At 56.0% G+C, this 57671-nt stretch carries 49 protein-coding genes (2 of these 49 only partly in view); 22 read left to right on the top strand and 27 right to left on the bottom strand.

The genetic code is table 11. The features are described 5' to 3' along the window. From H151_RS15340 to H151_RS0103205, 8 genes are all read right to left on the bottom strand, one after another. Window positions 1-2270: the 5' portion of a TonB-dependent receptor gene (locus H151_RS15340; protein WP_233354491.1), read on the bottom strand. The gene continues 1003 nt to the left of window position 1, outside the view; 2270 of the gene's 3273 nt are visible here — the first part of the coding sequence; the start codon lies at window positions 2268-2270; the stop codon falls past the left edge of the window. Window positions 2271-2341: 71 nt separating this feature from the next. Next, window positions 2342-3367 carry a FecR family protein gene (locus tag H151_RS0103175; RefSeq protein ID WP_019960183.1) on the bottom strand — a complete coding sequence of 342 codons (1026 nt, stop codon included), beginning with the start codon at window positions 3365-3367 and terminating at the stop codon, window positions 2342-2344. Window positions 3368-3370: 3 nt separating this feature from the next. After that, window positions 3371-3895: an RNA polymerase sigma factor gene (locus tag H151_RS0103180; RefSeq protein WP_169336698.1), complete on the bottom strand. Its 525-nt coding sequence runs from the start codon at window positions 3893-3895 to the stop codon at window positions 3371-3373. A gap of 210 nt (window positions 3896-4105) precedes the next feature. Further along, window positions 4106-5581: an alkaline phosphatase PhoX gene (locus H151_RS0103185; protein WP_026353791.1), complete on the bottom strand. Its 1476-nt coding sequence runs from the start codon at window positions 5579-5581 to the stop codon at window positions 4106-4108. A gap of 5 nt (window positions 5582-5586) precedes the next feature. After that, a complete protein-coding gene (locus tag H151_RS15345; RefSeq protein WP_019960186.1) occupies window positions 5587-6480 on the bottom strand; it encodes a glycerophosphodiester phosphodiesterase family protein in 894 nt (297 codons plus the stop codon). Continuing rightward, a complete protein-coding gene (locus H151_RS0103195) occupies window positions 6480-7871 on the bottom strand; it encodes a purple acid phosphatase family protein (protein ID WP_019960187.1) in 1392 nt (463 codons plus the stop codon). The genes H151_RS15345 and H151_RS0103195 overlap by 1 nt, the downstream gene beginning before the upstream one ends. A 127-nt stretch (window positions 7872-7998) precedes the next feature. Then, window positions 7999-11211 (bottom strand): TonB-dependent receptor, encoded by a 3213-nt coding sequence (locus H151_RS15350; RefSeq protein WP_233354492.1) that lies wholly within the window; start codon window positions 11209-11211, stop codon window positions 7999-8001. A 199-nt stretch (window positions 11212-11410) separates the two neighbouring features. Next, on the bottom strand, window positions 11411-12784 hold the full coding sequence (locus H151_RS0103205) for a DcaP family trimeric outer membrane transporter (RefSeq protein ID WP_019960189.1): 1374 nt from the start codon (window positions 12782-12784) through the stop codon (window positions 11411-11413). Between the two features lie 231 nt (window positions 12785-13015). Here H151_RS0103205 and H151_RS0103210 point away from each other — a divergent pair, with 231 nt between their 5' ends. Further along, a complete protein-coding gene (locus H151_RS0103210) occupies window positions 13016-13663 on the top strand; it encodes a response regulator (RefSeq protein WP_019960190.1) in 648 nt (215 codons plus the stop codon). On the opposite strand, the gene H151_RS0103215 is transcribed toward H151_RS0103210, so the two are convergent. The 3 genes from H151_RS0103215 to H151_RS15355 all read right to left on the bottom strand — a co-directional run bounded on the left by H151_RS0103215 (window position 13660) and on the right by H151_RS15355 (window position 19467). Next, window positions 13660-17091, bottom strand: a complete 3432-nt coding sequence (locus H151_RS0103215; RefSeq protein WP_019960191.1) for a hybrid sensor histidine kinase/response regulator — start codon at window positions 17089-17091, stop codon at window positions 13660-13662. The two genes, H151_RS0103210 and H151_RS0103215, sit on opposite strands and share 4 nt — an antisense overlap. 138 nt (window positions 17092-17229) lie before the next feature. Beyond that, entirely contained in the window at window positions 17230-19146 is a 1917-nt protein-coding gene (locus H151_RS0103220; RefSeq protein WP_019960192.1) for a sodium:solute symporter family protein, read from the bottom strand. Between the two features lie 12 nt (window positions 19147-19158). Next, window positions 19159-19467, bottom strand: coding sequence for a DUF4212 domain-containing protein (locus H151_RS15355; RefSeq protein ID WP_040758316.1), 309 nt, complete (start codon window positions 19465-19467; stop codon window positions 19159-19161). A 238-nt stretch (window positions 19468-19705) separates the two neighbouring features. On the opposite strand from H151_RS15355, the gene H151_RS0103230 reads away from it, so the two are divergent. Next, window positions 19706-21400 carry a methyl-accepting chemotaxis protein gene (locus H151_RS0103230; protein ID WP_019960194.1) on the top strand — a complete coding sequence of 565 codons (1695 nt, stop codon included), beginning with the start codon at window positions 19706-19708 and terminating at the stop codon, window positions 21398-21400. On the opposite strand, the gene H151_RS0103235 is transcribed toward H151_RS0103230, so the two are convergent. The 4 genes from H151_RS0103235 to H151_RS0103250 all read right to left on the bottom strand — a co-directional run bounded on the left by H151_RS0103235 (window position 21397) and on the right by H151_RS0103250 (window position 28354). After that, window positions 21397-22176 carry a UTRA domain-containing protein gene (locus H151_RS0103235; protein WP_019960195.1) on the bottom strand — a complete coding sequence of 260 codons (780 nt, stop codon included), beginning with the start codon at window positions 22174-22176 and terminating at the stop codon, window positions 21397-21399. The two genes, H151_RS0103230 and H151_RS0103235, sit on opposite strands and share 4 nt — an antisense overlap. 72 nt (window positions 22177-22248) lie before the next feature. Then, a complete protein-coding gene (locus H151_RS0103240) occupies window positions 22249-24186 on the bottom strand; it encodes a metallophosphoesterase (protein ID WP_019960196.1) in 1938 nt (645 codons plus the stop codon). A 265-nt stretch (window positions 24187-24451) separates the two neighbouring features. Next, the gene (locus H151_RS0103245; RefSeq protein ID WP_019960197.1) at window positions 24452-27619 is read right to left on the bottom strand and encodes a TonB-dependent receptor; all 3168 of its coding nucleotides are present in this window, start codon (window positions 27617-27619) and stop codon (window positions 24452-24454) included. 156 nt (window positions 27620-27775) lie between these two features. Further along, window positions 27776-28354 carry a phosphonate degradation HD-domain oxygenase gene (locus H151_RS0103250; RefSeq protein WP_040758644.1) on the bottom strand — a complete coding sequence of 193 codons (579 nt, stop codon included), beginning with the start codon at window positions 28352-28354 and terminating at the stop codon, window positions 27776-27778. Between the two features lie 328 nt (window positions 28355-28682). On the opposite strand from H151_RS0103250, the gene H151_RS0103255 reads away from it, so the two are divergent. The 13 genes from H151_RS0103255 to H151_RS0103315 all read left to right on the top strand — a co-directional run bounded on the left by H151_RS0103255 (window position 28683) and on the right by H151_RS0103315 (window position 39771). Then, window positions 28683-29291: a 50S ribosomal protein L21 gene (locus tag H151_RS0103255; RefSeq protein ID WP_019960199.1), complete on the top strand. Its 609-nt coding sequence runs from the start codon at window positions 28683-28685 to the stop codon at window positions 29289-29291. 31 nt (window positions 29292-29322) lie between these two features. Continuing rightward, window positions 29323-29592, top strand: a complete 270-nt coding sequence (gene rpmA / locus H151_RS0103260; protein WP_019960200.1) for a 50S ribosomal protein L27 — start codon at window positions 29323-29325, stop codon at window positions 29590-29592. A gap of 121 nt (window positions 29593-29713) precedes the next feature. Continuing rightward, window positions 29714-30277 carry a GNAT family N-acetyltransferase gene (locus H151_RS0103265; protein WP_019960201.1) on the top strand — a complete coding sequence of 188 codons (564 nt, stop codon included), beginning with the start codon at window positions 29714-29716 and terminating at the stop codon, window positions 30275-30277. A 21-nt stretch (window positions 30278-30298) separates the two neighbouring features. Beyond that, window positions 30299-31366, top strand: coding sequence for a GTPase ObgE (gene obgE / locus H151_RS0103270; RefSeq protein ID WP_019960202.1), 1068 nt, complete (start codon window positions 30299-30301; stop codon window positions 31364-31366). A gap of 11 nt (window positions 31367-31377) precedes the next feature. Then, on the top strand, window positions 31378-31986 hold the full coding sequence (locus H151_RS0103275; protein WP_019960203.1) for a nicotinate-nucleotide adenylyltransferase: 609 nt from the start codon (window positions 31378-31380) through the stop codon (window positions 31984-31986). A 26-nt stretch (window positions 31987-32012) separates the two neighbouring features. After that, window positions 32013-33017 carry an L-histidine N(alpha)-methyltransferase gene (gene egtD, locus H151_RS0103280; protein WP_019960204.1) on the top strand — a complete coding sequence of 335 codons (1005 nt, stop codon included), beginning with the start codon at window positions 32013-32015 and terminating at the stop codon, window positions 33015-33017. A gap of 89 nt (window positions 33018-33106) precedes the next feature. Continuing rightward, on the top strand, window positions 33107-33484 hold the full coding sequence (gene rsfS / locus H151_RS0103285) for a ribosome silencing factor (RefSeq protein ID WP_233354494.1): 378 nt from the start codon (window positions 33107-33109) through the stop codon (window positions 33482-33484). Between the two features lie 27 nt (window positions 33485-33511). After that, entirely contained in the window at window positions 33512-33982 is a 471-nt protein-coding gene (gene rlmH, locus H151_RS0103290; protein WP_026353796.1) for a 23S rRNA (pseudouridine(1915)-N(3))-methyltransferase RlmH, read from the top strand. Between the two features lie 26 nt (window positions 33983-34008). Continuing rightward, complete coding sequence (locus tag H151_RS0103295) at window positions 34009-35289, top strand: murein hydrolase activator EnvC family protein (RefSeq protein WP_019960207.1); 1281 nt, start codon at window positions 34009-34011, stop codon at window positions 35287-35289. Between the two features lie 39 nt (window positions 35290-35328). Further along, a complete protein-coding gene (locus H151_RS0103300) occupies window positions 35329-36630 on the top strand; it encodes a S41 family peptidase (protein WP_026353797.1) in 1302 nt (433 codons plus the stop codon). 267 nt (window positions 36631-36897) lie between these two features. Beyond that, window positions 36898-37941, top strand: a complete 1044-nt coding sequence (locus H151_RS0103305) for a PAS domain-containing sensor histidine kinase (RefSeq protein ID WP_019960209.1) — start codon at window positions 36898-36900, stop codon at window positions 37939-37941. A gap of 131 nt (window positions 37942-38072) precedes the next feature. Further along, window positions 38073-39296 (top strand): divergent polysaccharide deacetylase family protein, encoded by a 1224-nt coding sequence (locus tag H151_RS16815; RefSeq protein ID WP_019960210.1) that lies wholly within the window; start codon window positions 38073-38075, stop codon window positions 39294-39296. Continuing rightward, window positions 39277-39771, top strand: a complete 495-nt coding sequence (locus H151_RS0103315; RefSeq protein WP_156823347.1) for an RNA pyrophosphohydrolase — start codon at window positions 39277-39279, stop codon at window positions 39769-39771. The genes H151_RS16815 and H151_RS0103315 overlap by 20 nt, the downstream gene beginning before the upstream one ends. 53 nt (window positions 39772-39824) lie before the next feature. Here the strand turns inward: H151_RS0103315 and H151_RS0103320 are convergent, their stop codons facing one another. The 7 genes from H151_RS0103320 to H151_RS0103350 form a co-directional block, all read right to left on the bottom strand. Then, a complete protein-coding gene (locus H151_RS0103320) occupies window positions 39825-40229 on the bottom strand; it encodes a F0F1 ATP synthase subunit epsilon (protein WP_019960212.1) in 405 nt (134 codons plus the stop codon). Further along, on the bottom strand, window positions 40222-40392 hold the full coding sequence (locus H151_RS17870) for a glutathione S-transferase (RefSeq protein ID WP_040758319.1): 171 nt from the start codon (window positions 40390-40392) through the stop codon (window positions 40222-40224). The genes H151_RS0103320 and H151_RS17870 overlap by 8 nt, the downstream gene beginning before the upstream one ends. Before the next feature lie 49 nt (window positions 40393-40441). Beyond that, window positions 40442-41881 carry a F0F1 ATP synthase subunit beta gene (gene atpD / locus H151_RS0103330; protein ID WP_019960214.1) on the bottom strand — a complete coding sequence of 480 codons (1440 nt, stop codon included), beginning with the start codon at window positions 41879-41881 and terminating at the stop codon, window positions 40442-40444. Between the two features lie 167 nt (window positions 41882-42048). Then, complete coding sequence (locus H151_RS0103335; protein ID WP_019960215.1) at window positions 42049-42933, bottom strand: F0F1 ATP synthase subunit gamma; 885 nt, start codon at window positions 42931-42933, stop codon at window positions 42049-42051. 29 nt (window positions 42934-42962) lie between these two features. Continuing rightward, a complete protein-coding gene (atpA, locus tag H151_RS0103340) occupies window positions 42963-44495 on the bottom strand; it encodes a F0F1 ATP synthase subunit alpha (protein WP_019960216.1) in 1533 nt (510 codons plus the stop codon). A gap of 4 nt (window positions 44496-44499) precedes the next feature. Next, a complete protein-coding gene (locus H151_RS0103345) occupies window positions 44500-45060 on the bottom strand; it encodes a F0F1 ATP synthase subunit delta (RefSeq protein ID WP_019960217.1) in 561 nt (186 codons plus the stop codon). A gap of 190 nt (window positions 45061-45250) precedes the next feature. Beyond that, the gene (locus tag H151_RS0103350; RefSeq protein ID WP_026353800.1) at window positions 45251-45967 is read right to left on the bottom strand and encodes a TerC family protein; all 717 of its coding nucleotides are present in this window, start codon (window positions 45965-45967) and stop codon (window positions 45251-45253) included. A 1185-nt stretch (window positions 45968-47152) separates the two neighbouring features. On the opposite strand from H151_RS0103350, the gene H151_RS17480 reads away from it, so the two are divergent. After that, window positions 47153-47665 carry a hypothetical protein gene (locus H151_RS17480; RefSeq protein ID WP_156823348.1) on the top strand — a complete coding sequence of 171 codons (513 nt, stop codon included), beginning with the start codon at window positions 47153-47155 and terminating at the stop codon, window positions 47663-47665. A 4-nt stretch (window positions 47666-47669) separates the two neighbouring features. Here H151_RS17480 and H151_RS0103360 read toward each other — a convergent pair whose 3' ends face one another. Then, a complete protein-coding gene (locus tag H151_RS0103360; protein ID WP_019960220.1) occupies window positions 47670-49859 on the bottom strand; it encodes a primosomal protein N' in 2190 nt (729 codons plus the stop codon). Between the two features lie 139 nt (window positions 49860-49998). Here H151_RS0103360 and H151_RS0103365 point away from each other — a divergent pair, with 139 nt between their 5' ends. The 5 genes from H151_RS0103365 (at window position 49999) to H151_RS0103385 (ending at window position 53391) form a co-directional block, all read left to right on the top strand. Continuing rightward, entirely contained in the window at window positions 49999-50685 is a 687-nt protein-coding gene (locus tag H151_RS0103365; protein ID WP_019960221.1) for a DUF484 family protein, read from the top strand. Further along, window positions 50685-51605, top strand: coding sequence for a tyrosine recombinase XerC (locus H151_RS0103370; protein WP_019960222.1), 921 nt, complete (start codon window positions 50685-50687; stop codon window positions 51603-51605). The genes H151_RS0103365 and H151_RS0103370 overlap by 1 nt, the downstream gene beginning before the upstream one ends. Window positions 51606-51815: 210 nt before the next feature. Continuing rightward, window positions 51816-52436, top strand: a complete 621-nt coding sequence (locus H151_RS0103375; RefSeq protein WP_019960223.1) for a hypothetical protein — start codon at window positions 51816-51818, stop codon at window positions 52434-52436. 36 nt (window positions 52437-52472) lie between these two features. After that, entirely contained in the window at window positions 52473-53093 is a 621-nt protein-coding gene (locus tag H151_RS0103380) for a hypothetical protein (protein ID WP_019960224.1), read from the top strand. A 1-nt stretch (window position 53094) separates the two neighbouring features. Further along, window positions 53095-53391: a winged helix-turn-helix domain-containing protein gene (locus H151_RS0103385; RefSeq protein ID WP_019960225.1), complete on the top strand. Its 297-nt coding sequence runs from the start codon at window positions 53095-53097 to the stop codon at window positions 53389-53391. On the opposite strand, the gene H151_RS0103390 is transcribed toward H151_RS0103385, so the two are convergent. The 3 genes from H151_RS0103390 to H151_RS0103400 form a co-directional block, all read right to left on the bottom strand. After that, complete coding sequence (locus H151_RS0103390) at window positions 53388-53951, bottom strand: GNAT family N-acetyltransferase (RefSeq protein ID WP_169336699.1); 564 nt, start codon at window positions 53949-53951, stop codon at window positions 53388-53390. The two genes, H151_RS0103385 and H151_RS0103390, sit on opposite strands and share 4 nt — an antisense overlap. 209 nt (window positions 53952-54160) lie before the next feature. Further along, window positions 54161-55564, bottom strand: coding sequence for a dihydrolipoyl dehydrogenase (lpdA, locus tag H151_RS0103395; RefSeq protein WP_019960227.1), 1404 nt, complete (start codon window positions 55562-55564; stop codon window positions 54161-54163). 112 nt (window positions 55565-55676) lie between these two features. Then, window positions 55677-56654 carry an AraC family transcriptional regulator gene (locus H151_RS0103400; RefSeq protein WP_019960228.1) on the bottom strand — a complete coding sequence of 326 codons (978 nt, stop codon included), beginning with the start codon at window positions 56652-56654 and terminating at the stop codon, window positions 55677-55679. Between the two features lie 134 nt (window positions 56655-56788). Here H151_RS0103400 and H151_RS0103405 point away from each other — a divergent pair, with 134 nt between their 5' ends. Beyond that, window positions 56789-57193 carry a DUF4345 domain-containing protein gene (locus H151_RS0103405; protein ID WP_019960229.1) on the top strand — a complete coding sequence of 135 codons (405 nt, stop codon included), beginning with the start codon at window positions 56789-56791 and terminating at the stop codon, window positions 57191-57193. A 62-nt stretch (window positions 57194-57255) separates the two neighbouring features. Here H151_RS0103405 and odhB read toward each other — a convergent pair whose 3' ends face one another. Further along, on the bottom strand, window positions 57256-57671 hold the end of the coding sequence (gene odhB / locus H151_RS0103410; RefSeq protein ID WP_019960230.1) for a 2-oxoglutarate dehydrogenase complex dihydrolipoyllysine-residue succinyltransferase. Its footprint extends 1087 nt past the window's final position; the window shows 416 of its 1503 coding nt (coding positions 1088-1503); its start codon lies off the right edge, out of view; it ends in the stop codon at window positions 57256-57258.

A 57671-nucleotide genomic window follows, 5' to 3' on the forward strand; every position in this document is an offset into this window, starting at 1 on the left:
TGAACTTCACTTTCAATATGACTATCAACATCATAGCGCACATGCTCAACACGCAAACCGGCGAGCACACTCATCTTGCCAAAGCGGAACTCCCCCATGGCATAGGTCGCATAAGTCGTCTCATTATAAGTGAAGGCCTCAGCGCTTTCATAATTGAGGTTTTTGAAATCCGCGCCAATGGCACCGATCATTTTATCACTATCAAGCGTCTGGCCCAGACGATAATCTTCGCGATAGCGCCCGCCAAACATGTCAGTGACATCCTCACCAAACCAGGGCGCGAAATCGCCATAGGTTTCAGCATGTTCAAAGGGGCCCTCATCATAGCGCGGGGAGGCCTCATAGCGCTCGCGCTCTGAGCGCACAATCTTGACCCCGCCCTGCCAGGCCCGCACCCAAGAGAAGCTTGGCTCATAGCGCAGATCAATTTGCGCTTGATAGAGGCGCTCTTTCACCCCGCCCTGGCGTGCGCTCAGCCCTGCGAAGTCATAGCTGGAAGGGGTCTGAACGGCCCGATGGCCCTCTGGCGTCAAAGTATAATAGAGAAAGCGCGGATTGGGACTGGACCAGACATCGACACTGGAATTCCCCAGCCATGCCTCGCCCTGCCTTAGCGCCTCGCCCACGCGGGTTTCAAATTCGGCTTCATAGCCGTAGTCGATCACATCTTCAGATTGGCTGATCGCACCTTCATAACTGAGGCTCCAGCGATCAAACACACTTTCCCCGCCCAGATTGAACGAAGCCACCAGGCCATGATTGCGATCCGCGCTCCAGGCCCGTTCAATATTAAACTCGCGTGGATCCCAAACCCCAGACCCACCACAGATCGAATAAAGACTGACGCAAGCCCGGTCCGCATCGGTTAAGCGCTCATCCTCATCCACATCGCGGATCTGATCGAGGGTGTAATCCCCGCGCCAAACCCCGCCCTGCATCTCGCCATAGATGCGGCCCAATTCCTCATCCTCACCCAGGTCCTGCCAGGTCTCAAACGGGGTAATTCCTGTCTCAGCAAAATCGGCTTGGTAAAAGCGTCGAGACTGGCTGTAAGCGCGATTGCGCAAGAAGCGCATATTATCTTCTTCGGTTTCGATATACTCATTATACTGAACATGAAGATGCCAGTTATGCACCCCGCGCTCATAATGCAGCGAGCCATTGATACCAAAGCGCTCCACTTGCGTGCGGCCCTTGGACATTTCAAAACCGGCAATGTGAAAGCGGTCATAATCCCAGCCCTCCACCGACAAATCGGTTTCATACCAGGTCGCAGGCAGGTGATCGCCATGATCGCCGATCTCTTCATATTGCGAGCGTGATTGCTCGTGAAAGCCGGTAATGAAAAGGCCTAAAGTGGGCGTCAAATGATCCGCATAAGAGGCCGCAATCATGTGCGAACGGTCATAATCATACTTATCTTGAACCCGGATTTCACCGGAGAGGCCCCTATGACGGCCCTCAAAGTCAAAGGCACTCGGTGTACGAATATCAATCGTGCCCCCGATGGTATCGCCGTCCATGTCGGGCATAATGGATTTGCGCACCGTGATCTGATCAATGCCTTCAGGCGACAGAAAGGACAGTCGCACCCCGCGAAAGAAATTATCCTGTGGTGAACCCACCCCGCCCAAGGTCACACCATTGACCAGGTATTTATTGTATTCACTGGATAATCCGCGCAGGGTAACGCGGTCACCCTCGCCCGTTGTATGATTGCGCACCGCATTCAAACCGGGAAGGCGGGCCAAAGCCTCGGTCAGATTGTTATTGGGCAGATTGCCCATATCATCCGCGCTCAACACATCAGAAATAAAAGGATTAGTCCTTTTTTCTTCCAATGCCCGGCTCAGCGCGCCCATATAACCATGAACCACGATCACTTCAGGCGCGGGTGGGGGATTGAGATGCAATCCCTCCTCGAGGGTTTCAGGATGCGGATGACGATCGGGCGGCAAGATTGAGACCGTCATCCCATCGGCCCATTCCACACTCAGACCGCTTTGGCCCAGCAGCGTATCCAAGGCCGTCGCCGCGTCATAAGTCCCACTAAGGCGCGCAGCCTGCACGCCTGCCACCAATCGAGGCCGGAAAATAATATTAAGGCCGGTCTGCTCCGCCAGCGTTAATAGCGCGTCAGACAGCGGGCCTGCGGGAATGTCCAGCGTATAGGCTTCACCCGGGGCCATAGGCGTGTGGGATCGCACCTGCGCCATGCTGGCGCTGGATAACCCCAAAACCATTAAGACTGCGAATAAGATACGCGTCACGCTTGCCCCCACCTCCATTCCTGGAGGTGAGCGTTATGTGACAGACAATTGCGACGACTTCTTTACAGGATCTATGCCGCCTCGGGCATCAATAACACGCGTCCGTCGTATAAAGTCCGGGCTTTTGCGCCTGCACTGGCACTCAAGGCTGTGACAAGAGTTTCTGGATCATTGAAATTTAAGGCGAAAACACCGCTGATCTGTTCTTCGCTCAAAGCCTTGTCTACAACCACGATCGGGTGTTCGCGGTATCGGTTCACCACAGTTAACACCTCGCCCAAGCTGACATTTTCAAACGCTATGCGCTCTTGGCGCCACAGGGCCGCGCCCCAGCGATTGATTTGACCGTGTTGCCAGCCGGTCGCGGCGCTCCAATGCGCTTCTTCACCGGCCTCCAAAACTGCCTCAAAACCATGGGCGCGATCCTGGATCGCGACCACACCGTGATCGACACGCAGGGTATAGGCCCCCTCGCGTGCCTCCACCTCATAGGCGGTACCGAGCGCCGTAAAACTGACCTCACCGGCCTGCACCCGCAAGGGCCGCTCTGGGTTCGGTGTAACCTCGATAAACACCGCACCGTCTTCAAGATAGAGCGTACGCTCCTCCACCCGGTAATCCACGCGGACCTGACTTTGCGCATCCACCCAAAGCGTAGATCCGTCTTCAAGCACTTGGCTGCGAATATCCGCACTGGCGGTTTGATAGATCTGACCTGATACAGACGGCGGCAGAGGGAGATCGGATGAAGACAGCATTGTCCAGCCCACACCGCCCAGCACCGCGACAATGACCAGGCTCATCACGCCCATAAAGGCCACATGCCAAGGCGACGGCCCGCGCACAGGGCTGTCCTCGCCATAATAAACCGCATCCCCCGCCAAGGGCGCGTCTAAGCCTTCCTCTGCCTGCAACGCAGCTCCGTCCGCAGCCAGGATCGCACTTTGACGGGCAAAAATCTCGACATGGGCGGGGTCTGCACCGATCCAAGCCTCAAATGCGGCTTGTTCGGCGGCACTTAATCCGGCTTCAATTTTGAACACCCATTGGGCGGCGTGATCATGCACATCGCGGGCTGTCATCTCTTCAGTGTGCATCGTCTAATCACTCCAGACCTTGCGCGAGAGCCGCGCCAGGGCCCGTTCTAAATTCTTTCTCACCTTATAAACCGGAACCCCTTGGGCTTCAGCGGTTTCATGGAGAGTCTTTCCTTTTACCTTATAAAGAATAAAACTCTCACGCATATCTTCAGGCAAGGCCTCGATCTGACGATTAAGCCGCTGCAGACGCATGCGCGCCTCCACCCGATCTTCAGGGGAGGGCATATTATCCGACAAGGTCAAATCATAAATCGGCACATGGGCCTTGCGCGCGCGCACCGCCCCATGGCGATAGCGATCTTTCAGCACATTGCCCGCCACCGTAAACATATAGGCGGCGAAATTCTCAATGCCTGCCAGATCTTTATCCTCACCCGACATCAAGCGTGTGGCGATATCCTGCACCACATCATCAGGATCAATATCAGCGGCCACGCGCGTGCGCACATAGGCCAGCAAGGCCGGGCGCATGTCCAAAAACGCCTTCATCAGGCGCTGGCGCGAGGCATCAAGATCGTGTGTCACATCAGCCCTGTAATCGGAGATCCATGAGGAAGACACCTCAAGCCCTGCACTCATCATGTTTCATGATCCCTTACAAGTCTTCTAAAGACCAAGACGTGAACGCAGGCGCGTTTTGCATGAATGTTTTATGACGCGCACCGTCCAGGCAGAAAAAAAGGGGTGAAGCGCGCTTCACCCCCTTCCCCTGAGAGAGAGTTAGGCCCAAGGGGGTCAGGCCCATTTCTCCCACGGTCCGGTAATGGCAAAGGTGATCCCCGGCCCTTGAATATTGACAAAGAAGGTCTGGCCATCAGGGCTAAAGCCCGCGCCCGCCCATTCACTGGCGCGATAATCATGAGCACCGATCACGCCGTCACGGCCCATGGCCGCAATATCAGCTTCACTCAGCACCACATTATTGGCCGCGAAGGCAAAGACCTGACCGTCCTGGGTCACACCCATGACGCGCTCTGGCATATGCCCGCCATCTTCACAGAAGAAGAGCTGGCCGCGCGGATTAAGACAGAGATTGTCCGGCGCATCGGTTTCTTCAGAAAAACGTGAGACGAAGATGGCGATCAGCTCACCGCCTTGCTCATCCGCATCCGGAACATATTTCCAGATCACTCCCTCTTCGGCGGCCCCGCCATCGGTGTCGGCAAAGTACAGCGCGCCATCCTGGAACCACGCCCCTTCCAAGCGCGAGAAAATGCCTGCGCCCTGGGCTTCGCCTTGCATGAAGGGACCGGATTTGCCACTGGTCGCGCCCCAAACATCTACGACTTCGGGCAAGGCATTGGGATCGGCGATCTCCACCCAATGGGCGCGGTAACGATCGCCTTCCTCAGCATCACCCAGATCACACAGAGGTTCATCCTCAATGGCCAGCATATAAAGCGTGCCGCCAGCTTCCAGGCTGCCCAATTGGCCCGAACGATCATGAGGGACGAATTTATAAAGCCCGGATGCGGCTTTATTATCTTCGGTCAGATAAACGGTAGAACTGCGCGGATCGACGGCCACCGCCTCATGGCGGAAAAGCCCCATATCGACGATCGGACGCGCGCTGGCCTCACCTTCTGCGGGCACTTCAAAGACATAACCATGCAGCGCCCCGCCATGCTCACGCCCATCAAAAATGATCTCTTCAGCGCTGAGCCAGCTGCCCCATGGCGTTGGGCCGCCAGAACAATTGCGATAGGTCCCACCCAGCGCCGGTTCAGCACCCAACCACACGCCATCTTTATAAAACAGCCGCGTACAGCCCCCGCCCAAGGTGATCGCGTCTTCATCATCCAGGACACCGCCCTCATATAGGTGGCCGTCATAGACCCCCGCGCCGGCCGCAATGGTATCGCCGCGGCGTAATTCATGATTGCGGATCAAGATCCAGGCCCCATCGCTGGCGCGCTGGCCGACCACGGCCATGCCATCATGAGCACCGGGCGTTGGCCCACCCGTGGTCATTTCATCGCCCTTCCAGCCATAGGTGGAATAGCTAAACCCTTCAGGTAATTGCAATAAGTCCAAACCGGTTGACGGATCAGTCACGGGACTGAGCGCACCAAAAGGGCTCGCGCCCGTCGAATCATATTCGCGCGCCGCCAAGGCGGCTAAAGGCTTATCAACTGCACAGGCGGATAACAATCCCGCTGAAGCCGTCAACATAAAGCCGCGCCGGGAAAGGGAGTAAGAAGAAGAGCTCATAAGGGTCACCAATGACGGTTGATCTGGCGCAGATAGGCCAGAACGGCTGCAGGTTCGTCGGTTTGAATGATATTGGCCCCGCCAATCAGAAGCGGGTTGAGAGCCTCCGCCCCATGGCCCGCGGCAATCGCTGCGTCGACATCGCCCAGTGCATTGATCCAGATACGCGCATCACAGCCGCGGATCGTGTTGACCACCTCGACGGTGTAGAAGCTGGGATCGATATGAATGGCAATGGCCTGGGGGAATCGGGCGCAAATCGCGCGAACGTCTTCAAGATTGCGCGCGCGCGGCATCAAGAAGGTCGCCTCGCCCTGGCTGAGCGCCAGATTGAAATTATCCCAATCGCTGTCAAACCACAGAGCCTGAGGGCCAAATTCCACCGCATTAACGGTGTTGACGACCGCGGCCATCCGGCTGGTTTTTAAATCCAGATCGACAAAGATCCGACCCTTGGCGACCCGTAACGCCTCTTGCAAGCTGGGCACGCGGTGATCTGTCAGCGGAATATCCGGATCATCACCCTTGCGCGCTTTCAAGCGTAGCGCGCGCACCTGCGCGAAGGTCATATCTTCGATGCGCCCGCTGCCATTGGTGGTCGCATCCACGGTTTCATCATGCATCAAAACCGGAACCCCATCGCAGGTGACTTTGACGTCCAGCTCGACAATATCCACGCCCAAAGCAATGGCATGTTCAATCGCAAGGATTGAGTTTTCCGGCGCATCTTTATGGGCGGCGCGGTGGGCGGCCACCAACACCGTCTGCGACTGAGCACTGAAGACTTCAGCGCTCAAACGCGCGAAATGATCCGCAGAAAGGTCCTGGCTTAGCCCCGGCGCGGTGATGAGGGCAAGGCTCGCCGCCCCCATCAACAAAGATGTGACGATACGGGTCATTAAGGCCGCCGATAGCTGGAAGGTTGATCGTAATCCGGCTCCCAGATCTCCTCAGCATCCTCAGGGATGCGATTGATCAGCTGATTGGGGCCGGTATCGGATTTTTGAATGTCAAAGGCGTCATAGAGCCGCCCGCTGGCGGTATAGGCCTGGTAAGACAGGGTGTCGCCATCCACGGTCAAAACCTGGAAAAGCTGTAAGCCATTGGCTTTACGATCTGCCCAGGCGAGATCTTCCACCGGATACATTTTCGGGCCAGAGACCGAAACCACATACATGGTCCCCGTACGCTCATCGCGGATCATTTCCCCATCGGGAACATTGGCGACCATACCGCGCGAATAGCCATGATCATGACCCTGCAGCACGATATCAACGCCATAGCGATCGATGATCGGTTTGAAGAAGGTATGCAGATTTTCGTGATGACGCCCGGCGCGGGTCGAATAGAAGGGATAATGCAAGAAGATCGCCGTCCAGCGCTTGTCATTTTCACGCAGGACCTGATCGAGCCATTGGGCCTGAATACGCGCACTGCTTTCAAAATCGCCGCTCATATCCGCATCCAGCGAGATCAGGCGCATATCTTGATAGTCGACATAATAAACGGTCTCAGACAGGTTTTCGACGCCTTCCGGTCCGTTTTTGGGTAAGTTAAAGCCCGGTCGCCATTGCTGGGACAATTCCATCTGGCGGCTATATTCGTGATTACCCGGTGTCATCACGCTGGGTACTTGGGCATGCAGGAAACCGCCCGCATAGAACCACTCGCCCCACTCAATATCACTGTCTTCTGAATTGATCAGATCCCCGGCGTGAAGCATGAAATTGACGCTGGGAAGCGTCTTATAGGCCTCGCGGATCACGCGCGACCACATGGATTTCAGATCGTTTTGGGCATCGCCAAAATAGATGAAACTAAAGGGCTCACCCTCCAGACCGGCCGTGGTGAATTGGAACCATTCCGACCAATGGCTGCCATCCCCGACGCGGTAAACATATTGGGTATTCGGAGTTAAACCCTCCAGGGTCGCACTATGATAGTGCGCCACGACCAGAGGCTCGCCCTCATCTTGAATATGGGTCAGCTCACTCTCAGCGGTGAGGGTTTCACGCACCGCATTAAAGCCTGGCCCATCGGTGGCCACGGCATACTGAACAAAGCCCTCCGGCGCGCTGGCATCGCTGCGCCAATTGACCGCCATGGAGGTGCTGGGATCTTGGGTGAGGTTCAAGATCACCCGGTCCGGCATCACGCCCGGCATGAAAGGATGAAAGGCCACAGCCTCGCTGGTTTCAGAATTTGGCGTGACCGCATCCCCGCCCGTGCTCGCGCACGCGCCCAAACCCAAAACGCTCAACAGCGCGAATGTCGAAATGCCCCGCAGCATGTCCTCAACCCTTCCTTAAAACCTAAAACGACGCACGCGCGCCGATCCCCCCTTGGTGAGTGTCATTGACAAAACACGGCCCAGCCGGTGCGCAAGGGGACGCACCGGCCAAACCGTCAAGCTAGGCTTAGAAGTGAGCGTTGAAGCCCAAGGAGATGGTGCGGCCGTTTTCGATATAGGCGCGCAAACCCCCGGAATCTTTGCCGAATGTGTACCAATAGGTGTGGCTGTCGAAGATGTTTTGAACCTCAAGGCTCACTTCGGCGAACTCACCCACAGACCGCTTCAAAGAGAAGTCGACAAAGGTGTAAGGCTGCTCATACGGATTGTTGTTGAAGTCCTCGTAATCTTCCAGGAATTCAGACTGATAATTGTATGAGAGGTAGGCATCCCAATGCTCGTCTGAGTAATAAAGCTCAGCATTGACCAGCAATTCTGGGGTCTCGAAGAAGGGAAGCGTATACCCTTCTGGGTGCCAGCTCATACCGGTAGAGGCTTCAGACTGCTGATAGGTGGCGTTTGCGCCAATCCCAATATTGCCAAACAAGCCCGGCAACCAGTGAAGGTTCTGACGTGCGGCCAGCTCGATACCATAGATGCTGGCATCTTCACCATTGCTGGCTTGTGAAATCACAAAGTTCGGCGCGATCGGGTTAGAGCCCAGATCCAGATCACCCTCGATATTCAGCTGGCTCGCATCATAGCTGGTGCCGCCACGGATCACGCTCGATGAACCGCGGATCAGGAAGTTGGAAATGTCTTTGTAGAAGACCGCAACCGAATATGCCCCGGTAGAGCCATTATACCATTCCAACGAACCATCGAAGTTGACGGTGCTGGTGGCTTTCAGGCCTGGGTTACCCACTGAACCACCGACCAAACGCCATTCCAGCGGATTGTCGATATCATCACCGGTAACAGGGTCTTTTTTCTCGTAGGCCAGCTCCAACGGACGCGTTGCGCGCTCGATAGAGGGACGCCCATAAGAGGTCCAGATGGCACCGCGGGCAATCACACCATTTTCGAAGAAATGGTTGACGTGAATAGACGGCAGAACCTGGGTGTAGCTTGTCTCAGAATGGTTGCGACGATAAGGCTGATCAACTTCACCTTCGTCAAAGCGCGCTTCTTGGACTTCGTCTTCAATAAAGCTATCAACTTCATAAGTCGTGTGCTCAACACGCACCCCGGTGATCACCTGAGTATTGTTGAACCACGCCTCGCCCATGACATAACCGGCCATGGTGCGCTCTTTAAAGTCGAACTCTTCCGAGCTGTCATAATCAAGGCTAGAGAAGTCCGCGCCGAACGCGTCCACCATTTTACCGGTGTCGAGCGTCTGCCCCAGACGATATTTACCGGTATAGCGACCATTGAACATATCCGCGACATCTGCACCAAACCAGGGCGCGAAGTCCGCATAAGTCTCAGCATCTTCGAACGGGCCATCATCAAAGGCTGGCTCTGCGTGGGTACGGGTACGATCTGATTGAACAACTTTACCGCCCCAACGCACATTGCGCAGGAAGGCATGGTTGAATTCATAAGTGAAATCGACCTGACCTTGATACAACTTCTCGCTGACATCACCCTTTTCTGCGCCCACACCATCATAATCATAGCTGGCTGGATCTTGCAGAGCGGCATGACCGGCTTCGTTCAAATTGAAGTAAGGAAAGCGCGGATCAGAATAAGAAATAGAGAAGCCTTCATTGCCATACCAATGCTGGCCATTGCCTGCGCTGCCGCTACGGGTTTGGAACACCGCTTCATAACCGTAATCGATATTGTCTTCTGAAGACGAATAGGCCAGTTCGTATTCAACCGTCAGATTGCCGAACTCGCTCAAACCGCCAAAGTTCAAAGACGCCGCTTGGCCCAGATTGCGGCTCGCGGTCCATTCGCGCGACAGACGGAAATCCTGTGGGTCCCAAACACCCGAGGCCCCACATAGCGAATACATCGTACGGCACCGGGCATCAGCCGCCGTGATCATGCCGTCATTATCGACGTCCTTGATTTGACCCAAGGTGACATCGCCTTCCCAGCTCGCACCATTTTGACGGCCATAGATCGCGCCTTTGGCGTTATCAAAGCCAATGACATCCCAGGTATCTGGGTTTGGCAGACCCTTAAAGCTGGTATCGACCTGGCTGAAGCGGTTTGACAACGCGCTGTCAGAGCGGTTGCGCAGGTGAATGATGTTGTTGTCGCGGGTCTCTTGATACTCATTGTACTGACCGCGCACGTGGAATTCGTGATGACCGAATTGGAAGTCCAAAGAGCCGTTGAAGCCATAACGCTCAACCTCGGTTGAACCGCGTGACAATTCCCAACCTGGCACCTGGAAAGAACCATAATCCCAACCATCAATACCAGAACGTGAATTCGAATACCAAGTGTTCGGCTGGTGGTCACCGTGGTCACCAACTTCTTCGTATTGTGAACGGCTAATTTCGTGGAAGCCAGTTACGAAGATACCGACATGATCGCCAAAGCGATCTGCAAAAGATGCAGAAATGCTGTGTGATTTATCGTTGTCGAATTTGTCTTGCATACGGCCTTCGGCAGAAATGCCGAAATGACGATCTTCATAATCGAACGCCGTTGGGGTTTGAATATCGATCGTACCGCCGATCGCATCACCATCCATGTCGGGCTGAATGGTTTTGCGCACCGTGATCTGATCAATCCCTTCAGGGGACAAGAAAGACAAGCGCACACCGCGGAAGAAATTATCGTCCGGCGAGCCTACACCGCCCAAGGTCACACCATTCATGGAGTAGTTGTTGTATTCGGTTGAGAGACCACGAACGGTGATCCGATCCCCTTCACCGGTGGTTTGTGAACGCACTGCGTTCAAACCGGGAAGACGGGCCAAAGCTTCGGTCAAGTTGGCGTTCGGCAGATTGCCCATGTCATCGGCGCGGATCACATCAGACACGAAAGAGTTATTGCGCTTGTCTTCTAAAGACTGCAGCACAGAACCGGCATAACCGCGCACCACGATCACATCGGCTGGGGTCAGCTCAACATCTTGCGTGACAACACCGGTTGCAGGAACCGTCACCACGACCTGCTGGCTGTCGCCATTGATGCTGGTGATGGAGAGTGTGTAGCTGCCCGCGGCCAGGCCGGCCAATTGATAGCGACCGCGTGAATCCGTGGTGGTCGATGCGCCGGTTTCTTCAACGCGTACGCTTGCGCCCATCAGCACATTGCCGGTTTGCGGATTGGTGACGGTCCCTGCGACATCACCGGCCAAAGCCGCAGCGCTGCCCAGCGCCAAGGTCAAAGCGGACGCGCTAACGCCCAACATAGATTTCTTCAAAATACCCATAGGGTCCCCCGGGATCTAAACAGATCGAATAACGCTGAGACCACCTCACCCCCCGGTGAGCGTGTCTCGAGGGGCAAGACGTGAGGGTGCAGATTTTTTGTGCGAAGCTTCAATAAAGCTTTGGTGATAAAATGATGACAGGCGGACCGCGTTTCTGCGACCCGCCTGTATAAGTTTTAAATTTTAAAGGCTTAAAGCGTTAGAATGCGTATTTGGTTGAGACAGTAAATCGCGTCAAAGTCCCGCTTTGACCATTTTCCAATTCCCGTTCACCAAACAAAACTTCACCGCCCACGGTCAGACCCGGCTGCACAGTCACCATATAATTGCCGAAGGCTGAATAGACCCGCTTGGTCGCACCGGTGCCCGTCAGCGTGATGTCATTATCCGCTTCCAGATGAGAATAGCCGACATTGATACGCCGCCCCTCACCCACGCTTTGGCGCAGCGCGATTAAACCACCCCAAACCGGGATGGCCTCCAGATCACCGCTCGCGGTGACAACCGCGCCATTAACGGCATTGAGCCCGATATAACGCCCGATCCCTTCACCGCCTGACAGGCTGAAGCGCACATCACTGTCATCGCCGATCTTGATTTTACCTGAGGCCGAAAGCCCCCAGGCGGTGGCATTGCCATCTACGCCACCATTTTCATAAGCAAGATTGCGCACCAAAGCCGCCAAGGAAACATTGCCAAAGCTGCCGGTATGATTATAGCGCGCGACGAGATCGGGCATCGCGCCATCCCCGGCATCAATACGCCCGCCCCCGCCATAAGGGGTCACAGTGGTATCGGGGTTTTCCAAGGCAAATTGCCAATTGCCATGGGTATAGCGCACCAACATCTGACGCACAAAGATCATCCCATCGGAAGCCACCAAGAAGCTGGCGCTTTCTGGAATGGCAGAGGTGTTTTGGAAGGTCGTCCAGTCCTGACCCACGCGCCAGCCGCCATAATTGATCCAGGCCAAACGCAAACGCGGATTATAGGAGTTGGACACCCGCTCATCCCCGCCCGGTGAGCCCAGGAAGTCCAGTTCCACCCGTCCCGTAAGCGGCGTGCCGCTGGGCGTTGGGGTTTCTGAGGTAAAAGCGATCCGTGAGCCCTTGGCCGTGAAATCGGTATCAGGGCTGTCATCACCCGTTCCGCCCACAGGCGTCGCGCCGGGAATATAGAAGTCGCGCGCGATCGAGGTTGGGGCGATATCGCCATCACTGACATCAGTAACATGGTAATCAATGTCGACAAAACCGGCCATTTTGAAAATGGTATTGCCCACCTGAAACCCATCGCCAGAGCGCGCGGCAGGGGCCAAAACTGGGGCCGAGGCTGGGGCAGAGGCGACCTGGCGTTCAATCTCAATCACGCGATCCGTTTGGGCGGCCTGGCTATCGCGTGCGGCCGTCACCTCATCGCGTAATTCCGCCAGCATAGCTTCCAGCGCTTCGATCCTTGCCTCTAACGCTTCGACATCTTGGCCATGGGCCGCACCGTGCGTGATCAAAGCCATAGATAAAGTGGCAAGACCAACTTGGCGCAGCAGACGGCTACGTTTAATCTGCAATGACATCCCTGTCTCCCTGGTGCAAAGGGCTCCCGGCTACTGGAGGGGGAGAGGGGAGAGCGAGCCAAGAGCCCCAGCATTCTAGTCTCTAGGGACAAGTATTCGACAAAAGGGTTAACCAGAGTATTGGCAAAAGGTCGAACATCAAAGCAGATGATTTACGACTTTTGTATAATTCACCGCCTCATTCATCAGACTATAGTCGTATAGATACGAAGCAACCCGGAGCCAGATACCATGACCGCCCCCCTGCACGCGCGCATTCTGCTGGTCGACGACCATCCCTTGTTCCGGGTTGCCTTAAGTGAAGCGCTCAAACAAGTCTCACCCACCTTGATGCTGGATCAAGCCGCCAGCTTGAAAGAGGCTTTGGACCATCTCAAAAGCCATGACGTCTCTCTCATTTGTCTAGATCTCAGCCTGGGCGATAGCAGCGACTTTATGGGGCTTAATCTGTTGCGCCATGATTATCCCAGCGTGCCTGTGGTGGTGGTCTCGGCCAGCCAAACCGCGGGCATTGCCCATCGTGCGCTCGATTTTGGAGCCTCAGGCTTTATTCCTAAGACCGTTGACTTACCCGTCATGATCCAGGCCTTCAAAGCCATCCTGGCCGGTGATATCTGGATCCCGGCTGAAGGCAGCGTTGTGGATGAGGATGAACAGGGCGAAGCCGCCAGTAAAATCGCCAGCCTGACCCCGGCACAATTGCGCGTCTTGGAAGGCTTGGTGCGCGGCCAGCTCAATAAGCAAATCGCCTATGAGATGGATATCACCGTTGCCACGGTCAAAGCCCATGTGACGGCAATTTTCAAAAAGCTGGGCGTGATCAATCGCACGCAAGCCGTGCTCTTGGCCCAATCGCTGTTTGTTGAACAAGCCGGTTAGCGCGCGCGGCGCACTTGGCTCCAAATCGCTGACAAATTTGCGCGCAGGCTCGCCGGGGCGACCGGCTTATGGATCAAATCAAGGCCCGCATCGGCCACAATCTCCGCCACATCCTCACTGCGCTCGGCCGTTGCCACAATACCCGGCGGCCGGGTCAGCCAATGGGCGCACAGACGTTCATAGACATCCGGCCCGGTTTCATCCTGATCCAAACGGAAATCCAAAATCACCAGATCAGGCGGCCCCTCTTCAAAGGCTGCGCGCGCTTCAGCTTCGGTTTTCGCCCCAATGGGAAAACACCCCCAGCCCGTGAGAAGGCTCGTTAAGGCTTGCAGGACGCTAGGATCATTATCGAGACATAAGATCCGCACCCCTTCCAAAGACGCTTTTTGAATGCGGCGCGGTTTGGGCGCAGGGATGTGAATATCAGGATCCCCGGCAGGCAGAAGTATTTCAAAAATACTGCCCCCCTTGGGGCCATCTTTGATCGTAATCGGATGATCCAGGCGCGCGAGGATCCGCTCCACAATCGCCAGGCCCAGCCCCAGTCCGCGATCATCCTGGCGGGTATGTTCCCCGCGCTCAAATTCATTGAAAATCTTGGCGCGCAGTTCTGGCTTAATCCCCGGCCCAGTATCAACAACCTGCAAGGCCAGCATATCCCCGCGCCGTCGAACCCCCACCACAATGCCGCCCGTTTGCGTATAGCGCACGGCGTTAGAAACTAAATTCTGCAGCACACTGACCATTAAGCCGCGATCACTACATACCCAGGTCTTGGTGGCGACGATATGGATGCTCAGACCTTTTTCATGCGCGCCATCGTGCAAGGGGGCAACCGTTTCACGGATCAAAGGATCAAGGGCAAACACGCTTAAATGCGGGGTTACACCGCCCGCATCCAGGCGCGAAATATCCAACAAAGTGCGGATCAAGAGATCGGCATGGGTGATGGACTGATCAATCCGGGTCAGCAGGCCCTGTGCATGATCTTCGTCTTTTTTCAGCGTATTACTGAGCGCAGAGATGAGCAGGCGCGCCGCCGATAAGGGCTGCAGCAAGTCATGACTGGCGGCCGCCAAGAAGCGCGTTTTCGATTGTGTCGCGCCTTCGGCCTGCATGCGCGCTTCTTCCAGATCACGCACCAATGCCAGGCGCATTTCACTTTCCGCCTCCAGAGCTGCAGTCCGGGCGCGCACCTTTTCTTCAAGGGTTTCATTGGCAATGCGCAGGCCCTCTTCCGCGCGCCGACGCGCGGTAACATCCAGATAAAGCCCGAAAAAGCCGACAACCTGGCCCTGTTCGATCCGGGGCTGATAAATGACCTGCCAGGTGCGCGCACTGCCATCATCGCCCAGCCCTTCGATATCAAAGACCTGACGCTCCCCGCGCAAGGCCGCTTCGACATAGGGCTTGCGTTGCAGATAAGCACCCGGATCGAGATAGTCAGACACTTTGCGCCCGAAAACACCGCTCGTCAGGCCGAAATAATCCAAATAGCGCTGATTGGCGAAGCGGATATGCTCCTCGCGATCGGCATAGGTCATCAAGGCCGGAACATTGTCCGTATAGAACTGAATGGAGCGCTCGGTTTCCTCCAACGCATCTTGCGAGATCCGGATTTTCTGGGCCGTTTCATCCAGCAGCAGCACCACATCACTTGGGCTGACCCGCGTGCCGGCCAGAACTTGCGTAATTAAAATCCGTGCCGCCGCCGCGCCCACGGCGCGCGCCAAACGCGCTTCAATCTGTGCGGTCAAGGCCAGGGTCAAATGATCTTCCGCGCCCAAATCGCGGCGAATATCTTTCTTAAGCTCGGCCAGGGCTTTTGCGGCTTCTTGCGGCCCGATGACATGGACCAACAAAGCCTCCACATCGGCAATGCGTGCATTGGGGACATCATCACCATGGGTGAACGCTTCCCCGCCGGTAAAGGCATCGGCCTGCAAACGATCGGCCAAGCGCGAGGGCGTAAAGGCCACCGCAATGATAAAAACCAGGGCATTGACCAACAGGCTAAGCCCCGCCATCAGCGAAAATTGATCCCAGCCCGGCGGGAAGCCAAAACTGTAACCGGTATAGGCCGGAACCAGCACACAGCCGAGCCAGACCAGGCCGCCGGCACTCATCCCGCACAACGCCCCGATGCGGTTGGCGCGGCGCCAATACAGCCCAAAGATCAAAGCCGGGGCAAGCTGAGCCGCACCGGCAAAGGCCACCAATCCGATATCGGCGAGCGCCAGCTTAGCTTGCAGCCCTTTGTGGAAGAGATAGGCGACGAAGACCATCACCACGACGCTGATCCGGCGCAAGGTCAGCACCAGCTGCACCACCCCGCCTTGACCCGGCTTGATCTGACTGCGCAAGAGTAAAGGCGCGATCAGTGCATCGACCGTCATCGTGGAGACAGCAAGCGCGGAAATCGTGATCATCCCAGCAGCAGCGGAAAACCCACCGATAATGGCCAACAAGGCCAGCGCATCATGATTTAATGCCAGCGGCAGTGCCAAAACGAAGGTGTCTGGATTGGTGGTCGGCAAGAGGCTGGAGCCCACCAGCGCGACCGGCGGGGCAATCAGCGCAACCAGGACCAGAAAGGCCGGAAAAATCCAGCGCGAGCGGGTCTCATCACCGATTTTTTGAAGCTCCACCGCCATCATATGAAATTGGCGCGGCAGGCACAGCGCCGAACACCCCGCCAAAATCGTCAGCACGATAAAGCGCACGCCAATATCCGGCGAGGTCAGAGAAGAGGCCTGAAAAGCCAGACTGCGCTGGGCCGGGCTCCAATCGAGAAAAATCGCGAAAGCCAGAACACCCACCGCCATCATCGCGCCCAGCTTTATGAGGCTCTCAAAGGCGATGGCCATGACCAAACCGGTATTACGCCGCGCGGTATCAGCATGGCGCACGCCGAACACAATCGCGAAAGCCGAAAAGGCGAGGGTTAACAAAAGCGCCCAATCACGCTCTCCACTGGTGCCGGTCACCAGGCCAATACTTGCCTCGCTCGATTTCAATTGCAGGGCTATATAAGGAATGATCGAAGCGGTCAGGATCAAGGTGGCAAGTCCGGCCACCTGGGTCGACTTGCCATAGCGCGCGGACAGAAAGTCGGCGATGGAGCCGGTATCATGCTCGCGCCCCAGGCGGACTAAACGCCGGATCAGGGGAAAGCCCAGCGCAAAGACCAAGGCGGGCCCAAGATAAATCGGCAGATAATCCCAGCCCTGGCGCGCTGCCTCGCCCACCGCACCATAAAAAGTCCAGCTGGTGCAATAGACCCCCAAGGACAGGGCGTAAAACCAGGCGCGCGCGCGCGGGCGCTGATCCCATTGGGCATTTTTACGATCCCCCCAGGCGGCCATCGCAAATAGTAAAATCACATAAAGGGTCAGGGCCAGGGCCACACTGTTCAAGGCCAGCATGTGCGCCACTCCACAATGATCAGGGTTTTACTGTGCGCGCTGTTCGCTAAGGCTGACAAGTCTTAGGCGCGGAAGATGAAGAAAAGAAAAGCCCCGCAGCCCTAAGGCTGCGAGGCAGTTTGACCCAAGTGTGGAGGATTATTCTGCCGGAGCCCCAGGCGCATCATCCCCAGCAATCGAGGGAACGCGAATGGTTTCGACCAGATCTTGCACCTCTTGCGGCGGGGCCTTGGTCATCAAGGCCGTGACGATTGAGACGGCAAAGCTCAACACCATACCGACCGAGCCGAAGCCTTCCGGCGAAATGCCCAGGAAGTGATCGCTGGCCGCGCCCTTGGCGATGTCGGGTAAGATGCCCATCACGCCCATCACACCCACAAAAGCCAACAAAATGGCCGCATAAAGGGTGAAGGGTTGACCGGCCTCTTTCTTATGGGTGCCCAAATGGATGATCAGGCCCGCAACGGCGAGGATCAACAGCCCAACCCCGATAACCAGGGAGGTAAAACCGATCTTGAAGTGCACGATATAGATGCCGGTCACCAGAAGACCCGTGGTCATGCCCACAATGGCCCCTTCGCGGTTCATGCGTTTCCAGAAAATACCAAGGAAAATCGCCGGGAAGAAGCTGGCCGCCGCCAGGCCGAAGGCAAAGGCGACCACCGCAGCCACAAATCCGGGCGGATATATCCCTGCCAGAATGGCGATCAGCACCGCAACGACCGCTGCCAAGCGCGCGACCAGCAATTCCTGACCTTCACTCATATTGGGCACCAAGACCTTCTTACACAGATCATGAGAGACCGCAGAGGAAATCACCATCAACAGACCCGCCGCTGTGGAAAGCGCCGCGGCAAGACCGCCCGCCACCACCAGGCCAATGACCCAGGAGGGCAGATTGCCGATCTCTGGATTGGCGAGCACGAAGATATCCCGGTCGAGCTTGGTGACCTCATTGGTCTCAGCATCGGCGCGATATTGGATCCTCCCGTCACCATTTTTATCGGTGAAGCCTAAAAGCCCGGTACGCTCCCAATTATAGAACCATTGCGGGGTGGCGTCCTCGCCCAGATCACGCGCTTGCGCTTCGCCGCTGGCGACCTCAGCCGAATAGACGCTTTCATTGACGGTATCGATGAAGTTGGAGCGGGCAAAGACCGCCACCGCCGGTGCGGTCAGATATAAAATCCCAATAAACACCAAAGCCCACCCGGCCGATTTACGCGCATCTGATGCCTTTGGCACGGTGAAGAAGCGAATGATAACGTGGGGAAGGCCGGCCGTGCCGACCATCAAAGCCAAAGTGATGGCAAAGACATCCAGCTTGGATTTCGCGCCTTCGGTATAAGGCTGAAAGCCCAGCTCCACCAAAGTGCGATCTAAAGATTGCAATAAGGGCAAACCATCCTGAGCATTGCCAATAAAGCCCAGTTGAGGGATCGGCGTTCCGGTGATTTGCAGGCTTAAAAAGATCGCCGGGACCATATAGGCGAAGATCAAGACGCAATATTGCGCGACCTGAGTATAGGTGATGCCGCGCATCCCGCCCAAAACCGCGTAAAAGAGCACAATGATCGCGCCCACGATAACGCCAACCTCGATGGGCACTTGCAGGAAATTGGAAAACGCAATGCCCACACCGCGCATCTGCCCCGCGATATAGGTGAAAGAGATGAAAAGCGCACAGATTACCGCCACAATCCGCGCAACCTGCGAATAATAGCGATCACCGACAAAGTCCGGCACGGTGAACTTACCAAATTTGCGCAAGTAAGGCGCAAGCAATAACGCCAGCAGCACATAGCCGCCCGTCCAGCCCATCAAAAACACCGAGCCATCATAGCCCATAAAGGCAATCAGACCCGCCATAGAGAGGAAGGACGCCGCACTCATCCAGTCTGCCGCCGTCGCCATCCCATTGAAGAGGGGCGGCACATCATGGCCCGCGACATAGAATTCATCGGTTGAGCCCGCGCGCGCCCAAACCGCGATACCGATATAAAGCCCGAAGGTCGTAATGACAAAAAAAGCCGTCCATAAAAGGGTCGGATCCATAACCAAGCCCCCTTAATGATCGCCCATCTTATATTTACGCTCAATCGCGCTCATACGCGCGGCGTAAACAAAGATGAGGATGATGAACACAATGATCGAGCCTTGCTGAGCGAACCAAAAGCCCAACGGCGCACCGCCAATAGAGACCTGATCAAGAATATCGCGTCCCAAAATGCCAAAGCCAAAGGACACAACGAACCAGATGACGAGCAAAATGCTCATCAAAGTCAGGTTCTCTCGCCAATAAGCATCTCTGGCCGATGTGGGACTGACCTCAGGGGAAGTCTCACCTGCCCCGGCGTCAACGGATGGGTCCGTCATACCTGTCCTCCTAAAACCTGTGATAGGTCACAAAAGCATGACAGGATTAGAGGTTTAGGACGAGACAGACTTTGGTCTAAGCCCCGAGCGACTTAGACCCAATAATATTCAACACCTTAAGCCAATTTTCTTTGTGTGCGCATGCGAAAAGTCACGCTTTGCCACACCCGATGTTTAAACTCTCAGCAAGGACACTCTTTCATAACTAAACCTTACTTAGTTTAAGGTCTTAGTCTTCATGACGCTATCGAATGTCCCTATTGCCCAGAAGATCTTGTTTCTATGTCTGGGATTTGTGGTCGGCTTAGCGCTAATCACCGCCATTTCCTCCTGGGGCTTGATCCGAATCGAACACGCCACCGATGAGTTAACCGTCGCGACCGAAGAAGTTCGTTTGGGGGCTTATCTGACCAAGGATGTGCTGGACCTTAATCGCAATGAATATCATCTGGCGCTGAACCCGTCGGCCTATGATCGGCTCAACCCGGAAATCGAAGCCGACCGCGATGATTTTCAAAACCGCTTAAGCCAAGCGTTGAGTTTAGCCCACAGTGATGATCGCGCTTATCTGATGGCCATCCAATCCAGTTATGAGCGCTATAGCCAGGATCTGGAACACACACTTGAGCAGATCCGCACTCATCGTGATTTGGAATTAAGCGCGGACCAACACGCCCTGTTAGAGAGCGTCGATCATTCCTCTGAAACGCAAAGGGCGCTGCGCGAAAACATTCAACGCTTTGTCGATCATATGGAAGAAGAAGGCGTTGAGGTTAATCATCAAGCCCACACCCTGGTCAATGAAGTCCAAGGTGTCGCTATTGCGATTGGTCTTGCCATTGCCGCCGGAGGGTTATGGGCCGGGATGGCCTTGTCGAAACGCCAGATCACCAAGCCTTTAGGGACCGTGGTTCGTAATTTGCAAGCCGTCGCGGAAGGCGAGCTTAACGTGCAGATTGATAATCGCGAGCGCCGCGATGAAGTTGGGGCGTTAAATCGCGCTCTCGCAGTCTTTCTCGAAAATGCCAAGGCCCGTCAAATCCGCTTGGAGCAAGAGCAACAAGACGCCCTTCGCGCCGCAAAACGCGCTGAGACCCTGCACGCGCTTACCGCAACCTTTGACCATCAAATCACCGAAGCCCTGGCGAGCCTGTCCTCAGCCTCAGAAGAGCTTGAAGCTACCGCGACCGCCATGTCCTCCAGCGCGGAAGAAACCAGCGCCCAAACCCAAAGCGTCTCGTCTTCGACCACGCAAACCTCTGCCAATGTGCAGACCGTGGCCTCCTCAACCGAGGAGCTTTCCGCCGCCATCGCCGAGGTCTCCAGCCAGATCGCGCGCAGTGCCAAAATCTCGCTCACGGCCAATCAAAAAACCGAACATACCTTGCGCCTGATGGATCACCTGACCGGAGCGTCCGGCGAGATTGAATCCGTGCTCAACCTCGTCGCGCAAATCACCAATCAAACGAAGCTTTTGGCCCTCAATGCCACCATCGAGGCCGCCCGCGCCGGTGAAGCTGGTAAGGGTTTTGGTGTGGTTGCTAACGAAGTCAAGGCCTTGGCCGAAGAAACCGAAAAAGCCACCCTCACCGTCAGCGAACATGTCCGCGCGATCCAAGAGAGCACGCGGGTGGTGGTCGAATCCGTGAAAGACATTGATCATGTCGTGTCTGAGGTCAATGAGGTCTCCTCCGCCGTGGCAACCAGCGCCCATCAACAAGTCGCAGCCACCGACGAAATTTCCCGAAACGTCAGTGAAGCCGCCCACGGCACTCTTGAAGTCAGCAAGTCGGTTGAGATGATCCAAACCGCGGCCACAGCAACAGCCGCCGCCGCAGCACAAGTCACCCATACCGCACAAGAACTCGCCCGGCAGAGCGTCAATATCCGTGAAAGTATCCAGACCTATCTGACATCGGTAGACGCCGCCTAAGCGTCTGAATCCAAAATCAAACGAAACGCGCTGGGATGCCAGTGTTCCAGGTCATATTCCACGACCTGTCCCTTGGCATCATAACAGACCCGACGCACAAACAGCCCCGGCGAGCCCGGCGTCATATAGAGCATTTGCGCGACGCTTTCATCAAGCGCCGTGGGATACATCTCCGCCTTGGTCCGGGTTGTGGGAACTTGATAATCCTTGGCCAAGATCGTCGACAGCGAGGTATCAAGATCGCGCTCTAACAGGCCCGGAAAACGCGCGGCATTGACCAGGATCTGCTCGATCAAGACCGGGCGCTCATCAATATAACGCCGCCGGCGAATGGAATAGGCCATACCTCCGGCAGCAATGCCCAGCATGTCTGCGATCTCTGGGCTCGGCTGGATCAGCATTTTATCCAAGGTTTCGGTGCGCGGCACGCGGCCTTGATCAGCCACGAACGTCATAAAGCCTTTGGGTTTGGCGAGATCATAATCAATGCGCGGGGGGGAGAGAAACCAGCCCCGGCGGTCCAGACGATAGATAACCCCTTCAGCCTCTAAATGCGCCAAAACTTCGCGCACGGTCCCGCGCGACACACCCAGAACGCCTTGCAAATCACGCTCAGACGGCAGGCGTTCTTGCTGGGCGACCACGCCGGAGGATAAAACCGCGCTCAACGCGGCGCGCGCACGCACCTGGGGCGGATCTTGCGTGGTGTCGGCAAAATGCTCCGCCGCCTGGGCCAGGCGCGCCATCAGGTCTTGATCAAGGTCTTTGGTGCGCATGACATCTACTCAAATAAAGCTTCCCCACCGGCACGCCCAAGAGCGAACCGGTGGAGGTCATATAGCCTAAACTTACTCGTCTGCCAGCTGGGCGCGGCCGCGACGATTTTTCTCGATCGTGAAGCGATCGCGGGTTCGCCCTTCGCTATCGACCATGCGATAGGTCAATTCATCCGGGCTCACTTCGAAAATCCCATAATGATTACCGGCATAGGTCTGGCGCGAGAACCAATTACGGTTCGGTGTGAAGTCTTCCAGATTGCCACCCGCACCGCCAGATTGAATATAGATCACGCCATCATGTACACTGGCGGCCCCATCCTTCAAAGCCCAGCTGCGCTCATAAGTATGCAAATGACCAAAGAGCACCACATCCACGCCGTGCGCTTCATAGAGATCAAGGAAGTCAGCGCGAACATTTTCATTGCCCAGCTGCAAATCTGAACTATTCCAGGAATTGCCATGATCATTTTCGTCTGAGGTATAGACCGGATGATGGTGCGCCGCGATTTTCCACCGCGCGGTTGAGCGGCTGAGCTGATCATCCAGCCAGGCGCGCTGGCGCTGACGGAAGCCTGGGGCCTCGCGTTCACGCTCGCCAAAATTGGTGTCCAACATGAAAAACTGCACATCGCCATAGGTGAAGGTGTACATGTTTTCCGCCTCTGGGAAGGCGTTGTAATGGCGATACCAGACCAGATCATCTTCGCCATTGCCGGGCACCGCCATCAAGGGCACGCGGCTGATCAATTGGGTAAGGCCCAGGAAAAATTCGTGCGTCCATTCAAAGCGATGATGCTGGGTTCCGCCATCGGTGAGATCACCCAAGATCATCAAGAAACCCGGACGCTCCCCCCAGATTTCCTTGGCAATCTGATCATTGATATAAGGGCGCGCCTCAGTATCGCCGATGACGGCAAAGGTGAAGGGCTGGCCCGCGCGCGGTGCGGTGCGGAAGCTCAAAATCCCTGAGCGGATCTCTTCCCCGGCTTCATTGACGGCTGTGACCTCATAAAAATAGGGCGTATCTGCTTCCAGCCCCGTCATCGTAAACTCGTGCAGGCGATCAGGATTTAGATCCTCACGGCTAAACTCCAAGGGCACATCACGCCCCCACTCGATCCGCATCTGGCTAGCACGATCGGTTTCAGCCAAAACCGTCATGCCGGTTTGGGTCGGCGTGCTGAGCACCGGGCCAGCGGTAAAGTGGAACAGATCTTCAAACAGCACGCCCTCATCAATCAAATGGGCACGGCGCTGAAACTGCTCGGTAATGTCCTCTGCACTCAAAGCGCGCTCATAAAGAGCGGCACCCTGGATGATATTGGCAAAATCCATATAGGGCTCGTGGCCCAGATAAGCCGAGAGATCAAAGCTCGCCTGATCACCGGCTGGATTGAAGCCTTCAGGCGCACGGGCCACAGCCACGCGGGTGCCATTATGATAAAGGGTAAAGACCGCGCCATCATAAACGCCAACCAGATGGTGATAGCGCTTATAGGCCTCAAGATCGGCTTGGGGGATATCGATTGAGGCTTCACGGCCATCTGCGCTTAACGCCCCAAAGGCGATTTGATCGCCGAAAAAGCCCAAGGTCCAGATGGGGGCCTGTTTACGCGCATCATTAAAGACACTGGCGGCCGCACCCACGGGACGATTGCCATGGCGCAGCGCCCACAGCTCCACCGTGAAGGGGCCATTAGGCACCGAAGTCCCTTCTGCGAGATATTCATAGCGATGGGTCATCGCCTGGCCAAACAGCACTGTGGGATCAGTTTCCACGCGCATCACCGCGCGCGGTTCACGCACCTCAGCCGGGCGCGGACCGGGATAATTCGCACCATTGCCTGGCAGGACATAATCGGGCCAGAAGGTCCAACGGCCTACCTCGCCCTCCAGCGCATGATGGTGTGCGCCCGGCACATCGTGCGCCTGCGCGAGGGCGGGCATCAGGACAGATCCCAGGCCCAGAACCAAAACCGAAATGAGTGATGACAAGTGCGTGCGCATGGCCGCCTCCAAAACTGACGAATGAGCCCGAAAGCACCTAGAGCCGTTTCGGCCAATGCTGATCGACCCAATCGGCTCTAGGCCTTTGATGTGTCGCCTTTCTGAATCGCGAAACCGGTATCCACTTTCGCTGAAAAGGCTCCTAGCAGATGGGTAAGACGGTTTCATAAAAGGGGACGGACCGCTGCCAGGGGGCCAGCAGCGGTCCAGCATGCATCTCAGACCAACCGTCTATTCGGTCTGATCCGCAAATCCCGTCTTCGTCCTAGAAGCGGTAATCCGCACCCAAGAAGAAGCTACGCCCGTTCTCGACATAATCCTTCTGGAAGGCTTGTTCATAACCGCGGGTCGCCCAGTAGTTATGCCCATCGAGAATGTTTTGAACTTCACCGCGGATCGAGAAGCCATTGGCAAAGGTATAGCGCAATTGGAAGTCCAGACGGTCCCAATCTTGAACGATCTTGTTGATACCGTTATTGCGCAGATCTTCGACATAATCGCCGGAGAAGTTATAGGCCAAACGCGCTTCCAGACCATATTTCTCGTAGAAGATCTGAGCGTTATAACCCAAATTCGGCGCGTTGATCAGATCCACCTTATCGCCTTGACCGGCAGAGCGCGTTCCACTTGGCGTGGTTTCGCTTTCCTGGATCGTGACATTGGCGGCGACACCTAAACCATCCCATGGCGAAGGCAGGGCGGTAAATTGCTGGACCAGACCCAGCTCAATCCCGTAAAGCTTGGCTTCAGGACCATTGGCCACGGTGGCGACATCTGCGGGTTGACCTTCAAACGTATCTTTAACGGTCCCGTCATTACGGAAGTCGAAATAGATGAAGTTTTCCAGATCTTTGTAGAAGATGTTGGCCGAGATCAGACCGCCATTGGGTGAATAATATTCAAAGCCCAGATCGAAATTCAACGCCTCGGTTGGTTTCAGATCGGCATTACCGCGGCTGATCGAAACGCCATCCACACGAATGGAGCCTGAATTCAAACGCGTTTGAGAAACGCTTACGCTTTCGCGCGAGGTCATGTCTTCAAAGTTTGGACGCGCAATCGAGGTCCAAATCGCACCGCGATAGACCCAGTTTTCATTCGGGCGATAATTGACATGGATGCTTGGCAACACATTGGTGTAGGAACCTTCGCTGCTGCCACGGCGCGCAACCGTTACATCGTCCAGCTCAACCCCGCCTTCATCAAGTGTGATCCGGCGTACAGAGCTAAAATAGTCGTTCTCGACTTCAGTGTGCTCAACGCGCACCCCGCCGAAGACTTGCCAATCATTCCACTCAGCCACGCCCATGGCATAGCCCGCATAAACCGTCTCTTTTGACGTGCGGTCATTGCGGGTCATCTCATCATCGCTAAAGCTAGTCTCACATGAGGAGAAGAGGCGATCATCGCAGCTGTTAAAGGCGTGCTGCAAGGCATTGCGATTAAACGTCATGCCGAAGCTGTCTTTGCCCGAATAATATCCCGACAGGAAATCACCATATTCGGCCTGACCAACAAAGGCAGGATTGATCGCCAGTACTTGTGCCAGGGTAAGATCGCGGGTCTTGCCTTCAAAGACCGGGTTTTCGTCGACTTCGTGCTCTTGACGACGCACTTTACCGCCAAATTCGATCCGGTCGAGGAAACCTAAAGTCACATCCCAATCGACATCAATCTGCCCGATCACGCTGTTATCGGTGGCCTCACGCTCTGAGGCATCGCCACCTTGAAGATCCAAATTGGCCGGATCATAGATGTCTTGCGCCAAAGTACCTGGCAAGATCCACTGGGGATAGCGCGGGTTCGGGAAGGCATAAAGCACGCCCGACTGATCAAAGGGGGCAGCGCCATCGCGGCCAAAATCAATGCCTGCGTCTTCGGTGCGTGCGGTACGGCCCGAAGAATAGGCCAGATCCCACTCAATCGTGAAGGCATCCACAAAATGCTCGCCGCCCAGATTGGCGCTCCACAATTCATATTCTTCGGTACGCCAGCTAAACCCGCGCCCAATGCGAAGACGGCGTGGATCCCAAACCCCTGACTTACCGATCAGTGAGTACAGACGCCCGGTAGACCCATTCATAGGATCACTATTGCTGCGGTCAGCATCGGTGATCAGGCCATCATTATCGCGGTCCACGATTTGATCGGTGGTATAGCCATAGACATTGCCCAAAGCGCCCGCTTGGCCGGTGATCACTTGCCAAGGTTGAGACAAGCTCGCATCCAGCAGGTTTTTCTGAACCAGACGGCCAGAATGACCATTTATCGAAACATTACGGCTGTTGCGCACGTCGAAATAGGTGTGATCTTCGGCATCTTCATAGAAAGAATATTGGCCGCGGAACCAGACTTTAGAGCCGTCATTAAAGCGGCGATCCAAAGTGGTGTTAAAGCCATAACGCTTCAAATCGTTTTCAAAAAGATCAAGGCCGACACCTTGCATCTGAAGGGTTTGCGCGTCTACATCACGATCATTCGAGCCATTGCGCCAGCGATAAGGCTCCCAATCGCCTTCATTCTCAGACTCTTCACCGGTTGAGCTCTTATCTTGATAATAGCCGGTGATGTAGAAGCCATATTCGTCTTGCGCCCCGAAGGTATCACCAAAGAAACCCGAGACATTATAACCGGTATCGCCATTGCGATCATTATAATCGGTGGTGATGGACCCCCCTGCGCTCATGCCATCATAGTCAAATGCGCTGGGCGTACGGAAATCAATCGTACCGCCGATGGCATCGCCATCCATGTCCGGACGCAGGGTTTTAGACACTTCCACCGATTGCAAACCATCTGGCGGCAATTGGTTGAGGCTGATCCCGCGCGAACCGGCATCGGCCGTCGCCAGGCGTACACCATTGAGATTATAGGTGTTAAGGCGGGTATCGAGACCACGAATGGTCACAAAGCTCCCCTCACCGGTCTGTTGGTCGCGCACCAAAGTGATACCGGGCAAGCGCGAAACAGACTCAGCGATATTATTGTCTGGGAATTTACCCAAGGCGTCGGCCGAGACCACATTGGTGACGTTCAAATTGGCGCGCTGCTCAGACAGCGAACGGTTCTGACCCAGGCGCGCCCCGCGCACGACAATGGTATCAGGGGTTTCTGCGCCCATTTGCACCAAAGCAAAGTCTGACCGCACTGTGCCTTCGGCATCGACCGCTACGCTGGCGCTTTCGCCTTCAAAGCCTAAATAGCTGACTGACAGCGTATAAGTGCCCGCGGGCAGGTTGGCGATACGATAGCTACCGTCCTGACGGGTGGCTACGCTTTGGCCGGTTTCTTGAACCGTGATCAAAGCCCCAGATAGGGCCGCGCCATCGCCCAGACCCTTCACGGTCCCGGTCAATGTGCCTGCGAATGATGGTGCCGCGACCAGAACACTGGCCCCAACACTGGTGAGAAGAATAGATTTAATCGGTCCCACGATGAAACTCCCCCGTGAAAAGGTAAAACCGGTGGGGGTTGCGCTCCCTCAACCCCCTAAATGGTATGTACCAATATCTAGGAAATATGTGGCACTTGTATTTAATCGATATGACAGATCCATTAAAAATGGTATGTACCACTTTGAAATATGCGGTTAAGTCAGCTGAGCCAGGATGATGGCGTCATACACCTCCAGATCAGGCACCGCTAAATTCGGCTTCTTACCCCAATCATCATAGCGGCGCAGCGCAATGGCATCATCAAAATAGACCCCACCCTCAAAGGCCGCGCATTCCTCTTCGCTCATCCGCCCGCCTTGTAATTTCAAGCTCAAGGTAGAAGCTGCGCTCAAACCGGCCTCATAGCCGGGTTCTTTGGCGCACAGATAGCGCTTGGCATCGACATGAAGGGCAATCGGCTGGGTCACATCGGGGCTGAAATGGCGTGCCAGGAAACGCGATCCCAGCTTTTCATGACACATATCCACGCCTTCATCCTCAGCCACACGCTCCCCGCGCGAATGAAGAAGATGACCAATATCATGCAACAAAGCTGCAATGATGATCGCGTCAGAACCGCCGTCCTTTTGCGCGATATAGGCACATTGCAGCATGTGGGCCCGCTGGGTCACAGCCTCGCCATAGGAGCTGTCCCCGAACCGGTCAAAAAGATCATGCAGGGCCGATAAAACGTCCATCGCACTCATATCAGCCTTCAAAACCGGTCGCGTCATATCCAAGCCTCTGATGTCATTCATATGCAGAAAGAAGAGCCGATATTCATAAACTGCTTTTTTGGTGTATACCACTTTGAAAGTGCAGCTCAGCTCAAGATTTCGCGAATTCGTCACAGACCGTGCGGCTCGAATTGACTCTCGTCTTCGCTTGTGTATATTCGCGCGCTCGCGAGCCCGCACCCTTTTCCACAAGGGACGCGGGCCGTCGTGTTTTTTGACCCAACACTGCGCCTTGAAAAGAACGCAGTGAAGAAAAAGGGATCATGAAGCCATATAAGACGTCTGACGTCTAACGGCATTCGTGACCGATGATAAGGACAAGCGCATGTATGCGGTGATCAAAACTGGTGGCAAACAGTATAAAGTTGCTGAAGGCGATAAAGTTCGCATCGACAAAATCGAAGGTGAAGCGGGCGATGTCGTCGCGTTTGACCAGGTTTTGATGCTGGGTGGTGAAGATGGCGTCACTGTGGGCAGCCCCGTTGTGGATGGCGCTCAAGTGATGGGTGAGCTGGTTGATATCAGCCGCGGCCGTAAAATCATCATCTTCAAAAAGCGTCGCCGTCAAAACTCTCGCCGTAAAAACGGTCACCGTCAGTGGTCAGCTTTGGTCAGCATCTCTGAGATTGTTGTGCCCGGCGCACAACCGAAAACCAAAGCCTCGTCTAAGCCTAAGGTTGAGAAAAGCGCTGACGCGCCAAAAGCTGCCGCCTCTGAAGGCGCGGCCTCTGGCCATGATGATTTGAAAGAGTTGACCGGCGTGGGTCCAGCTCTTGAAAAGAAATTGGTTGAAGCCGGTGTGACCAGCTTTGCGCAAATCGCAAGCTGGAGCGAGGCCGATATCGATGCTCTGGAAGCACAAGTCCCTGGCGTAAAAGCCAAAGCAGAAAAAGGCGACTGGGTCGCTGAAGCTAAAGCGAAAATCGGCGCTTAAGCGCGCACCCAAAGGATAAGGAGACCAAGTCATGGCTCATAAGAAGGCAGGCGGTTCGTCACGTAACGGTCGCGATTCAGCAGGTCGCCGCTTAGGCGTTAAAAAAGCCGGCGGTCAAGAAGTTGTTCCTGGCAACATCATCATCCGCCAGCGCGGCACGAAATACTATCCTGGCACCAATGTCGGCATGGGCAAGGATCACACCTTGTTCGCGCTGAGCGAGGGCCGCGTTGAGTTCCGTCGTCGTAAAAACGACCGTCTCTTCGTGTCTGTCGCTCCGCTCGCAGACGCGGCCGAGTAAGGCGCACCCACAGGGGATCGCCGCATAGACAGGCGCTCCTCATCTGGGATAGAGATCTAAGAAAGGGGAGGCGAGCCGCTCGTCTCCCTTTTTCTATTGCGTATATGTAAAGAGACATATCATGGGCCCTCACCCCCACTTCGATGATCAGCACAGAGACGATTGGGTCATGGGCGAACGCCTGATCTTGCGCCCTTTGCATGCCCATGATCGCGACAACATGGCTGCGGGCCTGGGCGATTATCAAGTCTCGCAAATGACCGGCACCATCCCCCATCCCTTTACACGCTTTCACGCTGAGATTTTCATCATGATGATGCGCGCCCGGCGTCACTGCCGCGGCGATCACGTCTGGGCGATTTGCGAGCCAGACCGCCCGGAGCATCTCATCGGGGTGATGGGACTTCATCCGGGTAAAGATGAAAGCTGGGAGATCGGCTATTGGCTCGCCCCGGAGGCCTGGGGCAAGGGCTATGCGACACAGGCCGCCCAGCTCGCCTTAGGCTTTGCGCGCGACAATGGCCTTAAAAACATTCATGCGGGCTATTATGCCGACAATCCGGCTTCGGGCCGGGTCCTTGCCAAGCTGGGATTTATTCACCAGCACGAGGATAATCTCTTTAGTATGGCGCGTGGACATAAAGCGCCCGGCATTCGGGTCTATCTGCCCGATAGCGCCGCCTAATCCCTTAAGGGGCACAAGACGATGAAATTTCTAGATCAAGCCAAAATCTATGTGCGCTCGGGCAATGGCGGCTCGGGCTGCGTCTCTTTCCGCCGGGAAAAATACGTCGAATATGGCGGGCCCAATGGCGGGGATGGCGGCAAGGGCGGCGATGTCTATATCGAAGCGGTTGAGGGCCTCAACACCCTCATCGACTACCGCTATCAACAACATTTCAAAGCCAAATCCGGCACGCCCGGCGCTGGGCGCGATATGACGGGCGCGGCCGGGGAAGATATCATCATCAAAGTGCCTGTGGGCACGCAAATCCTCGATGAGGATATGGATTATGTCATGGCGGACCTGACGCAGGTGGGCCAGCGCGTTCTGCTCGCCGAAGGTGGGATTGGCGGTAAGGGCAATGCGGCCTTTAAAACCAGTACAAATCAGGCCCCGCGTAAATCCCAGCCCGGCATGCCCGGTGAAGAGCGCTGGGTGTGGCTGCGCCTCAAACTCATCGCGGATGCGGGTCTTGTCGGGTTACCCAATGCGGGCAAATCCACCTTCCTGGCCGCATCCTCGCGCGCCCATCCCAAGATCGCTGATTATCCCTTCACCACCTTGCACCCCAATCTGGGCGTCGTGCGTTTGGATGCCGGGGCGAGCTTCGTGCTGGCCGATATTCCCGGCCTTATTGAAGGCGCGCATGAAGGCGCAGGCATTGGTGATCGCTTCTTAGGTCATATTGAGCGCTGCGCGACCTTGCTGCACCTGATTGATGCCACCCAGGAAGACCCCTGCGAGGCCTATCGCATTGTGCAAGGCGAGCTGAAGGCCTATGGCAATGGCTTGATCGATAAGCCGCAAATCCTGGCGCTGAATAAAACCGATGCCATTGAACCGGATGTCTTGGCCGAACGCACCCAGGCCCTGGAAGCGATGAGCGGGGTTAAAGTGCGTCATGTCTCTGGCGCGACAGGCGAGAAGGTGCGTGATCTGCTGGCTGAGATTTATCACGCCATTGTCGCTGATCGCCAGGAGCAACGCGCGGAAGAGATCCGCGAGGATGCCGAGGAGCGCGGCGAAGATCCAGGCTGGTCGCCCGCTTAGGATCACACCGCATGACCTCACGCGCGCTGAAAACCGAAGTGTTAAAGTCCGGCATGAGTGTCGGCCTGTTTGGGGGATCTTTTGATCCCCCCCATATCGGCCATTTGCATGTCGCCCAAACCGCGATGAAGCGTTTGCGCCTGGATCGGGTCTGGTGGCTCGTCTCCCCGCAGAACCCGCTTAAAACCCATGCCCCCGCCGATGCTGCCCGGCGCATTGGCGCGATTGAGGCCCTCGCCCATCAACCGCGTATGGTGGTCTCTACCATCGAAGAGCGTTTGGGCATTAACCGCACGATAGATCTGATCGACCACCTCACCTATCACCACCCGGACGTCAATTTCGTCTGGATCATGGGATCGGATAATCTGGGCGGTTTTCATCGCTGGGAACGCTGGCGCGATCTCGCCACCGCCATGCCGATCTGTGTGATTGCCCGGCCCGGACAGGCCATAAAGGCGCGCCTGTCGCGCACGGCAACTTTCCTGCGTCATGCGCGTTTACACGAGAACCAAGCCCATATTTTAAAGAAAATTAAGGCTCCGGTCTGGACATATCTGACTGAGCCGCTACATCCTGTATCCTCCAGCGCGCTAAGAGCTCAAGGCCTGCGCGCCTAACCGGAGAACCCGAAAGGTTACCGACCATGTCCATCGCCCGATCCCTCAAGGACGCCGATGGCGTCGATCTCGCCTTTTACAAAGATCTCCACCCGCCCTTGAGCGATTTCAAAAGCGATATTCTCGATGGCCTGTCCCGGCCCCAAAAATCAATCTCTCCCAAATATCTCTACGATCGGGCGGGATCGGCCTTGTTTGATGAAATTACCCGCCAGCCTGAATACTATCCCACCCGCACCGAACTGGCCCTGCTTGATACACTGGGCGCGCAATTAACTGCGTTGGCGGGGCCCGGCGCGGTCGTGATTGAGCCGGGTGCGGGCTCCAGCATTAAGGTCCGTAAGCTGATTGATGCCCTTGATCACCCAGCCTGCTATGTCGGAATGGACATCTCAGGTGAGCATGTGAAGGCGGCCTGTGCCAGCCTGTCGGCTGATTATCCTCGCCTGCCGGTCGGGGCAGTCTGCCATGATTTCACCGCGCCGCTGGAGATGGCCGCACTGGATCTGCCCCCCGGAAAACGCATTATTTTCTTTCCCGGTTCGACCATTGGTAATTTCGATCTCAGCGATGCGCTGGGTGTTCTGAAAAACTTCCATTCCTGGCTGCGCCCGGGTGATGCATTGTTCATTGGCGCTGATTTGCGCAAAGACGCCAGCATCTTAGAAGCCGCCTATGATGATGCAGCCCGGATCACCGCCGCCTTCAACTATAATCTGGTGCGCCGGATCAATCGCGAGCTGGACGGATCGCTCAACCTTGATCGCCTGACCTATAAGGCCCATTGGAACCCCTATCGCTCACGCGTGGAGATGTTCCTGGTCGCCACCCAAGACCAATGCTTTACCGTCGCGGGCAAGACCTTCACCTTGCGCGAGAGCGAAACGATCCATACGGAAAACTCGCACAAATTTACGCCGGGTACGTTCATTGATTTAGCCGCGCGTGCGGGATTTATCTCCAAGCAGGTCTGGGTGCACGAAAAAACGCCCTACTCATTGCATTGGCTCGAATGTTGCGAAAAAACGTGATAGACTCACGCCTACGAATTGGCAATTAAAGGAGCAATACGCTGTCAATCGACACTCATAGTCGACAGGTAAGCGAGATTTCACACGCTGTGCCTGCCGCAGATCTCGATGAGACCGGCCCTCTAGGGTCGTCTGAAGATCTTGAAGCCCTGGTTATGAAGATCCTGGACGATGATAAAGCAGAAGACATCGTCTCGATTGATCTCACCGGCAAATCCTCTGTCACCGATTATATGGTCATCGCCTCTGGGCGTTCGAACCGCCATGTCGGCGCGCTGGCCGATCATTTGGTCACGGCGCTGCGTGATGCGGGGTGGGACAAGCCCCGCGTTGAGGGTCTGACCAATTGTGACTGGGTCTTGTTGGACGCCGGTGATGTGGTGGTCCATCTTTTCCGTCCAGAAGTGCGCAGCTTCTATGATCTGGAAAAGATGTGGTCGGTAACCCCGAACGCCACCCAAGCCTAAGGGCTGAAACCAGAACTGGGCTGAGCCGTGCGAATTGAAGTGCGCGCTGTGGGCCGGATGAAGTCCGGGCCTGAGCGGGATTTGTTTGATGAATACCTCAAGCGCGCGCAAGGCCAAGGCCGCGCCCTGGGGTTTACCGCCATCGAAGAGCGCGAGATTGATCCGCGCGGCAAGGCCGATAAACGCGCCGAAACCGCCAGCCTCATACAAGATCTGCCCGTCGGGGCGCAGATCGTCGCCCTGGATGAGCGCGGCAAAGACCTCACCTCGCGTGAAATTGCCGGTAAAATTGAAAGCTGGCGCGATCAGGGTATTCGTGATTTGGTCTTTCTCATCGGGGGGGCCGATGGGCTGGATCGCGACCAGCTGAGCCCTTCCACGCACTATATTGCCTTTGGCCGCGCGACCTGGCCGCATAAAATGGTCCGCGCCATGATTGGCGAACAGATCTATCGCTCTATTGCCTTGATGGCCGGAGCCCCCTATCACCGCGACTGAATGAAATTTAACCGATCTTAGAGCCCATGCTGAGCCTTTATCTCGCCCTTGCCCTTCAAAGCGCCCAGCCTGAGACCGCTCCGCCGGATCGCGAACGCATTGAGGCGTTGGAGCGTGAGGCCGAAGATAATGAAGCCGCAAGCCTTTTGCGCCGCGAAGAGGCCGATCGTTTGGCCCGCGAGATCAATGAGCTTCAGCGCCGCCTGATCGCGGCAGCCGAGGAAGCGCGTCGTTTGGAAACAAGCGCCTTAACCGCCGCTCAACGCCTGAGCGATCTTGAAGAAGAAGAGGCGGTTTTACTCAGCCAATTGGCTGAGGAGCGCGATAGCCTAGCCCAGGTTCTGGCCGCCTTGCAAAGGATCAACACTTCCGCCCCGCCCGCCCTCGCCGTCAATCCCGATGATGCCGCCGAGGCCGCCCGCGCCGCCGGGCTGCTTGCCTATATGGCCCCGCAACTTGAAGCGCGCGCGCGCGCCGTCAGTGACCGCCTCAAAACGCTTGAAGAGGTCCGCCAAGACATCATCACCCAGCAAGCGCGCCTGGCCGAAGCCGAAGCCGAGGCCCAAGCGCAACACAGCGATATCCGCGCGCTGATTGAAGAGCGTCGCACCTTGGAGCAGGGCCTGCGCGCAGAAGCAGAAGACCTCTCCCGCCGGGCCGCCGCGATTGGCCGCCAAGCGTCTAATTTGCGCGAGCTGCTCGCCCAGATCGAAGCCTTTGCCCGGTTGGAGCCACGACTTAATCCGCGTTTGACCCGACCAGCTGTCGAGCCCCCCACCGGCATTCCTGTACCGCGCCTGCGCCCAGAACGACCCACTGAGCCTGTTGTGATCGACACCCCAATTGAAAGCTTGAATGGCGCTAGTCTGGTGGCGGCCCTACCGACCAATGATCCTTTGGCGGGCTTTCGCTTTTCTGATATGCGCGGGCGCCTACGCCTGCCAGTTGCAGGCCAGATCATTACGCGCGCCGGTCAGGCCGGGCCAGATAATGTGGTGCGCGACGGGATCTGGATTGAAGCGCGTGCCGGATCGACCGTCACCGCGCCCTTTGATGGCATGATTGTGTTCGCCCAAGCATTTCAAAATCTCGATGGTGTCTTGATGATTACCACCGCAGATGATTACACTCTCATTCTAGGCGGGTTGAGCACGCTTTACGTCCAAGAGGGCCGCTCTGTCCTGGCCGGTGAACCTTTAGGTGCGCTTGGTGATGGTTCTTCAACTCTACCGCGCCTATATTTTGAACTACGTCGAGAGGGGACAAGTCTGGACCCGCGTCCATGGCTTCGGCCCGAATATCGCTGATGAGCGCTGAGCCGCTCCATTCTGATACAGGACATTATTATGCGTTTGCACATACTCGCTTCCGCTGTCGCCTTTGGATTAGGAGCCGCCGCGCTCGCCATGTCAGCCGAAGGCGAAGACCGTTCGCGCGAAGAAACCTTCCGTCAGTTGGAGCTGTTTGGCGATGTCCTGGCCCGGATCGAAGCCGATTATGTCTCTGACCCCGATAAAGCCGAACTGATTGAAAATGCCATCGAAGGCATGATGAAATCGCTCGATCCTCATTCAGGCTATCTCAATGCTGAGGATTTCCGCGATATGCAGGTCAGCCAATCTGGTAGCTATGGCGGGCTGGGCCTGGAAGTGACCATCCGCGATGACCTGGTGACGATTATTGCGCCCATGGCTGGTACGCCTGCCGACAATGCGGGCCTGCGCACCAATGACCGCATTGTCGCGGTGGATGGCGATTCGATGATTGGCGCAGGCATTGATGAAGCCGTTGATCGCATGCGCGGCGCAGTGGGTGAGCCTGTCACCTTGACGATTGCGCGCGAAGGCGAAGATGCCTTTGACGTTACCATTGTGCGCGACACCATCGAAGTGACCTCGGCCAGCTGGCGCGTGGTTGAAGAGACCATCCCTTATCTGCGTTTGATGGGCTTTAACGAAAACACCACCGATAACGCCCTGCAAGGCCTGCAGGAGTTACAAGACGAGCTGGGCCGTCCTTTGCCGGGCCTCATCCTGGATCTGCGCAATAATCCGGGCGGTCTGGTGGATCAGGCGGTTTCAATCTCTGATCTGTTCTTAGATGGCGGTGAAGTTGTCTCCATGCGCGGACGCCATGCGCGCGACACCCAACGCTATAACGCCACCCCAGGTGAGCGCCTGCCCAATGTGCCCGTGGTGATCTTGATCAATGAAGGCTCAGCCAGCGCCTCTGAAATTGTCACCGGTGCCCTTCAAGATCGCCAGCGCGCCACAGTTGTCGGCATGACCAGCTTCGGCAAAGGCTCCATGCAGACCGTAATTCCGCTGCGCGGGGGCCGCGATGGGGCGCTGCGCCTGACCACGGCGCGCTATTACACCCCGGCCGGACGCTCCATCCAGGGCACAGGGATCGCACCGGACATCGCCGTGTCTTATCGTGAGATCAAAGAAGATGCACCGCGTCGCTTTACCGAAGCCAATCTGCCCAATGCTCTTACCAATGAAAATGGTTCAGAGCGCGAGGAGCTGGATGTTCAAGAGATTGAACAACCCCCCGCCGATTGGCCCGAAGGGGAAGATTACCAGCTTCACCGCGCCGTTGAAGTTCTTCACGCCATGATGGAGCGCCAACAGGCCAGTCTTCACTAGGCACGAGGGTAAAATTGTTATTTTCCTGAAAAGGGGGCACATTTTACGCCCCCTTTTTTTCGCCTTTCATAACAAAGACCCTTACACCGCACACCTATAAACCGAATAAACTCAAACATCTGCGTCTATTCACAGAAGTCAAACACGCCCGCAAAACTTTGAAAAGTAAAACTTCAACATAAGTTTATATAAACCTGCCCATATACATGACCACACTTTTGGGCGCATGATAATATGTAGCCTATTCCCTCGCGTGAAAGATCGAATATGTTAGGCATCGACTACATTACCACGCGCAGCTGGCATGTTATGCCCGATCCGATGTGCATTATTGATCGCGAAGGACGCTTTGTCGCCATCAATCCGGCCTGGCATCAAGCCTTAGGGTGGGCCACAAAAGAGATGATGGGCCAACCCTTTATCGACTATCTCCACCGCGATGATGTTGAGCCCTCTATGGCCGCGTTTGATGTGGTCAAAACCGGAGAGCCGGTCTTACGCTTTGAAAACCGCTATCGCACCAGAACTGGGGCTTACCGCTGGTTTTCTTGGGTCTCGGTGCCAGAAGGTAATTATTTTTACTGCACAGTCCGCGATGTCACCGAAGACAAAGCGCGTGATCGCGCGCTGGATGAACAACGCAAGGAAGCCATTCTGCGTGAGCAATTTCTAGCCATTTTAGGGCATGATCTTCGCTCCCCCTTAAGTGCGTTACTCTCCGGTGTGCGTCACCTGTTGCGCAGCGAAAGAGACGCCACATCCCAAAAGGTTCTCCATCATATGTCCGACAGTGGTCAGCGCATGGCCGAACTGATCGCAAATATGATGGATTTCGCGCGGGTCCGGCTGGGCGATGGCATCGGCCTTGACCGTCGCGCGCATGATGATTTCACCCGCGACATCGCGCAAGTGGTACAAGAATGCCAAAATGCCTTTCCAGGTTCGCACTTTACGACGGACCTTCAGCTCACCCGCACAATTGAGTGTGATGGCCCCCGCATTATGCAAGTCCTCGCAAACCTGCTCGCCAATGCCGTCACCCACGGGGATAAATCAGAGCCCATTCAGCTTCATGCCCAAACCACAGAAGATCGCGTCATCATTGCGGTAACCAATAAAGGTAAGCCCATCAGCGTAGAGGTCCGCCAAGCGCTGTTTCAACCCTTTTTTCGTGCTGGAACGGGCATAAGTGCCAATGGCCTGGGCTTAGGCCTTTATATCTGCGCCGAAATTGCCAAGGCGCATAAGGGAAAGCTGTCTGTCGTGTCGAATGAAGACACCACCACCTTCACGCTGAATTTCCCCGGCTGAGCCGCCTGATCGCGGCGAAGTTTCGCACGCATCTTAACGATTCTTTACCGGGCTTTGGCCCATTTTGACACAAAAGGGGAAAGGCTATCCAAGTCCCCTGTCTTGTCTTGGGTAAAGATGTGCGAAGTGCGATGATCAGTTTTCGCCATGATGAGTCTCAATCGCCATTCCTGCGCCCCCTCATGGTGGCCGGTCTTGGCTTTGGTGTGCTTGCGCTGTTTGCCGCGGGCCTGGCGCTCTTTGGGGATATTCGCGGTGTCGAAGTTGGCTCGCGTCAAGCCCTTGATCGCCTTGAAGAAAGCCATCAGGCCGCAGCCGATCCGCACGCTACGCCCGACCCCCATGGCGCGGTAGAATTTCATGAGGATACCAGCCATGAGCCCACCTTGCCCGGCGTTCATGATATCGACACCCCGCCCCCCGACCATAGCACACCCGTCTCGCACGGCGCAGCGCGCGCTGTACCCTATGCGGGGCTGTTCGAGCCAGGCCCCGGTGGGCCTTTACCCAAAATCGCGCCTGATGGCCAGCGCCCGTCTGAGGCCTATGCTCATCCCTTCACCGCCGAACCTAACCGGCCCGTCGTGGGCATTATTATCGGCGGTCTGGGGCTAAATCGTGCCTTCACCGAAGCCGCAATTAATGAGCTGCCCCCTGAGGTCACGCTTTCCTTCGTGCCCTATGTCAATAATCTCCAAAGCTGGATTGATCAGGCCCGCGCCGCCGGTCATGAAGTGGTCTTAGAACTGCCGATGGAGCCCTTTGATTATCCCAATAATGACCCAGGCCCCCACACCTTGCGCGCCGGTGCACCCACCGCAGAAAATATCCAGCGGCTAGATTGGCTATTGTCACGTGCAGCGGGATATTTTGGGGTGACCAATTATCTGGGGGCACGCCTGACCTCTGATGTTGAAGCGTTGAGCGGTATTTATACCGAGCTGGAGCGCCGCGGCCTCAATGTCCTTCACGACGGGTCTGGGCGTCAGGCCAATTTGACCCGTGCCGGCGAACGCGCCCATGCCATGCTGGCCGTTGCAGATCGGGTGTTGGATTCCAATCCTTCCCCGCAAGCGATTGATCAACGCTTATTAGAGCTCGAAGCTTTGGCGCTGCAAAACGGTCAAGCCTATGGCTCTGGCTTTGCCTATCCGGCCACTGTGCAAGCGGTGAAAAGCTGGATTCACGGGCTGGAGCTTGGCGGTTATCAACTCGCGCCCGTCTCCTACATTGTCACCATGCGCCATCCTGATCGTGCGTCCCATGACGGCGAGACTGGCCATGGCGATGACAGTCATGATACCCCCCATGGTGAAGCGCCAGCGGCGCAAAACCATGGAGACGACCATCACTAAAGATCTCAACCGCTATCGCCCCAATGCCGGAATTGTCTTGATCAATGATCAGGGCCTGACCTGGTTGGGTAAGCGTAAGGGTGAAGCCGGCCCCTATGTCTGGCAATGGCCCCAGGGGGGTATGGATCAGGGTGAGGATCTGCGCACGGCGGGCCTGCGCGAGCTTTACGAAGAAACCGGCATTCGCGAAGACAAAGTCAGCTATCTGGGCGAGACCCAGGACTGGATCACCTATGATTTCCCGCCAGAAGTTTTGGCCAAACGCCCAGACCGTCCCTGGATTGGGCAAAAGCAGAAATGGCTAGCCCTGCGCTTCTTGGGCGATGATCGTGATTTCGATCTCAAAGCCGTCCCTCCTCAAGAGTTTGAGGCCTTCGCCTGGGAAGGTGTGGAGACCGCGCTAGAGCGGATCATCCCGTGGAAACGCCCGGTCTATGAAGCGGTTGCTGAGGCGTTTAAGGCGTATGCGGCATAAAAAAAGCCGCTGAACCCTCAGCGGCTTTTTTGAAATCACAAACCAGAAGCGCCTTAAGCGTTCGCCAGAGCCGACTTCATCGCCTCCAATTTCGCCAGCTTTTGCTGAGCGATATTGCGCGCGCTGTCATCCTTAGCGTCTTGAACATCTTCCTTGGTGTTTTTCAATTCCTGATCCAACCAAGCCTGGTCGATATCATTCAAACGAATGGCCTCTTCGGCCAAAATCGTCAAACCTTCAGGAGTGACTTCTGCAAAGCCCCCATGAATGAAGGTCTTTTCAACCGCACCGTCTTTATGGATCTCAATCGCGCCAGAACGGATTGCAGACATGAAAGGCGCATGATCAGGAAGAACGGTAAAATCGCCTTCCGAACCGGGCGCAACCACCATGTCAACCTCACCCTGAAACAGGCGCTTTTCTGGAGCTACCAGATCGAAATGAAGCTTTTCACCCATCACGCTTTTCCTCTAAGGCACCGATCGCCGCATCAAAATGCGTGAGGGCGGCCTCAAACTTATCTCGACAGCCGGGATTACAAAACCCGACGACATGTCCCTTATACACCGTTAGTGATGTCTCATCTACCGGTGCACCGGACCACGGGCACACATCATTGATGGGCCCGTGAAGATTTGGGGCCGATGAGCAATCATCAGCCCCAACCCTCTTATGCCGCCTCAGCGGCCAGTTTCTCAGCCTTTTTCACAGCGTCTTCAATGGTACCAACCATGTAGAACGCTTGCTCAGGCAGGTGGTCATATTCACCGTCACATACGGCCTTAAAGCCCTTCACGGTGTCAGCCACAGGCACCTGGATGCCTGGGAAGCCAGTGAAGACCTCAGCCACGTCAAACGGCTGTGACAAGAAACGCTCGATCTTACGCGCGCGGGCCACGACCAGCCTGTCGGCTTCAGACAATTCATCCATGCCCAAGATGGCGATGATGTCTTGCAGAGCCTTATAGCGTTGCAGGATTTCCTGAACACGGCGGGCCGTTTCGTAATGCTCTTCACCCACAATGCGCGGCTCAAGAATACGAGAGGTCGAATCGAGCGGATCCACAGCCGGGTAGATACCCTTTTCTGAAATCGCACGGTTCAAAACCGTCGTCGCATCCAAGTGCGAGAAGGTGGTCGCAGGCGCAGGGTCGGTCAAGTCATCGGCAGGGACGTAAACGGCCTGAACCGAAGTAATTGACCCTTTTTTGGTCGAGGTAATACGCTCTTGCAAGGCACCCATATCGGTCGACAGCGTAGGTTGATACCCCACAGCCGATGGAATACGACCCAGAAGCGCTGACACCTCAGCACCGGCCTGTGTGAAGCGGAAGATGTTGTCCACGAAGAACAGAACGTCTTTACCTTCTTCATCACGGAAATATTCAGCTTGCGCCAGACCAGTCAAAGCCACACGTGCACGCGCCCCGGGAGGCTCGTTCATCTGACCGAAGACCAAGGCACAGCGCGAACCTTCAGAAGAGCCATTATTGGCCTTTGGATCTTTGTTCACACCCGACTCGATCATTTCCCAGTACAGGTCGTTACCCTCACGGGTACGCTCACCGACACCGGCAAACACAGAATAACCCCCGAACATTTTCGCAATGTTGTTGATCAATTCTTGGATGAGAACGGTTTTACCCACACCAGCACCGCCGAACAGACCGATTTTACCACCCTTTGCGTAAGGACACAGAAGGTCGATAACTTTGATCCCTGTTGGCAGGATTTCAGCAGACGTTGACTGTTCATCGAACGCAGGCGCAGTACGGTGGATCGGACCGGTTTTCTCGTGAACGACAGGACCGGCTTCATCAATCGGATCACCGGTCACATTCATGATACGACCCAATGTGCCTGGACCGACAGGAACGTAAATCGGTGCGCCGGTATCGCTGACTTCCTGGCCGCGCTGCAAGCCTTCGGTTGCGTCCATAGCGATGGTGCGAACTATCTTCTCACCAAGGTGTTGCGCCACTTCCAGGACCAACTTTTGATCGCCATTGACCGTTTCAAGGGCATTCAAAATGTACGGCAAGCCATCATCGAACTGAACGTCGACAACAGCACCCGTAACCTGGGCAATGCGGCCTTTGAGAGTGCTCATTAATTTGGCCCTTCCACTCAATCAGGAACTCACCCGCTTGGGCAAAAGCTCCATCTCATCCTTTTAAGATCAAGGGCTGCCCCCTGATCGCACATCAAATCCAAGCCAAAGGCCGAATTTGATCAAACCTAAAGCTCATCGCGGCGAACCGCTATGAGCCAACGTCTTTACACCGCTTCAGCGCCGGAAATGATTTCGGTCAATTCCGTGGTAATCTTCGCCTGACGCTGACGGTTGTATTCAAGGTTCAGCTTGTCAATCAGCTCACCGGCGTTGCGTGTGGCGTTATCCATAGCGGCCATCTTGGCCCCCATTTCACCGGCAACATTTTCCAGCAGCGCTGACAAGATCACCGTATCGACATAGCGGGGCAGCAAGGTCGCCAAAATGCTTTCCTCGTCCGGCTCGTACTCATAAAGAGCGCCTTTGAGGTCAGGGCGGGCAACAGAGCTGTCAATGGCTTCGCGGGCCGGGATCAAGGTTTGAACCCGTGGCTTTTGCGCAATCACTGAGATGAATTGAGACGAGATGATCTGACAGACATCAAACTCACCTTGCTCAAACAAGGTGCGGATTTGCGTGCCGATATCGCCGGCAATCGTCCCATCGATGTTTTTAGCGCTGCGCAGTTCGATGACCTTCATGATCAGCTTGCCATAAAGGCGCTTGAGCTGATCAGCCCCTTTCTTACCCACGCACAGGATTTTCACCTCTTTGCCATCACGCAATAATTGCGCGATACGCTCACGCGCCATGCGCGCGATATTGGTGTTAAATCCACCGCATAGACCGCGATCTGCCGTGGCAACAACCAGAAGATAGCTCTCCTGCTGACCGGTACCCACCAATAGGCGGGGCGCATCAGGGCTATCCATCGACGCCGACAGATTAGCCATCACAGCCGACATGCGCTCGGCATAAGGGCGACTGGCTTCAGCCGCCTCTTGCGCACGACGCAATTTCGCCGCGGCCACCATTTGCATCGCCTTGGTGATCTTTTGGGTCGATTTGACCGAACCAATTCGGTTCTTGAGATCTTTTAGGCTTGCCATATTAGAGGCCTCCTACCCGATGGTCGCTTTTACGCAAAGCGTGCCGTGAAAGCTTCCAAAGTCGCTTTCAGATCCGCTTCAGACTCATCGGTCAGTTTCTTCTCGGTACGGATCGCATCAAGAAGACCAGACTTCTCAGCATGCAGGTGACGCAGAAGCTCAGCTTCAAAGCGGCCCACATCAGCCGTTGCGATTTTGTCCAAATACCCACGGGTACCGGCATAAATCACACAGACCTGCTCTTCCATCGCCAAAGGCGAGAATTGAGGCTGTTTGAGCAATTCGGTCAGACGCGCACCGCGGTTCAACAGAGCCTGGGTCGCAGCATCCAGATCAGAGCCGAACTGTGCGAAGGCCGCCATTTCGCGGTACTGCGCCAGCTCACCCTTCATCTTACCGGCAACCTGTTTCATCGCCTTGGTTTGCGCCGCTGAACCCACGCGAGATACCGAAATACCCACGTTCACAGCTGGACGAATACCTTGGTAGAACAGGTCAGTTTCCAGGAAGATCTGACCATCGGTGATCGAAATCACATTGGTTGGGATGTAGGCCGAAACGTCATTGGCCTGGGTTTCAATGACCGGCAAAGCCGTCAAAGAGCCCGAACCGAAATCTTCGTTCAACTTCGCCGCACGCTCCAACAGGCGAGAGTGTAGATAGAACACGTCCCCTGGATAAGCTTCACGTCCTGGCGGACGACGCAGCAGCAAAGACATCTGACGATAAGCCACAGCCTGCTTAGACAAATCATCATACACGATCAGGGCATGCATGCCGTTATCGCGGAAGTATTCGCCCATCGCACACGCAGTGAAGGGGGCCAGGAACTGCATCGGTGCTGGATCAGACGCGGTCGCAGCGACCACGATTGAATATTCCATGGCCCCGTTTTCTTCCAAGGTTTTCACGATCTGAGCCACGGTCGAGCGCTTTTGGCCGACAGCAACATAGATGGTGTAGAGCTTAGAGCTCTCATCATCGCCTTGGTTGATTTGCTTTTGGTTCAAGATGGTGTCGATCGCAATCGCGGTCTTACCGGTCTGGCGGTCACCAATGATCAGCTCGCGCTGACCGCGACCAACAGGGATCATGGCGTCAATCGCCTTGATGCCGGTAGCCATTGGCTCGTGCACAGATTTACGCGGCAGAATGCCAGGGGCCTTCACGTCCACGCGGCGGCGTTCAGCCACATCTTGGATCGGACCCTTGCCATCGATCGGCTCGCCCAGCGCGTTGACAACGCGGCCCAGAAGGCCACGGCCCACAGGGGCGTCAACGATTGAGCCCAAGCGCTTGACGGTGTCGCCTTCTTTGATACCCCGGTCTTCACCGAAGATCACGCAACCGACATTGTCGCGCTCCAGGTTCAGCGCCATACCTTTGACGCCACCAGGAAACTCAACCAACTCACCGGCCCTCACTTGATCGAGGCCGTAAACGCGCGCAATACCGTCACCTACGGACAGTACTTGACCTACGTCAGACACCTCAGCTTCAGCGCCGAAATTCTTGATTTGCTCTTTCAGGATCGCGGAGATTTCCGCCGCCCGGATGTCCATGGCCTCAAGCCTCTTTCATCGCGTTGCGCATCCGCTCTAGCTTAGTGCTAAGAGAGGAGTCGAACATACGTGAACCTACCTGGATGATAAGTCCGCCAATTAGATCTTCCCGTACTTGCGTACGGATCTCAACGTCACGCCCGAGGGCGTTCTTCAATGCCGCACCCAACTCTTTCAGCTGAGTGGCGGTCAAAGCATCTGCGCTGGTTACATCTGCTGTAACTGCGCCGCGGTGCGTTGCCAGGCGCGCTTTAAAGGCGGTTATGGTCTCTTGCAAGAGACCCGCACGCCCATTTTGCGCCACAACACGCACATAATTCTTTATAATATCGGACACGCCCATTTTTTCAGCCAAAGCTGAAATCACACGCCCTTTTTCCTCAGAAGACACCACCGGCGAGGCCAAAGCCTTCGCCAAGCTCTCTTCTGCGTCAAAGGCCGCGCCAAACGCGTCCATATCACGCTCAACGCTATCGAGGGCATTCGCCTCGAGCGCTAAGTCAAACAGGGCCTTTGCGTAGCGCTTGCTCGCTTCACCCGTTATCGCGTGTTGTCCGGTGCTCACCGTCGTAACCGCTTTCTTCTCGTGATGCGCACTTGTGACTCGCCGGAAATAATGGCGCAAGTGCCTGGAAAAACTATACTTCAGGTATGCGAAAACCCCTTAAGGGTTGCCCACATCCCTTCAGCTTGCGGCTCAACTAGCACAGGGGTTGCCCACCGGCAACCCGATCAAGCCGTCATGACGCAGCCCCTTACACACGCGCGGACCGACGTGCAAGGATATTTAAGACTTCCACCAAAAGCGAGAAGGCAATCGCAAAGTACAAATACCCGCGTGGAATATGGAAACCCAGGCCATCGGCCACCAGCGCCAAGCCCACCAGAAGCAGAAAAGACAGCGCCAACATTTTTGTTGTGGGATGTTTACGGATGAAACCGGCCACCGTGTCAGCGGCCATGACCATCACCCCCATCGCGATCACCACGGCCGTAATCATGACACCAATCTGATCCGACATCCCCACCGCGGTAATCACGCTGTCGAGTGAAAATACAATGTCGATCACCGCGATCTGCACAACCACCGCGCCAAAACCAACGGCCTTCTTCGCGGTGGCTTCTGCGTCCTGATCTCCCTCTAAGGTGTGATCAATCTCCATCGTGGCTTTAGCCAAGAGAAAAAGTCCCCCGCCCAGCAAGATCAGATCACGCCAGGAAAACCCATGACCAAACAGGGTGAAGAGATCACTGTCTAAGTGCGCGAGCCACACCAGACTGCCTAACATGAGAACGCGGAAAATCAGCGCCAGTCCTAGCCCCAAGCGCCGGGCCAGAGCGCGCTTATCCTGCGCCAGGCGATCCGCCATCAGGGCGACAAAGATCACATTGTCGATGCCCAGCACAATCTCCAGAAAGGTCAAAGTCGCCAGCGACATCCAAATCTGGGGATCAGACATAAGCTCTATCATGAGGGTCATCCTTCGTGCAAATGGGGCCTTCCCCCTAACGCATAAAAGCGCCAATCGTCCCATGAATTTTATGTGTTGGGGCATATGACTGCTAAAGCTGGGCAGGAGTGATCATACCCTGTCACCCCAAACTTGATTTGGGGTCCATGCCGGGCGGGTTGAGCTTGATTCTGGTAGGGCAAATCACGATGCAAGGTCACGCCATGGATGCCAGATCAAGTCTGGCATGACACAGCGCATATGCTGCCCTGTTTACGGGGGGCTGTCAGCGAAGCTGACTGAGGGGGCATAGATCCCGGCTCAAGGCCGGGAACGCGCTTATACTCAACGATCACGCGGCCCCGGACTTGATCCGAGGCCCATCGAACCCGGTAGGGTTCGCAAGGACGACCGTCCGCCCACAGCGGAGCGAGGATTTATCACAAAAATCGCCCCCTCCAGCCGTTCCGGCCACCTCCCCCGTAAACAGGGGAGGACATATCGGGCGATCAGCCCGCAAGCGCAAATGTCCTCAAATAGCCGACAGGCGATAGGACAAATAAAAGGTGCGCGCCCGCAGCGAAGCGAGGATCTCATGAAAATCTGTCATCCCCGACTTGATCGGGGATCTATTGAGTTTTATGGCAAAGTTTATAGATCCCGGATGTGCGCTACGCTTCTACGGGATGACAACTCTTTTTTTGCTGCCTCTGCGAAGCGAGGGTCGTCTCCAAAAAAGTTACCCCCTCCGGCCGTTCCGGCCACCTCCCCCGTAAACAGGGGAGGATAATCGGGCGATCAGCCCGCACACTTGGGCTTGATATTCTGATTGAGCACAGCCTAGCGCGCGCCTTTCGGCATGGACCCCAAATCAAGTTTGGGGTGACATGTTCTTAGACATTTCTTCGCTACACTGCGGGGGGCATCACGCATGCGGCCCAATGGGCCGGTTGCCCAGACACCTATTTAGGGACTATAGACCCTAAATAGGTGTCTGGTATTTAGGGACTATAGACCCTCGTCATTGCCGATGCTCCACATCTGGCAATCCATCACTTCGTAAAGAATGATCCCCCAGATATCATCGATGTCGGGGATGACGCAAATTCAAGCCTAAGCTGAAATCATATCTTTAAAATAGACCACCATCACTCATAAACAACGTCTTAAGTGAAACGATCAAGGCAAATTGATAGGCACATGATAATGTTAAACCATATGCCCCTTAAAATAGCCTCTATGTTATGTGCTGGGCTGATTTTATTATCGGGTTGCATTCCACCTGAGCCTGAAAATCGCCTCTACACCGCGCTTGTCGATCTCAACCTTACAAAAGAACAAGATCTTACCTTCTCTGAGATATTTGGAGAAACATTTGAAGCTATCTGTATAGGCTCTCCACCACAGAATGGTCATGCATGCGGACATCCCATTGACGATAGTTGGTATATTGAAGAATGGGATGCTGGGGAGTTCACTCACATTTACGAATTTCACACTAACAATATTTATTACTATAGAATTCATATTGCAAGCATAGTAACAAGAATAGAAAACAATTTTTTGAAACAAAAATGCTTTAAACCTAACGACAAAATACATGTTAGCGAATTCGTTTATAAAAATACTATCGAAGAAATAGATCCAGAAGCAAAAACTCAACGCTTTAAGATTAAATTTCCAGAAATAGGAACTACAACTTGCCTCAATGACGCTTAACTACTCACAGAAAATTATAAGGCTCGATATCTATCCCCATCCGGATTGAAGAGGGGATTTTGACCCGCGCCGCCCAAGCCCGCATATAGGCCGAGACATCGACATTGCGCTCAGCCTGGATCAAGAAGCGGCGTCGGTAGCGTCCGCGCACCACGGCCAAAGGGGGCTCAGCGGGGCCGAAAATCTCCACCCCTTCTGTCAGCGGCGCGGCGCGGGCAATCTCCTGCGCGGTTTGGTCCAGCAAAACCGGATCAGGGCCCGACAAAATGATCGCGGCCAGGCGGCCATAGGGGGGCATGCCCAACATATCGCGCGCCATGCGCTCGGCCTCTAAAAAGGCATCGCGGTCGCCGCGTACAAGGGCCTGAATCGCCTCATGACCTGGTTCATGGGTCTGTAGCAAGGCCCGGCCCGGCTTATCGGCGCGCCCGGCGCGCCCGGCGGCCTGCACCAGGGTCTGATAGGTCCGCTCCCCAGCGCGCAAATCCCCGCCCGCCAGACCCAGATCGGCATCGACCACCCCCACCAAAGTCAGCTTGGGGAAGTTATGGCCCTTGGCCGCGATTTGCGTGCCGACAAGGATATCAATCTCGCCGCGCTCCATACGCGCGACCAGTTCGGCCACGGCCTCCCCATTACGCGCCGTGTCGGAGGAGAACACCTCCACCACATGATCGGGAAAGCATTGACGGGCCTCTTCTGCGACCCGCTCCACCCCCGGCCCGACCCCGATCAGGCTGTCTTCAGCGCCACATTCAGGACAGGCTTTCGGCTTGGCCATCGAAAAGCCGGTGACATGACAAACCAGGCGGCCGGTATAGCGATGTTCGACCAGCCAGCGATCGGTCTCGGGCGATTTCATCTTATGACCACAGGCTTTACACAAGACCAGCGGTGCAAATCCGCGCCGGTTGAGATAGAGCAAGACCTGCTCGCCCTGCTCCAAGGCGTGGGCCATAGCTTTGAGAAGGGGCGGCGAGAGCCAATGGCCCTTCTCCGGGGGATGCTCACGCAGATCAATCGTGGAGATGTCCGGCAGCAGAGCCGTCCCGGCCCGCGCGGGCAAGTGAATATGGACGTAACGTCCATTCTCGGCATTCACCAGGCTTTCCAGCGAGGGCGTCGCGGAGGCCAAAATCACCAGCGCGCCTTCCAACTTCGCGCGCGCCACGGCCAGATCACGGCCATGATAGGTTATGCCATCGCTCTGCTTATAGGTCGGGTCATGCTCCTCATCGACAATCAGAAGCTTGAGATTGCAGAACGGCAAAAACAACGCTGAGCGCGCGCCGACCACGATGCGCGCGCGCCCACACGCAACCTCGCGCCAGGTTCGGCGGCGCTCATGGGGCGGGCTCGCGGAATGCCAAGGCGCCGGGGCCGCGCCAAAACGCGCCTCAAAACGCGCCATAATCGCTTGGGTTAGGGCAATTTCCGGCAGCAATACCAGGATCTGCGCCTCTGGGTCGCGGCGCAAGAGCTCGGCGATCGCCTCGAAATAGACCTCGGTCTTACCCGAGCCCGTCACCCCATCAATGAGCGCGGCCTGAAAACCGCCTGCCGCGATCAAGCGCCGCAAGATCACTGCCGCACGCTCCTGCAGATCATTGAGCGCCAAGCCTTCACGATAGGGGTCGGGGATAGCATAAGGCGGATCGAGCAATACCTGCTGACTGATCAATACATCAGTGTCTGCTAAACCTTTGACAACACTTACAGAGACCCCCGCCTCGCGCGCGAGTTCGGCCGCGCTGAGCGCACGGCCTTCACCGGCAATATCCAGCACACGCTGGCGCGCCGGGGTCATGCGCGTGGGGCGCGCCTCACCCAGCGTATAAACTGTCTCCTCCGGTGAGGGCTTCAACGCGGCGGGACTGCGCAGCACACTGCGTAAGACAACGCCCTGGGGCTCGACCAGATAGTGCGCGGTCCAATCGACAAAGCGGCGCACCGCCTCACTTAAGGCCGGGGCATCCAGGCGCGCCAATAAAGGCTTGATCTTGCGGCCCTCATCCGCGGGGCCTGCGTCACGCACCGACCACACCACGCCCTGAGCCTCACGCTTGCCCAAGGGGGCGATGACATGATCACCGGGCGCGACATCCAGGCCGTCTGGCACTTCATAATCGAAGGGCTCCGGCAAGGGCATGGGGAACAGGATGGCGGCCAGCTGACGCGGCCCAAAAAGGCTCATAAGGGGCTATTCCGTCGTGTGAGTGTAGCGCGTTTGACTTTTTTCATATCCGTGACTGACCGGTTAACGCAATGACAATGGGCTCCAAGGCATATAGGGGCACTTCGCCCTTTTCGTTCGCCAGCCAAAGGCCAAAAGTATGAGCGATTCCACCGATGGCCCTCAAGGCCCGATCGAGCCGAGCCAGCCCCCACGCCCGCCCAAGCGCGCCCATTTAGAGCTGATTCGCACCGATGGCCCCTTACCCGCTGGCATTTTTGAAGAGCTGAGCGAGCCGGTGCTCGACCTCAATGCCGCCGCCCGGCAGAAACAAGATCTCGAAATCCGCCGCCTACGCGCGACTAATGCGGCCCTGATCAATCTGGCGCGCGATAATCTGGCCACCCAAAGCCAGGTCCACGCCGCAATTTTGGCCATGCTGGAGGCCGAAAGCCTGACCGCGCTCGATCGCAAACTCTCAGGCCGGATCGCCAAGACTTTGAATGTAGATGCGCTTCGCGTTTTCATCGAAGGCCACCGCCCGATTGAAAAGGCCCTGACGATTTTCGCCGCCGCGCCGGGCCTCTCCGATAGCCTGTTGGGTCAACAACCCGAACGCCTGGGCCATGTCGATAGCCGCTTTGCCGATGCCCTTTATGGCGCGCAAGGATTGAGCTTCAAGTCTGAAGCCATTGTGCGCCTGGACATTGCCGGGCGGGCGGGGCTTCTATGCCTCGCGTCCCTGCATGAGGATAGCTATACGCCGGATATGGCCCCGGATTTCCTGCACTTCTTTGCCAGAGCGCTGGAGCGGCGCATGACGCCCTGGCTGCGTGACGGCCAATAATGAGCGCCCTTCCCGGACATGAGATCGCACGCGGGGCGTTCTTAAATCATCTGGCCGGGGAGCGCCGCCTGTCACCGCGCACGCTTGAAGCCTATGGCCGTGATCTTGATCAATTGTTTGAGTTTCTCAGCGCGCATTTAGGGAAGGCCCCGTCGTTACAAGACCTCCAAGATCTGAGCCCACAAGATTGGCGCGCCTGGCTGGCGGATCGCCGCCGCGATGGGGTCAGCTCACGCACCTTGCAACGCGCGTTATCGGCTGTGCGCACCTTTATGGCCTATGCCCATCGCCGCTGGGGCGTCACCTATGAGGCGCTGACCTTGATCGAAGCGCCCAAGGCCCAAATCGGTAAGCCCAAGCCCGTCAGCGTCACCGGCGCAAAGGCGATGATCACTGAAACCAGTGAGGCGGCAAAACTGCCCTGGATTGGCGCACGCGATCAGGCGGTTCTGACCCTGCTGTATGGCTGTGGCTTGCGCATTTCTGAGGCGCTTTCGCTTTCCACCGCGGATTACCCCTTAGGCGAGGTGATCGCGATCACCGGTAAAGGCGGCAAGACCCGGATCTGTCCGGTTCTACCCATCGTGCGCGAGGCCATCGCCGCCTATGTCGAAGCCTGCCCCTTTGACCTGACGCAGGATGGCCCGCTGTTTCGCGCCCTTCGCGGTGGGGCGCTAACCCCGCGCGCGGTGCAATTGGTGATGCAAACCCTGCGTAGCCGATTGGGCTTACCGGCCAGCGCCACGCCCCATGCGCTACGCCATTCCTTCGCCACGCATCTCTTGGCCAATGGCGGAGATTTGCGCACCATCCAGGAATTGCTGGGCCATGCCAGCTTGTCCTCCACCCAGGTTTATGCTGATGTGGAGATGAGCCGCTTGGTGGCCATTCACGCCCAAACCCATCCGCGTGCGCGATAGAGCACAAAGCTCACCTCTCCTATTTGGCCCTTGACAGGCGCGGGCAATGTGCCAGAGCCTTTTTCATCGCCAATTTTAAGCTGAGCCCGGTTACACCCAGCCTGACATTGTTTTAACCCCATAAAATCAGTAGCTTGAGTCATATTCATATCTCGCTTTACATCTGCAAAATTTCTGATACTTTATTTTTTAAAGTACTTGGAGGCAAAAATGACCCAGACTTTTTCCGATCCTGATCTCGCCTATTTACGCCGCATGGCCGAGGCGGGCGAACGCGCGCCCTTGCTGGGCGGACGCTTCTCGCTGTGGTGGGGGGCCTTAGCCAGCCTGACCCTGTTGGCCCATTGGCTGATCGAAACCCAACGCCTGGCCTACCCCTATGAAAGCGTCGGTCTTTTGTGGTTAGGTTTCGGCGTGATCGGCACGATTGGCTCCGCCGCGCTCGGCCTGACCATTAAAAACAAGCCCGGCACCGGTTCAGCGGGCAATCGGGTGCAAGGCGCGATCTGGTCGGCTTCGGTCTTCGTGATCTTCGCCTTCGCGATCGGGGCCAGCCTCACCTATGGGCTTGGCAATGCGCCCAAGATCATCTTCAACATTATTCCGCTCATGGCCTTCTCCGTATACGGCATCAACTTTTATACCGTGGGAGTGATGGCCCAACGCCCCTGGCTTTATGGGTTTAGCGCCCTGTCATGCCTGTGCGTGATTGCGGGATGGGTGCTGATCGCATCGCCTGGTTTTTATCTGCTGTGTGCTGCGGCAACCTTCAGCCTTGCCGTCCTGCCCGGCATCATCCATCTCACCCAAGAACGCCCCACCATTGCCTAAGCACCTACAATATATAACAAAAGCAAGGACACCATCATGACCGCACCCTCCCCCAAATCTGATCTTGCCTATTTGCGTGACTTGGCCGAAGCCGGGCAATCTGCCCCCCTGGTCGGGGGCCGGATCTCGGTCTGGTGGGGCGGACTGACCAGCCTTACCATGGTTATTCATTGGGCCATCGCCGCACACTACCTGCCCTTAGATGCGCGCGCCTTCCTACCCCTTTGGCTGAGCTATATGGTCATTGGCTCATTGGGGAGTTTTCTGCTGATCCGTACGGTCAAAACCATGCCCGGCGCTGGCTCGATCAATAACCGTGTTATCGCCAGTGTCTGGCCCAGTGCCGGGATCGGGATTTTCGCCAGCTTTATCGGGGTTTTCATCGGCGTCTCGACGGGTCAATTGCCTGGGATCGCTTTCAATTATCTGCTCCCCTTCGCGCTTTTGGCCTACACCATCGCCTGGCTGACCACCGCCATGATGGCGCGCGATGTCAAACACGCCATTCCCGGTGTGATTGCAGGCTTGGGCTTGATCGCCAGCGTTATTTTTGTCATGAGCGCCCATGTTTATCTCGTCACCGCGCTCGCGATCTTTTTCTCCACCCTCATTCCTGGCCTGATGCAAATGCGCTCTGAACCCAAATCGGTAATTTAACATGGCCGAATTTGATCTTAACGCGCTGGATGAGGTGATCCACGGCAAGCTGCGCCTGGGCCTGATGGCGTTTCTGTCCGGGGTGGACCATGCCAGCTTTGCTGAGCTGAAAGCCCAGACCGGAGCCAGTGACGGCAATCTATCCGTACACCTACGTAAATTGGAAGAGGCAGGCTATGTCCTGGTAGAAAAAAGCTTTATCGGCCGCAAGCCCCACACGACAGCAAAGCTGACCGCCGAAGGCCGCAAAGCCTGGATCGACTATCTCGACCAGTTAAAACGCCTTCTTGGCCCTTAGGCCTTGTTCCGGACGTAATAAATCACCGGATTGTCTGGGTCTGGAAAGCGCGCCGGAGGGTAATCTTCAAACCCTGCCTTTTCCAGAACCCGGCGCGGCGCATAAAGATGGCGCAAAGTGCGCGCGATAATCTTGTGAACCCCGTCTTGCTCAAACGCCCAATCGACAAGTCCCGTGACGGCTTCTGTGGCCAACCCCTGTTCACGAAAACTGGGCAGCATGGCGTATTCGATCTCTAACGTGCCGCGCGCATCCGGCGGACCAAAGAAGCGCCCCGCGCCCACCGCCCTTAAGGGCGCATTGGGATAAAGCGCCATCAGAAAAATCCAGCCATACCAGCCGCGATTGTCCGGGCGCAGGCGTAACATCTGCGCTTCGGCCTCACCAAAACGCCCGTCTTGTAGTTCAGGCGGCCAGGCGACCTCATATTGCGCGCCGAGGGCTTTGAAAAATGCGCGTGCATCATCGCGCTGCAAATGCGCGAGCTCATCATCCAAGGCGACCAGGCGCAAGCGCGGCGTGATCACAGCCAAATGCTTTTCATCATTTTCGATTTTCAAAGCATGTCCCAATGGCTTCACCCTTGGCTTGAGCGTTCTCTATGCTGGGGTTTGCCCGTGAAGTCCGCTCAAAGTTTTGTGACACAAGATCATAACACGATTATTCTCTTAGCGCTTTTAACAAACGCGCAAAGAAAAAGCTGGTTCACTATGAACCAGCTTTTCTAATGAGAGATTGAAGGCGGCTAAATTTACCGCCCCCGCTCATCTTACATCTGCATCGTCCAGCCCTCGACGCCCATCGCGGCCTGACGCACAGCTTCGCTTAAAGTCGGGTGCGCATGGCAAGTACGAGCGATATCTTCAGAGGCCGCTTTGAATTCCATGGCCAAAACCACCTCGGCAATCATCTCACCCGCAGCCTTGCCGATCATGTGAGCCCCCAGGATTTCATCAGTTTCTGCATCGGCCAGGATTTTCACAAAGCCATCGGTTTCATGATTGGTACGCGCACGCGAATTGGCCATAAAGGGAAATTTACCGACCTTGTATTTGCGGCCCTGTTCCTTCAATTGCTCTTCGGTCGCACCGACCGAGGCAATCTCGGGCAAGGTGTAAACCACACCCGGAATGGCGTCATAATTGACATGACCCGCCTTGCCCGCAATGCGTTCTGCGCACGCTACGCCCTCATCTTCGGCCTTATGGGCCAACATCGGGCCATAGGTCGTATCACCAACCACCCAAACGCCCTCAGCCGAAGTTTTGAAGTGATCATTCGCGATAAAGCCGCGCTTATCAGCCTCAATCCCGACCGTTTCCAGCCCCAGACCTTCGGTGTACGGACGACGCCCGATACAGACCAGAACCACGTCCGCGTCCAGAATTTCTTCCTTACCCCCGCTCGCGGCTTCCGTTGAGACTTTAAGCTTGCTTTTCAGCTTCTCAACGCCGGTGACTTTACGGCCCAGCTTGAAGTCCATGCCTTGTTTTTTCAGCAAACGCTGAGCGTTTTTGGCCACTTCGCCGTCCATGCCTGGCAAGATGCGATCGAGATATTCGATCACGGTGACCTCAGCGCCCAAACGACGCCAAACCGAACCCAGCTCCAGCCCGATCACGCCCGCCCCGATCAGAACCAGCTTTTTGGGGACAGATTTGAGGCTCAATGCGCCGGTGGAGGACACGACGCGCTCTTCATCAATCTCAACGCCAGGCAGCGGCGTCACTTCAGAACCGGTGGCGATGACGATGTTTTTGGTCGCAAGCGTCGTCTCTTTGCCCTCAGCATCGGTGACGACCACTTGGCCTTTACCGGCGATGCGACCCTTACCGATCACATAGTCAACTTTGTTTTTCTTGAAGAGGAACTCAACGCCCTTGGTGAGGCCATCAACGGCTTCATCCTTTTGCGCCAGCATGGCCGGCAGATCCAGGCCCACCTTGTCGATCTTGATACCCATTTTGGCAAAATCGGTTTGCGCGGCTTCATAAAGCTCTGAAGCATGCAGCAACGCCTTGGAGGGGATGCAGCCAACATTCAAACATGTCCCACCCAAAGTGCCGCGCATCTCAACGCAGGCGACTTTCAGGCCCAGCTGACCGGCGCGAATGGCACAATTATAGCCGCCGGGACCGCCACCGATCACAACCACATCATAGGTGTCCGCCATGGGAAATATCCTTTATCAGGCAAGGCCCCTAAAGGAGAGGGAAGCGGGGCCGGATGATCCATTTGCCCCCAACCTACTCCCCTTCGCGCGCGCGTCAATATTCGCGTGCCGATCAGAGCGCCGCGCGCTGGCTTTGCGCCCGGCGCAGCGCCCCTGGCGCGTGACCAAACACCGCTTTAAAAGCCCGCGAAAAGGCGGCATCCGAACCATATCCCGCCGCATAGGCAATCTCGCTGAGGCTCTGATCGCTACTGAGCAGTTGATCATGGGAACGGCGAAGGCGCAGATCTTTCAGATACATCATCGGACTTTGCCCGGTGAGGTCACTAAAGCGCTGGCAAAAGACCGAACGCGACTGGCCCACATGATGACACATGCGCGCCAGATCCCAATCCGCGCTGGGATGGTGATGCAACGCACTGAGCAACGGACCCATCAAGGGATCTTTCAAGGCTTTGAGCCAGCTCGGCCGGGTCGGGGTCGTGGCACTCAACCAGGCGCGCAGAGTGTGTAAAACCAGAATATCACAGATATGGCGCAGGATCGCCCCACCGCCGGGCCGCAAAGTCTCGCCTTCAGCGCGAAGTAAATCCAGGCTCGCCGCCAGCCAAGTTTCTGACCCTAGGGCCGAAAACGGTAGGCTGATCAAGGGCGGTAACAGCGGGCTCAGCATATGGGCGCTCTGCTGGCTCAACGTCATCACACCATAGAGGACCTTGGTCGGCGCACCGCCGCCGCCATAGCTTAAATGCTCATAATACGGATTGAAGGGCTCAACCGGCACATCGCTTAAGGCCTGACACGCCACGCCGGGCGCGCTCATCATGGCATGGGCGCAGCCATGAGGCAGGAGATTGACCCAGCCCGGACGCACACATTGGCGCGGCTCACCCGCCATATCCAACCAAGCCTCACCCTCGGTGACTATCTGGAACATCATGCCATCGGCGAGGGCCGGAACCTCTATCCCCCAAGGTGCGGTGAGATAGGCTTGGCAATAGAATAAGCCTTTGATGTCTAAAAGATGCAAGCACGCCCCCAAAGGGTCGCTGTCCATCATCACAGGGGAAAGCAGGGGCCGCTCATTCATTGTCCCAGCTTAACAAACCCCCGCAAGGCGTCCACAACAAAGGATGATTGATCAAAAAACTAGGACGCTTTGTGATTATTTGTCTTAGCGCCTGCCCTACTTTACCCCATCACACCAGCCTGAAGGGGGCCATAATGAAACAGCCTTGGGTTTTGATCGCCATCATCGCTTTGAGCCTTATTCTTCTTGCCTTTGGGATCATCATCACCTTTAATCCGCATACGCTTTATGCGGGCAATCATGTCACCTTGTCGCATGATCCCAATATCTTAAGCGAGATTCGCGCGCCCGGCGGGCTCATCTTGCTGAGTGGGATGTTTCTGGCGCTCAGCGTGTTTATCCCACGCCTGCGCACGCTCGCGCTGACAACAGCGAGCCTTCTCTATTTTGGCTATGGCATGGGCCGGGTGGTCAGCATCATCCTTGATGGTCCCCCCTCGGTGGTCCTCATCAGCGCGATGGCCGCTGAATTCATCCTCGCCGTGATCAGTATCAGCGTCCTCATCGCGCGCCGACCAAAGCGTACACATGCCCTCTAGGACATTAAAAAACCCCGCCGAGTGCCTCGGCGGGGTTTGTATGTCCGTCAAACGCAATACGCTTAAATGTCAAACAACAAACGCTCTGGGTTTTCCAGGCTGTCTTTGACGCGCACCAAGAAGGTCACAGCCTCTTTACCGTCCACGATGCGGTGATCGTAAGACAGGGCCAGATACATCATCGGACGGATCACAACCTGACCATTGATCGCCACAGGGCGCTCTTGGATTTTGTGCATGCCCAAAATGCCAGACTGCGGCGCGTTGAGGATGGGCGAGGACATCAGCGAGCCATAGACCCCACCGTTAGAGATGGTGAAGGTCGCGCCTTGCATGTCTTCAATGCCCAGCTTGCCATCACGCGCACGCTTGCCCAGATCAATAATGGATTTCTCCACACCGGCCATTGAGAGCTGATCGGCATCACGCACGACCGGCACGACCAAGCCCTTATCCGTACCCACGGCCACGCCGACAT

This window comes from Woodsholea maritima DSM 17123 (assembly GCF_000382325.1).
GTDB lineage: Bacteria > Pseudomonadota > Alphaproteobacteria > Caulobacterales > Maricaulaceae > Woodsholea > Woodsholea maritima.

Excerpts from the sequence above, each read along its gene's own strand:
- H151_RS0103175 (WP_019960183.1), bottom strand. The coding sequence starts at position 3,367 with ATGCACACTGAAGAGATGACAGCCCGCGATGTGCATGATCACGCCGCC.
- H151_RS0103185 (WP_026353791.1), bottom strand. The coding sequence starts at position 5,581 with ATGAGCTCTTCTTCTTACTCCCTTTCCCGGCGCGGCTTTATGTTGACG.
- H151_RS15345 (WP_019960186.1), bottom strand. The coding sequence starts at position 6,480 with ATGACCCGTATCGTCACATCTTTGTTGATGGGGGCGGCGAGCCTTGCC.
- H151_RS0103195 (WP_019960187.1), bottom strand. The coding sequence starts at position 7,871 with ATGCTGCGGGGCATTTCGACATTCGCGCTGTTGAGCGTTTTGGGTTTG.
- H151_RS15350 (WP_233354492.1), bottom strand. The coding sequence starts at position 11,211 with ATGGGTATTTTGAAGAAATCTATGTTGGGCGTTAGCGCGTCCGCTTTG.
- H151_RS0103205 (WP_019960189.1), bottom strand. The coding sequence starts at position 12,784 with ATGTCATTGCAGATTAAACGTAGCCGTCTGCTGCGCCAAGTTGGTCTT.
- H151_RS0103210 (WP_019960190.1), top strand. The coding sequence starts at position 13,016 with ATGACCGCCCCCCTGCACGCGCGCATTCTGCTGGTCGACGACCATCCC.
- H151_RS0103215 (WP_019960191.1), bottom strand. The coding sequence starts at position 17,091 with ATGCTGGCCTTGAACAGTGTGGCCCTGGCCCTGACCCTTTATGTGATT.
- H151_RS0103220 (WP_019960192.1), bottom strand. The coding sequence starts at position 19,146 with ATGGATCCGACCCTTTTATGGACGGCTTTTTTTGTCATTACGACCTTC.
- H151_RS15355 (WP_040758316.1), bottom strand. The coding sequence starts at position 19,467 with ATGACGGACCCATCCGTTGACGCCGGGGCAGGTGAGACTTCCCCTGAG.
- H151_RS0103230 (WP_019960194.1), top strand. The coding sequence starts at position 19,706 with ATGACGCTATCGAATGTCCCTATTGCCCAGAAGATCTTGTTTCTATGT.
- H151_RS0103235 (WP_019960195.1), bottom strand. The coding sequence starts at position 22,176 with ATGCGCACCAAAGACCTTGATCAAGACCTGATGGCGCGCCTGGCCCAG.
- H151_RS0103240 (WP_019960196.1), bottom strand. The coding sequence starts at position 24,186 with ATGCGCACGCACTTGTCATCACTCATTTCGGTTTTGGTTCTGGGCCTG.
- H151_RS0103250 (WP_040758644.1), bottom strand. The coding sequence starts at position 28,354 with ATGACGCGACCGGTTTTGAAGGCTGATATGAGTGCGATGGACGTTTTA.
- H151_RS0103255 (WP_019960199.1), top strand. The coding sequence starts at position 28,683 with ATGTATGCGGTGATCAAAACTGGTGGCAAACAGTATAAAGTTGCTGAA.
- rpmA (WP_019960200.1), top strand. The coding sequence starts at position 29,323 with ATGGCTCATAAGAAGGCAGGCGGTTCGTCACGTAACGGTCGCGATTCA.
- H151_RS0103265 (WP_019960201.1), top strand. The coding sequence starts at position 29,714 with ATGGGCCCTCACCCCCACTTCGATGATCAGCACAGAGACGATTGGGTC.
- obgE (WP_019960202.1), top strand. The coding sequence starts at position 30,299 with ATGAAATTTCTAGATCAAGCCAAAATCTATGTGCGCTCGGGCAATGGC.
- H151_RS0103275 (WP_019960203.1), top strand. The coding sequence starts at position 31,378 with ATGACCTCACGCGCGCTGAAAACCGAAGTGTTAAAGTCCGGCATGAGT.
- egtD (WP_019960204.1), top strand. The coding sequence starts at position 32,013 with ATGTCCATCGCCCGATCCCTCAAGGACGCCGATGGCGTCGATCTCGCC.
- H151_RS0103295 (WP_019960207.1), top strand. The coding sequence starts at position 34,009 with ATGCTGAGCCTTTATCTCGCCCTTGCCCTTCAAAGCGCCCAGCCTGAG.
- H151_RS0103300 (WP_026353797.1), top strand. The coding sequence starts at position 35,329 with ATGCGTTTGCACATACTCGCTTCCGCTGTCGCCTTTGGATTAGGAGCC.
- H151_RS0103305 (WP_019960209.1), top strand. The coding sequence starts at position 36,898 with ATGTTAGGCATCGACTACATTACCACGCGCAGCTGGCATGTTATGCCC.
- H151_RS16815 (WP_019960210.1), top strand. The coding sequence starts at position 38,073 with ATGATCAGTTTTCGCCATGATGAGTCTCAATCGCCATTCCTGCGCCCC.
- H151_RS0103315 (WP_156823347.1), top strand. The coding sequence starts at position 39,277 with ATGGAGACGACCATCACTAAAGATCTCAACCGCTATCGCCCCAATGCC.
- H151_RS0103320 (WP_019960212.1), bottom strand. The coding sequence starts at position 40,229 with ATGGGTGAAAAGCTTCATTTCGATCTGGTAGCTCCAGAAAAGCGCCTG.
- atpD (WP_019960214.1), bottom strand. The coding sequence starts at position 41,881 with ATGAGCACTCTCAAAGGCCGCATTGCCCAGGTTACGGGTGCTGTTGTC.
- H151_RS0103335 (WP_019960215.1), bottom strand. The coding sequence starts at position 42,933 with ATGGCAAGCCTAAAAGATCTCAAGAACCGAATTGGTTCGGTCAAATCG.
- atpA (WP_019960216.1), bottom strand. The coding sequence starts at position 44,495 with ATGGACATCCGGGCGGCGGAAATCTCCGCGATCCTGAAAGAGCAAATC.
- H151_RS0103350 (WP_026353800.1), bottom strand. The coding sequence starts at position 45,967 with ATGATAGAGCTTATGTCTGATCCCCAGATTTGGATGTCGCTGGCGACT.
- H151_RS17480 (WP_156823348.1), top strand. The coding sequence starts at position 47,153 with ATGTTAAACCATATGCCCCTTAAAATAGCCTCTATGTTATGTGCTGGG.
- H151_RS0103360 (WP_019960220.1), bottom strand. The coding sequence starts at position 49,859 with ATGAGCCTTTTTGGGCCGCGTCAGCTGGCCGCCATCCTGTTCCCCATG.
- H151_RS0103365 (WP_019960221.1), top strand. The coding sequence starts at position 49,999 with ATGAGCGATTCCACCGATGGCCCTCAAGGCCCGATCGAGCCGAGCCAG.
- H151_RS0103370 (WP_019960222.1), top strand. The coding sequence starts at position 50,685 with ATGAGCGCCCTTCCCGGACATGAGATCGCACGCGGGGCGTTCTTAAAT.
- H151_RS0103375 (WP_019960223.1), top strand. The coding sequence starts at position 51,816 with ATGACCCAGACTTTTTCCGATCCTGATCTCGCCTATTTACGCCGCATG.
- H151_RS0103380 (WP_019960224.1), top strand. The coding sequence starts at position 52,473 with ATGACCGCACCCTCCCCCAAATCTGATCTTGCCTATTTGCGTGACTTG.
- H151_RS0103385 (WP_019960225.1), top strand. The coding sequence starts at position 53,095 with ATGGCCGAATTTGATCTTAACGCGCTGGATGAGGTGATCCACGGCAAG.
- lpdA (WP_019960227.1), bottom strand. The coding sequence starts at position 55,564 with ATGGCGGACACCTATGATGTGGTTGTGATCGGTGGCGGTCCCGGCGGC.
- H151_RS0103400 (WP_019960228.1), bottom strand. The coding sequence starts at position 56,654 with ATGAATGAGCGGCCCCTGCTTTCCCCTGTGATGATGGACAGCGACCCT.
- H151_RS0103405 (WP_019960229.1), top strand. The coding sequence starts at position 56,789 with ATGAAACAGCCTTGGGTTTTGATCGCCATCATCGCTTTGAGCCTTATT.